The organism is Xenorhabdus sp. XBWT (assembly GCF_059072735.1).
On the sequence record NZ_CM180990.1, the window covers coordinates 1,441,789 to 1,499,459 of the forward strand.

A 57,671-nucleotide genomic window follows, 5' to 3' on the forward strand; every position below is an offset into this window, starting at 1 on the left:
AATTATCCGTGATCTGCGCTTGGGTGAGTTTGATGTCTTGGTTGGTATCAACTTGCTGCGGGAAGGGTTGGATATGCCGGAAGTTTCTCTTGTGGCGATTTTAGATGCAGACAAAGAGGGATTTCTCCGTTCCGAGCGCTCCCTGATCCAGACTATCGGTCGTGCTGCACGTAACCTGCATGGTAAGGCTATCTTGTACGGTGACAGAATTACCGACTCCATGGCAAAAGCTATTGACGAAACAGAACGTCGCCGCGCCAAACAGCAAGCGTTTAACGATGAACATGGTATTGTGCCGAAAGGGTTAAACAAAAAAATTGGCGACATACTGAAAATTGGTCAGCCGGTTAACGGCAAAGGGAAGACCAAAGGAAAAGGTAAAGTTGCTTTGGGTACGGATGATTACCAGAAGCTGTCTGCAAAAGAACTGGAGATTAAAATCCGTGAACTGGAAGACAAAATGTACCAGCATGCACGGGATCTTGAATTTGAACAGGCGGCTAACGTTCGTGATCAAGTACAGGCATTGCGGACGCAATTTATTTCCAATTCCTAAACAATATGAATGGCAGATATATACAATGAATTTCGGGATGCAGCCGATAAAACTGTAACTTGAAAGATGAAGGTATAGAGAGTGAATAATTTCGCTCTCTATCAATACCATGTGAGCTAACCCAATTTTTGCAGGGTATTTTCTATCGCTTGCCGTAATAACTCACGATCATGACGATAGGGAATATCCTGAGCTTCTAACACTTGTTGGCTGACAATTCGATCATGGAAAAGGCTGATATCGGTGCGAGGGCCGACAATAAGAGCATTAATCATTTTACGCCCAATTTTATTTTCCATTATTTCCAGCTTGTCTTTTAACGATAATTCGGCAGCAGAATGGCTGAGTTCTTTCCCCAGATTGCCAATATAAATCATATTTGCGTTGCTACGGCGCAGTGATTGAGTTAAATCCTCCAGCAATAACAATGGCATTAGGCTGGTAAAAAAACTACCGGGACCGATTAAAATCAAATCGGCTTGTTCAATGGCATCCAATGCTTCTTTAGTGGCATTAACATGGGGATAAAGAAATAACTCCTGTGGTACACAATTAAGCTGGTCAACATTTACTTCGCCATATACGGTATTGCCTAGATCATCCACGGCCATTAAATCAACTGCTTGTTCTGACATAGGGATCAGATGTGCATTTACTTTCAGCAGATTGCGGAGCAGGTTAATCGCCTCCAGAGGGCGGACACTTAAATGATCCAGCGCCTTCAACATTAAATTACCCAAATTATGACCAGCCAGTTCGCCATTGCCACCAAATCGATACTCAAACATGGCAGAGGCAATGGTAGGTTCTGTGATTAGCTGATTGAGACAATTACGCATATCTCCCCAAGCGATCCCACCTTCTGAACGTCGTATTCTTCCGGTCGAACCCCCATTGTCGGTTGTTGTGACAATGCCGGTCAGACGGGCACCAAGAGAAGAAAGAGAAGACATAACGCGTCCGAGTCCATGACCGCCACCAAGGGCGACTACACGATCCAAATCAGCTAATGTGCGATTACGCATAAGATTCCTGTTACTGGCTAAAGTTGGTGGGTCTAATAAATCTCGTGTAATTTATCATAAAAAATGATGCGTTCAGTAATTGCTGTGATTTCATGCGGTTTTTTGTCTGATATTTTTTAACGACAGCATAAAAATATTGTAGAAATCAAGTGTTATAGTTTTTGGTTAACTCGTTGTATATTAAGATATATACCGAATGTGGCATTAGCTTTTTATTATTTTAAGCGGTAAAATCTTGGATGAGTACATCGTCACTCACGTAATTATTCGCATAAAAGTTTAATTGATATTAACTCCTAGCCTCTGTGTCTAAGTCGTTGCTCTATCAAACGGATAACACATTGATATGATACTTTGGCCGTGGCTCCTGAGTCACCAAGGTGCAAGGTAGAAATGCCCGCATCTCCCGTACTTGGAAGGTGTTATTGTGGAACAACTCGTAGACGCATTTTTGCGTAAATTTTATTACCTGAGGTTATCAATTACTGATGTGTGTAACTTTCGTTGCACATATTGTTTGCCTGATGGATATCGGTCTCATGGTCATAAATCATTTCTTTCCCTGCCCGAAATTCGCCGCGTCAGTCGCGCTTTTGCCGAACTTGGTACAGAAAAAATCCGTTTGACAGGGGGAGAGCCAACCATGCGCCGGGATTTCTGCGATATTATTGCCACAGTTCACGAAAACCCACAGGTCAAAAAAATTGCAGTAACAACCAATGGTTACCGGATGGAACGGGATGTATCCAAATGGAAGGAGGCAGGTCTGACAGCCATTAACGTCAGTGTTGATAGTCTCGATCCTCGTCAGTTTCACGCCATCACGGGGCAGGATAAATTTTTTCAGGTTATGCGTGGTATTGATGCTGCGTTTGACGCAGGATTTAACACAGTAAAAGTTAACGCTGTGCTGATGAAAAATGTGAATGATATTAACTTGCCAGCTTTTCTTGACTGGGTTAAACCGCGTTCAATTCAGTTGCGCTTTATTGAATTGATGGAAACGGGTGAAGGTCACGCCATTTTTCATCGTCACCACCTTTCTGGTGAGGTTATCCGCAGCCGGTTGTTGCAACAAGGTTGGCAACAAAAACAGAGTACCCGCAGCGACGGGCCGGCTCAGGTCTTCCGCCATCCTGATTATCAGGGCGAGATAGGCCTTATCATGCCGTATGAAAAAAACTTTTGCCAAAGCTGCAACCGCTTGAGAGTCTCTGCGATTGGTAACCTTCATTTGTGTCTGTTTGGTGAACAAGGCATCCCATTGCGTGATTTATTATATGACGGTGCGTCACTTGAAGCACTAAAACTACGGATTCAAGGTGGGTTGCGCCATAAACGTGAGACTCACTTTTTACATCAGGGTGACAGTGGAATCACCCCCAATCTTTCTTTTATTGGTGGTTAATTTAACTTCAAGACCCATTTTTTAGGAGTAAAGAATGTCCCAACTGACCCATATCAATACTGCGGGTGAAGCTCATATGGTGGATATTTCTGCCAAATCAGAAACTGTGCGTGAGGCAAGGGCAGAAGCATTTGTTGAAATGCAGGCTGAAACATTGGCAATGATCATTGCCGGTGATCATCATAAAGGGGATGTCTTTGCGACTGCTCGTATTGCGGGCATTCAGGCGGCTAAAAGGACTTGGGAATTAATCCCGCTTTGCCATCCGCTGCTGCTCAGTAAAGTGGAAGTTCAACTGGAAGCACAAATAGAACATAACCGTGTCAGAATTGAATCTTGCTGTCGCTTAACTGGGAAAACAGGCGTGGAAATGGAAGCCTTGACCGCAGCATCGGTAGCCGCATTGACGATTTATGACATGTGTAAAGCGGTGCAAAAAGATATGGTTATTGGACCTGTTCGTTTGCTGGAAAAAAGCGGTGGAAAATCAGGAAATTTTAAGGTGAAAGCATGATCAAGGTACTGTTTTTTGCTCAAGTCCGTGAATTGGTAGGTACAGACTCACTGGAATTGCCGAATAATTACCCAACGGTAGCCGGTCTTCGTCATGCATTGATTGAAAAAGGCGAACGATGGGGGGTTGCCTTAGAGGAAGGTAAATTGCTGGTGGCTGTCAATCAATCCTTTGTCCATGCTGAACACCCGTTGAATGATGGTGATGAAGTGGCTTTCTTCCCACCTATCACGGGAGGTTGATGATGGAAAATACCCGAATTCGTGTTCAGCGGGAGGTATTCAGTGTGGGCGATGAATACCAATGGCTTTCACTATGTGATGAAGACGGTGCTGTTGTAACTTTTACGGGCAAGGTTCGTAACCATAATCTGGGTGATAACGTTAACGCTCTGATGCTTGAGCATTATCCTGGCATGACAGAAAAGATGTTGCAGGAAATTACTGATGAAGCGCGCCAACGTTGGTCTTTGCAACGTATCAGTATTATTCATCGAATTGGGGAATTGTATCCGGGAGATGAAATTGTATTTGTTGGCGTCACAAGTTCTCATCGCAGCATAGCTTTTACGGCAGCAGAATTTATCATGGACTATCTGAAAACCAAAGCACCATTCTGGAAAAAAGAGTCTTTTGCAGAAGGTGAACGCTGGGTTGAAACGAGACAAAGTGATCAGGAAGCGGCAAATCGCTGGTAGCAACTCACTGGTAACGAAAGAGCTGAAACGAAGACATTCAAATAAAGGATTAGTGGATCATTTTGCGAACTATCATGAAAACCGGGCAGATAAATAATATATCACTGAAATTGTCGTTAATTGGCGGATGGCTTTGTTAATGTTCTATGCTAATGTATAACTTTTAAATAGATTGTTTATTTTTAAACAGTCTCAATCCTTAAACATTGTCATGAAAAGGTAATCGTCATGGACCGATATCAACGTTCTAATGGTTCGATTGTCCAGAAAACCAGTTCTGGTATACAAACTTATATGACTCAAGTCTACGGTTGGATGACTTGTGGTTTGTTGTTAACCGCGTTTGTTGCATGGTATGTAGCAAATACTCCTGAAATTTTATACGCCATTTTTAGCAGTTCCATTGTTTTTTATGGTTTGATCATTGCACAACTTGCCTTGGTATTTGTGCTGTCTGGTCTGGTTCATAAAATGAGCGGGGCGTTAGCGACAGGGTTGTTCATGTTCTACTCTATGCTGACGGGTCTGACACTTTCTAGTATTTTTGTGATTTATACCAGTAGCTCGATTGCCAGTACACTCGTGGTTTCAGCGGGTATGTTTGGTGCATTGAGTGTTTATGGTTATACGACCAAACGTAGTCTGAGTGGTCTGGGTAGTTTCCTGTTTATGGCGCTTATCGGCATCATTCTGGCTTCTTTGATAAACATCTGGCTGAAAAGTCCGGCATTAATGTGGGCAATCACCTATATCGGTGTTGTGGTTTTTGCTGGTTTGACCGCATATGACACTCAGAAACTGAAAGAAATGGGTGAACAAATGGATGTTAATGATAAAGAGAACCTGCGCAGATATTCTATCACTGGCGCTCTGACTCTGTATCTGGACTTCATTAATCTGTTCTTGATGTTGCTGCGTATTTTGGGTGATCGTCGATAATCACTGACATATAGCGTTACTCTTCAATATAAAAACCCTGCTTTGGCAGGGTTTTTATATTGAAGAGTAATTACTATTAAAGAGTTGTATTTCAGGCTCAGTTGCCATTTGTAAATAGGTGCGACATTTGCCTGTGAATGCAACCCAGGTATCTGTTTCCCGCATTGAAATTTCCGTCATGCGGTCATCCTTTTCAGTATCAATCTGTTGCAGTACGGTGAGAAACAATCTTTTCTGATCTCCGAAATGATGATACACAATATCCTTCCGCGCCAAAAAATTTCTATTTTGGGTGTTCCATAAAATCTTTTCATGGAACAGTTTATTCGAAATAGTAGTATATTATTGCGATGAAAGAGGTGTGAAATCTACATGTTGATTAAAACTTGCTTTTAGAGAATTGATATGGTTATCAAAAAGTTGGACAATTTCTGACTCATTAGCGTGACAGATACGGGCAGGGGTGTTCAGTAATTTTCCGTTAGAATGCCATTTTAACATTTTATTTTTCCATTCTTGAGGGTAGTTATACGATAGACAAGCTATATTCGCCCAAGGATCACATATCCATATTTCTGAGTTATAATGTCGTTTGAATAATTCTGTTAATGGAAGTTCAAAATTAACCGATAATTTCACAAAATTGTGATCAAAAATACCTGAAGGGCATTCGATCTCTAATATTGTAATATCAAATGGTTTTTTATATATTTCCCAAATTAATTTTGATTCTTTAATTAAATATTCTAATGCTATATCAGAATATTCACCGCAATTACCCACTCTGTGATTAGGTGATATTCTATTTCGGATATTGTTTTTTTCATATATATTATTTACTCTTTCTGTATCATTTCGCTGGTTTTTTAATAAATCTACTCTGTAATTAATAGATTGTAATGAATAATATTCTTGTTTAGATGCTGATAATCGATAAAATGCTTCTTCCGTGTATAACTTATTAGTAGATTTCAACTTAAAAAAATTCCTTGTATGATGTAAAGCATCTAATATAATATTTTCTATAGCCATTTTATTTTCCTTCAATGAGTTGTATGCTGTGATTAATCAAATTGATTGATTTTTATTTTTTTCTTCTACACGGAATATTAAAAATTTCATAAAAGTATAAAGCATCATTTTAATTAATGAATTTTAATAATATTAAATAGAATTCAAAAATTGTAGATCATTTCTTTACTCCTCGCTGCGCGAGGAGTAAAGGAACCTTATAATTTTAGTGTATCATTATTATGAAAAGCGATTTAATCAATTTTGTTGGCTGCGCTCACTCACCCCGGTCACATAGTTATCTATGCTCCAGGGGACTCGTTCCTTGCCGTCGCGCTGCATCTTGAAATCCAATGGGTATAGTGTTTCTTATTATAGCAACGGGGAAATGAGTTATTATCATGTGAATATAAGTGTGGTTATCGAGTAATGCAACGCAATAATATTTAGTTACCAGCCTAAATCTATTTTTCATATTTCAGATAAAATTAAACCTAGAAAAGAGAGTATATTTTGTCAAATTCCACTCTCTTTCCTCTGTTTTAATTGTTATCAAGCAATTTTGCTTCGAAACAATCGATAGGCAACCCCGCCCGTTGTTGCTGTAATTGCCAGCAATGGCCATAAATTTGGCCAGATCACTGATAAATCAGCCCCTTTCAAATAAATTTGCTTGGTAATATCTGTAAAATGCCGGATTGGGTTAATCCATGTGATGTCTTGTAGCCAGACAGGCATATTCTCAACCGGAGAAATATATCCAGAAAGCAGGATGGCGGGCATCATAAACACAAACACGCCGATAAAAGCCTGTTGCTGGGTGGAACAGACCGCAGAAATCAGCAGACCGAAACCAACCAGAGATAACCCATAAATCAACATGCAGCCATAAAATAGCAGCAATGAACCCGCAAAGGGGATTTGGTAAAATAACGTCCCAATCAGTAAAACAATAGTTGCCTGCATAGTCGCCACGACCAACGCCGGAATCGCTTTGCCGAGGAAAATCTGCCATGTTGCCAGTGGAGAAACCAGTAATTGATCCAATGTTCCCTGTTCCCGCTCACGGGCAACAGACAACGCTGTCACAATCAGGACACCAATGGTGGTAATCATGGCTACCAATGAGGGTACGACAAACCATTTATAATCCAGATTGGCGTTATACCAGTTGCGGATGATTAATTCGCTGTTATTGGCTTTCGGTGCATTTACCAATAATTGTTTCTGGTAATCCATCACTATTTGCTGAATATAGTTGGCAGCTATCTGAGCACTGTTGGAGTTACGTCCATCCAGTAAGACCTGAATTGCAGTCGGATTCTGGCTGGCGATATTGGCGCTGAAATTTTGTGGGAAGCGTACCAGTAGCAACGCCTTGCGATCATCCAAGGTAGGCCGGATTTCTTGTGAACTTGTCAGTAAAATAACATCAGGAAATGCTTTCGATTTTGCCAGCCGTTGGGTTAATTCAATTGAGGCTTGTCCTTTGTCCTCATTATAAATCGCAATAGTGGCATTTTTGACTTCCAGCGTTGCGGCCCACGGAAACAGGATCATTTGCAAAATGACCGGCAAAATTAAAATATTTCGTGTTTGCGGCTCCCTTAGCAGAGACTGCAACTCTTTCATGATTAACGTATATAAACGATAAAACATGCTCTTTCCTTTTTAATCCAAATGCCGACGAGTTTTCCACGCAGTCAGGCCAATAAAGACGACGGAACTGGCAATCAGCAGGAGAAGATTGGTGATCAATACTGTACCGATATTTCCGGCCAGAAAGAGTGTCTGTAGGCTACTGACAAAATAACGTGCGGGCACGACATAAGTAGAAGCCTGAATAAGCGCAGGCATACTGTCTATCTCGAAAACAAAACCGGACAACATAATGGCTGGCAAAAAAGCCGCATTGAGAGAAATCATCGCTGCATTGAACTGATTTCGCGTCAGAGTAGAGATGAGCAGCCCCATGCCTAAAGCGGTAGCAAGATAAAGGCTGGAAACTAATGCCAGTATCCAGAGTGAGCCACGATAGGGAACACCCAGCACAAAAACCGTAAATACCATGCACAGTACCATTACAAAAGAACCGAGCACTTGATAGGGCAGTAACTTGGCAAGCAATAATTCGGTTCGGGTGACTTGGGTGGAGAGCAGTGCTTCCATCGTTCCGCGTTCCCATTCGCGGGCAACCACGAGTGAAGTGAGGATTGCACCGACGACGGTCATGATAATTGAGACTGCACCGGGGATAAGAAAATGTTGACTAATGGCGGCGGAGTTAAACCAATAACGGATCTGTGTATCAATCAATGGCGTAGTCGAAACACCTTGATTTTGCCCCCGGTGCTGGAGCCAGATTTGCCAGATGCCTTTAGCATAACCCTGAACAAAATTAGCAGTATTGGGTTCACTGCCATCAGTAATGACTTGAATAGGAGCATGGCTATCGACGCGGGCAAGCTGAGCATCAAAATTGACCGGAATTACGATGATGCCTCGAAGTTGGTTCTCCTGCATTTTATTGATTAAGAACTGGCGATTATCGCTGATAGTGGCATCAATATAAGGCGATCCTGTAAAGGCATGCACTAATTCGCGGGCATCTTCGCTTTGTTGCTCCATCAGAATACCGAGGCGAAGTTTACTTGAATCAAGGTTAATACCATAGCCAAAAATAAAGAGCAGCATCAAAGGAATAACCACCGCAATTAAAGCACTGCTGGGATCACGGATAATTTGCTTAGTCTCCTTAACGCAAAGTGCTTTCAATCGGCGCCATGAGAAACTGACTGCTTTCTGGGATGCTGTATGTTCAGAATGATTCATTGCGGCTCCTTATCGTAATTCACCACGAGATCGATAAACGCATCTTCCATAGAAGGGTTAGGGTGTTCATCCGTAGAGACCAATTGTTTCAGCTCGTCAGGTGTGCCCGCTGCGATCAATCGTCCTCGGAACACCAACCCGATACGGTCACAGTATTCGGCTTCATCCATAAAGTGAGTGGTTACCATTACCGTAACGCCTTTATCAACCATCCCGTTGATATGCAACCAAAATTCTCGCCGGGTCAGCGGATCGACACCGGAAGTGGGTTCATCCAAAAACAAAATGTCAGGCTCGTGCATCAATGCGCAGGAAAGGGCAAGACGTTGTTTAAAGCCGAGTGGGAGACTATCCGTCTTTTGATGTAAGATGGGTTCGAGATTGAAGGCGCTGATCATATCAGACATTTTTTCTCGCTGATGCCGGCCTTTCAGCCCGTAAACACCGGAAAAAAATTTAAGGTTTTGCTCAACCGTCAAATTGCTATACAGGGAGAATTTCTGGGCCATATAACCAAGGCGTTGACGTGCCTTGCCTGAACTGGTTTTTAAATCCATATCCAGAACCAGAGCCTTGCCGGATGTAGGGATCATCAGTCCACACATCATTTTGAACGTGGTGGATTTTCCGGCACCATTCGGCCCCAGTAGACCAAAAATTTCTCCACGCTTCACTTCGAAATCTACATTGTCAGTAGCGGCGAACTCCCCGAATTTTTTGGTCAGATTACAGGCTTCTATTACGGTTTCTGTCGGATTAGGCGGGATTTTAGGCATAATTTCAGCCAATTCTGAACGATGGGATGGGCCGCCGCCCAACAAATCGATAAAGGCATCTTCGAAACGTGGTTCAGCATCGAAAATATTATCTTCTGGTAACCCTATTTGCCGGAGTAATACATTTTTATCCGCTTTCTCTTTTAAGATCAGGCGAACATATCTTCCTTGAATAACACCGTCCGTGACTTGAGGCAGGGTAAGGGCATGTTGCAGCATTTTGCGGCGTGCTTCCTGTTTGACATCAAGCAAAAAAGAGCGGCCTGCAATATTTCGGGTTAAATTTTGGGGTTGACCACGATAGAGCAATTCACCGTGGTTCAGCAGCAAAACATCGCGGCACAATTCGGCTTCATCCAGATACGAAGTGCTCCACAGGATCAACATACCGTCGGAAGCGAGTTCATGCACCATTTGCCATAATTCACGGCGAGCGATAGGGTCAACGCCTACGCCCGGTTCGTCAAGCAGCAAAACTTTCGGGCTACCCAAGAGCGTACAAGCCAGACCCAATTTCTGCTTCATGCCGCCGGATAATTTCCCGGCCAACCGTTCGGTAAAGCGGGTTAAATCGGTGAAAGTCAGTAATTTTTGAAATGTTGCCTTGCGTTCTTCACCCATCACGCCGCGCAAATCGGCATATAAAGTCAGATTTTCCATTACGGTTAAATCTTCATACAGGCCGAATTTCTGTGGCATATAGCCGAGTTCAGAACGAACTTGAACACTATTCTTGATGGGATCAAGTCCCATGATTTCTATATTGCCGCTATCAGGCTTCAATAAACCGGCCAGCATGCGTATCAACGTGGTTTTTCCAGCACCATCCGGGCCGACAAGACCTGTAACTGAGCCACCCTGAATTTCTGCCTGTAGACGAGATACAGCAGGGGTGTCCAATCCTGGAAAGGTTTTTTCCACGCCGTTCAGTTTTATTCTATAAGCTGAACTGGTCATGTCATCACCTTACTTATCTTTTGCTTCAGTGAAATTCGAATCAGTAAAGCGCAAGGTGGCTGGCATTCCCTGTTTTATTCCCTCATCGGGGTCAAGGACAATGATCCGCAGGCGATAGACCAAATCCGTTCTTAAATCCGGTGTTTCAACATTTTTAGGTGTAAATTCGGCCGTTGGAGATACAAAGCCAATTTTGCCATGATAAGGTTGATTTTTGCGTCCATCGGTATAAATCAAAATTTCTCGTCCTGCGGTAGCCTGATTCAGATTAGGCTCATCAATATATGCTCTGATCCAGACAGGATTGGTCAGTGACAGGGTAAAAACCGTGTTTCCAGCCGCTAACATAGTGCCCGGTTCAATGGCTCTGGTCAGGATAACACCTGCTGATGGAGCAGTAAGTTGAGTATCTTTCAGATTGAGTTCCGCCTGTGCGACAGTTGCTTGCGCTTGAGCAAGTTGCGCCTTGGCAGCCGCAATTTCCTCTATTCGATAACCGGTTTCGAACTGGCGTAATTTATCTTTTGCGGCCTGATGGGCAGCGAATGCCTGATTGCGCCCGGTTTTGGCGTTTTCCAGCTCATTGGCTGAGATAGTTTTACTCCGCCACAATCCTTGCTGACGTTTCAAGAAACTATCGGCAAAGTGAAATGCTGATTCTTTTTGAGCAACTTCAGCGCGGACTTGAGCGATTTCTTCAGTGCGATAACCCGCTTCAGCTTTGGCAAGGTTAGCTTTGGCAACATCTTGGGCGGCTTTGGTTTGGTTCAGGGCATGAGTAAAAGGAGCATTATCAAGATGACCGAGAGTCTGACCTGCCGTAATGGCATCACCTTCATCGACTTGCAGGCTTGACAGTTTACCGGCAACCCGAAAACTAAGATTGACAGTTCTGACATCGACATTGCCATATAAGGTTAACTCTTTGCTATTTTGTTCCTGATAATAATAAATGCCAGCAATGGCTCCGATAACAACAATGAGCGCCAATAGGGCAAGAGCAAACTTTTTATTGTTCATACTATCCCTTATGTCTTGTTCAATTTAAACCTGAGATTTTGCAATTGGTTGAAAGATCTTAGGATATATACGGCTGTAGCGTTATCTATTCCGTAACCCATCAAGCAATAAATTGATGTGTTGAGATAAAACCTGATTGATTAATGCGTACTCTTTGGCACCAATATTGTCCCAACCTGTTTGGCGCAATAAGGCTTCCCGTGCCAGACGGAAAGAAAGAATTTCGCCCAATAGGGCGTGGGTATGGATTTGGGTTGAAATTTGGTCTTCATCAACACCGATATAATTAGCGATTAATTTATTCAAACGTGAATAAATCGGAGCCAGACCTTGCTCATGCATGACGTTGTAAGCCTCTGTTGGCGTTAATTGTTCATGTGACATGATGCGGCTGATATTAATACTGCTTTTCTCGAAAATCAGGCGGTTATAGCTAACCATTCCTTGATGAATGAATTCCAGTATTTGTTCTTGTGGATAAGGTTTCGGAGTTTCGGTAAAGAAATGGTCAATAGCCCCAACCAGTGGGGTAAATTCTGATTTTAGTCTATCAGCGATATGCTGCACGACAGCGAGATATAATCCCTCCTTGGAACCAAAATAGTAAGCAATGGCAGCGATATTTTGTTGTGCGTGCTGGGCGATATTGCGGGTAGTGGCGCCTTCCAGACCAGATCTGCCAAAAATTTCTATTGCCGCTTCAAGAAGTTGCTGTTTGGCTTGTTCGCCTCGTGAAGTTTGAGCCGTCTTCTCTGCCATGTTTAAAGAGTTCCTGTTACAAAAAATTTTCGGGAGTGTCGTAAATATATCAATCGTATGATTAACTTTAAAACTAAAGTAAGTCGATGTAAAGCTGACACAAATTGCCTTTTTAATAGACGCTTATAAAAAAGAATTTTCCTGTTTTTGAAAAATTATCGTAATCGTTTGTCTGCAATCCGTATCTTCGAGCTAATTAATTGGTTTATCTGGTCTGATTGGGAACATATATCTGTTATAATGCTGCACTTAGGTGCATGGCAGTTTGTGTTATTTCTTTGCGTTTTATCGCGTCTGTTTTCTTCCCATAAAACTGCCCCTGAATTGATGTCAGGAATGGTGAAGTCTGGAGTATTTCTTATTTATGAATTTTGAGTCACTCGGCTTGAAGGCTGATATTTTGCGTGCTGTTGAAGAACAAGGCTACGCGGAACCTACCCCTATTCAGCAACAGGCTATTCCTGTTGTACTTTCCGGTAAAGATCTTCTGGCTAGCGCCCAGACAGGAACGGGAAAAACAGCAGGGTTTACTTTACCTATTTTGCAGCGCTTAAGTGAATCTCCCATTCAGGGAAAAGGTCGCCGTCCGATCAGGGCATTGATTTTGACACCAACTCGGGAGCTGGCGGCTCAGGTGGGTGAAAATGTACGTAATTACAGCAAATATCTCAGTTTGCGTTCATTTGTCGTGTTTGGTGGCGTTAGCATCAATCCACAAATGATGAAATTGCGGGGTGGTGTCGATATTCTGGTGGCAACACCGGGGCGCTTGCTGGATTTAGAACACCAAAATGCGGTGGATCTCTCACGCGTTGAAATTCTGATTCTGGATGAAGCTGACCGTATGCTGGATATGGGCTTTATTCATGATATTCGTCGAGTATTGAGCAAACTACCTGCAAAACGCCAGAATCTACTGTTTTCTGCAACGTTTTCTGATGAGATTAAAAATCTGGCCAATAAATTGCTGCATAATCCGGTGAGTGTAGAAGTGGCACGCCGTAACTCAGCATCTGAGCAGATTGAACAATCAATCCACTTTGTGGACAAAAAACGCAAAAGTGAATTGCTTTCTTACATGATAGGCAACCAGAATTGGCAGCAGGTACTGGTATTCACCCGCACCAAACATGGGGCCAACCGACTGGCGGAACAACTGAATAAAGATGGTGTGACTGCGGCTGCGATCCACGGCAATAAAAGTCAGGGTGCAAGAACGCGTGCACTGGCTGATTTCAAAACCGGACAAATTCGTGTGTTGGTAGCAACGGATATCGCTGCCCGTGGGTTGGATATCGATCAATTGCCTCATGTGATCAACTATGAACTGCCAAACGTTGCAGAAGATTATGTTCACCGCATTGGGCGTACTGGCCGTGCGGATGCAACTGGTCAGGCAATATCGTTGGTGTGCGTGGATGAACACAAGCTCCTGAGAGATATTGAGCGGTTATTGAAGTGGGAAATTCCACGTATTGCCATTTCGGGGTATGAACCTGATCCTTCCATTAAGGCGGAGCCTATTCAGAACGGACGCAATGATCGTGGTAACAGCTCCCGCGTTAGCAATTCTCGTGGCAGTGACTCCCGTAACAGCAGTTCACGTGGCAGCCGTTCTCATGGAAACAGTCCCTGGGGCAGTGATTCTCGCGGTAACGATTCACGTAGTGAACAACCTCGAGGCCAACGTAGTAGTAGTAATAGTAAGCAAGGTTATTCCAAACAAGATAATGTGAATCAAAATGGTGAGCGTCCACGCAGCCAAGATAAATTTTCTCGTCAGCGTCGTCAGAGAACCACAACCAAAGCGCCACGTGTGATAGCTTCGGGAGAGTAGTCCATGCGCGTTTTGCTGGCTCCGATGGAAGGTGTTTTGGATTCATTGGTCAGGGAGTTGTTGAGTGAAATCAACGAGTACGATCTCTGTGTTACAGAATTCCTGCGCGTGGTTGATAGCTTACTGCCGGTAAAATCGTTTTATCGGTTGTGCCCTGAATTGCATAACCAGAGCCGGACTCCATCGGGAACAGCGGTCAGGATTCAACTTTTGGGGCAATATCCAGAATGGTTGGCAGAAAACGCGGTTAGAGCGGTTGAACTGGGATCTTGGGGTGTCGATTTAAATTGTGGCTGCCCCTCCAAAACTGTGAATGGCAGTGGTGGTGGGGCATTGTTACTGAAAGATCCCGAACTCATCTATCGTGGTGCCAAAGCCATGCGTGAAGCTGTGCCAGCCTGCTTACCAGTGACGGTAAAAGTCCGTTTGGGCTGGGATTCTGGCGAGTGTCAGTTTGAGATCGCGGATGCTGTCCAACAGGCTGGCGCAACAGAACTGGTTGTGCATGGTCGAACCAAAGAAGATGGTTATAAGGCAGAGCGCATCAATTGGGAGGCGATTGGCGAGATTCGCCGTCGCCTTTCTATTCCTGTAATTGCTAATGGTGAAATCTGGGATTGGCAGAGCGCTCAGGCATGTATCAACACTACAGGATGTGATGCTGTGATGATCGGCCGTGGCGCACTGCATGTGCCAAACTTGAGTCGTGTAATTAAATATAACGAACCGAGGATGCCGTGGAGCGGTGTGCTTAAGCTACTACAAAAATATACTTATCTGGAAAAGCAGGGTGATACGGGTTTGTATCACGTTGCCCGTATTAAACAATGGTTGGGGTACTTGCGTAAAGAATATGATGAAGCTGATATATTATTTATGCAAATCAGGGCATTAAAAACGTCTGCTGAAATTTACACCGTTATCTCTCTTGCAGCAGATGAATGTTTACTGCGATATTCAATAGATTTAGAACCTCAGGTTTGTTAGTTGTGTTTATTCCTCCTGCATCTCGAAATACATTGGTATATACCAATCTAACTTGAAGGTGCGGGTTTTAAAATCTGAAAATTATCAGTCAGTCGAGTCGTCAGTTCTTTCGTTTTTTCTGGCAACGTGACATGAAAAAAGTGATGAAGGGTTTCACGAAATGTCTTCGCATTCGGAAAATAGACATTGTTACGCACTTGCTCATTCATATACTTCCACAATCGCTCTATCGGATTGAGGTTTGGGCTGTAAGGCGGTAGGTAATGCAATTCAATATTCAGGACATACGCAATATCTTTCACCAACTCGGCTCGGTGGTAACCCGCCCCATCCAGAATAATGTGGATTTTTTGCGAAAGCGGGTAAGTTTCCCGGAGCGCCCCGAAAAAATACGCGATGCTTTCAGCATTGATACTCGGATATTCACGGATCACGGTGTCTTCAATTCGGTGTAAATTGAGGGCACCCAGAATATTAAGACGGGTACGACTGCCGGTGGTTTCGACCACTTTTACCTGATTTTTTCCTGCTTTCATCCAGCCATAGCTGAGCTTTGTGGACTGTGAAGGATGCACCGCATCAATAAATAGGATAGGTTCATTTTGACCCGCCCGGTCTTTAAGAGACTGGTAGTCATCAATAAATTGTTGCTGTTGATCCGCATCGAATTTATGAGGCACTCCCTTTGGCTTTTTGTAGCTGAAACCCTGGCGGTGAAGCCATTTCGTCATTCCGCCCACGCTGAAAGACACCTGCCAACGTGCTCGGACGTAAGCCACAATTTGGGCGGTGGTATGCATCAAATTTGTCGTCAAATAATCAATCAAGTCGGCGGTTTGTTCGGCAGAGAGATGGCTTTCAGAACCGCCATTTTCCGGGGTGAGCTTTTCCTGAGCGATAAAATCTTTTAGGTGACGGCTTACCGTACTTTCATGAATACGCAAGGCCTGTGCAATCATCTGAGCAGTCCAGCCCTCTGACGCCAAAAGCACCGCCTTGATGCGATCACAAACTCGACTGTCGCGCGTTGTATCATGCATCAATTCGAGGGCATGTTTTTGTTCTGGTGTCAGATGAATTTTCATGGTTGCAAGCATGATCGGGTTTGGATAAGAAATCAAGCATCTTCAAAGGAGATTGGTATAGATGAAAATTATACATATATTTTTATCTATTATGAGCAGCTAAAGCTAAATATGATTTTTATTATGACCAATTTTTATGCTTTATAAGCGAATGAAGTAATTATCTTTCATGTATACCCTTTGTCTTTCAAGTTGCAGCTTTGTTGGCTGCATTTACTCAACCCAGTCACTATTTTTATAAACAAACGGTTAGCTATATTCCTGAGGATTTGTTCCCTTGCCGTCGCGCTGCATCTTGAAATCCGCTGGGTATATAACATAAGTTTAATTAAAATATTAATAAGCAATATCTATTTTAAGTTTAAATAAACTATCTGTTTTATTTTTTGTCGGAATATGTAAATTAAAATAAATTTATAATGAATAGGTAAGTTATAGTTATAAAGAATATGATTGGATAATTATTTTTTGTTATAGCTGGCGTATCTAGAAAGTTTAACTATAATTTAATCATTCATTATTTAATCCATCAGGGTTTAATTAATATATTAATAACCCGTAGCTTGCTATGGGGATATTTATTATATTTTTATACCCCGTTATTTCATGAGGTTTTTATTTTAAACTCATTTTAATAAATTTAAAGGAAAATTTTATGAAAGATACTGAAAAATACGATCAATCTGAATCTCAACCTTGGTACAGTGCAAAATATCTGAAGATAAAATTGCCTCAACTCAGTAATCAAAGCTATATCTTTGCTAACAGAAGAAATAGAATAGTTGTAAATGTTTATTTTGATCCATATGATTATTATGGAAATAAAGTAGATGTCCCAATAAATACCCTTATAAAAAAAACTTTTCTGGTTGACTATAATACAGGAGAAAAACTACCCATTGAGGTAGAAGAAGGGACAAATTTTAAATGGGCATATTCACATAAACCTAACGAATTTACTGCTGTGCCCCACGTCTCATCTTCTATTGTAGAGAGTCAGGAGAAATACTCAAAAGCAAGGATAACTTTTTATGTATACTGTTCATCTTCAGAGGTATATCAAGTCAAACAAATAGCTGTACTTGTGGAAGCTCCAGATGGAGATCACTCTACAGTATTCGGGGAAGATGGTGATGACTTTGTCCAGCTAACTGGGATAAATGAAGTATTTTATAAATTGCCTAATATAAATAAAAAACAAGAATTGGCTGCCAGCCAGTATTCAATTCCAGGTCATCTTGATTCAAGCTGGGAACAGATTAATATCTATATATCGCTTGATATAAAGGACTCATCTGAAAGATTAATTATTACCAAACTAGAAATTGGGGGAGATGAAGGCGTTTCAACAGGCCAGGTTCATCAGCTTTATCATGAGGATAATGGATATAGATATTATTATGCTCACTTCCTTTGGCCCTTAGGTAAAGAAACGATGGAGTCTATCGGTAATAGGAAATGGTTTGATTTGCCTATTACGTTTCCTGTAGATATAAAAGTTAAACAACAATATGGTTTTCTTTGTTTTAGTATATTAGTAGTAGGTGACCCATCTTTTCCTCATATACAGGATGTTTGGTATAAACAGATTTATATTATTATTTACGACCAATATGGAAACAAAGGTAAATATTGGTTAATGCCAAATAATGATAGCAATGCAAGTAAATCAGATGTTTTTTTTATTGAGGATTAGTTTGATGTAATTAATAAGGATTTTTGTTATTTCTATTTGGCATATTTACAAATCTTTATTGTAACTTTATTTTTCTTATCTTCTTATTATTGAACCAGAAAAATAGGTTTTTCCTATAAAGAGGTAACAAAATGAATAATTCTTTTTTTTCGAACGCCCATAACTTTCAAAGTGCAGCGATGGGTAGTGTTGATCCTCGTACTGGTCTGTTTAATTATATGATATTGATAGCCCAACTGACCGGCAACAATCAGCTCGGGCCGACCCAAACGATAACGCTTTCTTATAACCCCCTGAATGAGAAAAATATGGGCTTTGGCATTGGTTTTTCCGTGGGGCTGACCCAGTATGACAGGAAAAATCAGCTATTAGCGCTTTCAACCGGAGAGCGTTATAAAGTGACTGAATTCAATAATGACGTTCATTTAAATCAATACAAGCAGGATGTCGTGCGGTTTGAAAAAGATGTCACCCAGAATGCTTATCGGGTGATTCACAAATCCGGCCTGATTGAAGTCCTGACAGGGCCTGACAATGTTGATGATCTTAAAGTGCCTGTCCAAATATTCACCCCTCTGGGGCATACGCTAACCCTGACATGGAATTTTACCCTGGCTCCGGTTCCCTATCTGGTATCGATTTCGGATGAAGAGAATGTATTGTTAACAGTTGACTATGAATTAGACTCTTATACTCGGATTACAATCTGGCCAGATACCACTGAATCTTATGAGATCCAACTCCTCTTTGATTATGGTTATGTCACTGGGATTAAAAAGCAGTCTGATAACCACACATTGAAATGGGAGATGAGATATGACAAGTATATATATACTAATAATAAGCTATTAAGCGAGGTTTTGTCCCCGACGGGATTGAAGGAGAGTGTGAATTATAATTTTAACGGCCATAAGTTTCCTGCTGGGGTCGATTTGCCCCCTTTGCCCTATGTCAGCAAGTATACGCAGTACCCCGGTCATGGGGCCAATATTGTGCGAACGTATGAATACACCAATTATAATTTTCTCGGTTACGGGGGGGAGGGGAGGTGGAATAAGAACAGTGATTATCTTTATGGAGTGTTGAGCGATTACCAGTATGGTTCGACTGAAACCTGGAACGATGGTACCAACCAACGTCATATTACCCGGCGTTATAACAACTACCATTTGCAGGTTTCCGAAGTCACGCAGCAAAACAAGTGCAAGCGGGAGCATAAGACGGAATATTATGCACAGGTTGGAGTCGATTTTGATAAACAAGCTCCCCAGTTTCAATTGCCAAAATCGGCCACAGTTCGTTTCAATGATTCCTCTGATGAGGAAGTGACACAGACCCAGTTTGATGAGGCGGGGAATCCGATGGTGCAGATAGCCCCGGATGGCACCCGTACCGAGTGGATTTATTATTCAGTGGATGGGGAAGGAGAAGATTGCCCAGCTGATCCTCATGGCTTCAAGCGCTATGTAAAATCCAAGACTGTCATACCGTGTCGGTCTTCCCCTGAAGACAAATATCGGGATGTGCCTATCCATCAGGAGGTGTATCGTTACGCCCAATTGCCTACATTATCTGGCGCGCCAGCTTCGTATGCTGTGGTGTGTAATTATCGGGGATTGTATTGTAATGACCAGTTACTGCATGACCGGCAGACACACTATGTTGATGCAGTAAATTTGCGGGATCACGGTCGGATCCAGTATATCGATGAAACGGTGCATTCCATGCCGAATACGGCAACTGCTCTGCTTACGCGAGAAAACTGGAAAAGTCGTCAGAAGTTCAGTTACACCCTCAAGGACGAGACGTTGGTGCAGAATATCGACTGGGTCGGACATGATCAATTGGGTTTAACCACTCAGAGTATCCAATCGCGGTTCAGTCGCAAATTATGGCATGAAGTGGATGCACAGGGATGTACCGCTCAATATCACTATGATGATTTGGGGCGTCTCAAGAAGCATATCAGTAATATGAATACCAAATATACTCAGGAAATACACTATGCTTATGCCATTGAAAACAAAGGATCGCTTACGACCACACAAACTGATGTGTGGGGTAATCAGGTACGTACCCGTTTTGACGGATTAGGTCGCGCTTATCAGCAGGAGGTACTTGAAAAGGGACAGGAATCTCAGGGTTGGCGGATAGTGTCTGAAACGGAATATGACAGTTGGGGAAGAGTGGTGAACCAGACCCGTAATGACTGGCTGCCGATGGAGCAAAATGCGGGAGAAGTGCGTCAGGTCTCTTCCCACGAGTGTTTTGAATACGACGACTGGGGGCTGTTACACCGCGTGACTCAGGATACGGGCGTGAGTGTCTTGCAGGAATATGATCCGATCACACGTACCGCAGAGATCACCCTACAGGCAGAAGGTGTAAAATTCAGTAAGCGTACTGTGGTGTACAATAAGCGGAACCAGCCTCTCCTCCATACTTTATACGATAGCCAGGGCAAGCAATATAGTCAGCAGGCCAATCATTATGACGGTCTGGGACGCTTGTGGACAATGGTTGACACGTTAGGGCAAGAAACTGAATACACTTACGATTTATTTGGGCGTGTATCGACCATCAGGCACAGCGACGGTACTGTTATTCAAAAATCCTATTCTCCGTTCAGCAAGAGCAATCTGGTGACACAGATTCAGGTTGGAGATCATGTGCTGGGTACCCGTAGTGTTGACAGCCTGCATCGTTTAACCTCAACCACGAGCGGGGGACGTACCTATCATATGGCCTATCCGGGGGATAGCCTTTTTCCCAGCCAGATCACCGATCCTTTGGGCACAGTTATCACATATCAATATGAGTCATTTTTAGGCAATGTCCCGACACAAGTTGATACGGATGGTATACAACAGCGCTTTACCTACGATCCCAAAACCGGGGCAATGGTTCAGGCCAGTGCGGTGCAGCAGGCGACCCACAACATGATCTATACGGCTTCGGGGCGTTTGCAACAGGAAACTTTCCACTTTGATGATACAGGAGTGGGAGCGGCACGGACGGCCGACTATACCTATTCGCCCATGGGGCAGCTGACAGGGTACCAGGACATTGCAGGAAATACCCAGCAACTGTACTTTGATAAGTTCGGCCGTCCGGTTGCTATCCTTGATCCCGATGTTGATACAGGGTTGACCTATGATGCTGCCAGCAGGGTCAAGAGCTGGAGTGTATACAATAAACAGCATGACAAACGGTTAACCACTACGCTGGATTTTGATGATTTTGGTCGTGAAGTCAAACGCCAAATCCGGACAGAAACAGATATACTGATCCTTGAACAGAACTATACAGTCAAGGAACAATTGGCATCACGTACCACCCGTTCACAGCAATTTGGTGTGTTGCGTCAGGAAACCTACACCTATGATCCGACTCGTCACTGGTTGACGGAATACGATTGTTCAGGCACGGAGTGCCCCCGGGATGCTTATGGTTTTGGCATCACCCAGCAGAAATTTACCTACGATCGGTTGGGCAACATGCTGACCTGCATCACTACCCTGAATGACGGGAGCAGTGATACGGCCACGTTTACCTACAGTCTGTCAGATCCCTGTCAGTTGCATACTGTCACCCATACTCACCCGGGATATCCGGCAACCCTCTCTCTGAAGTATGACGGCGCCGGACGCCTGATTCAGGATGAGGCCAGTCGCCAGCTCACTTACGATGCATTGGGGCGCTTAATTGCAGTTGATCTTCATAACATCACCAGTACCTATTCCTATGACGCATCGGATCGTCTGGTGCTGCAACGGATAGGGGAAGATAAAACCCATGAGCTGTATTATCAGGGAGAAACACGCGTGGCTGAAATCCTGCGGGAAAGTGGCGTGGTGACCCGATCGTTACATGCATACGGGACACCGGTTGCCACTGTAACGGGTAACGAAAAGCACTTGCTGGGTACTGATGGTCATGGCAGCGTGCTGTTCAGTAGCCACAGTGATGGCAACCTAACCCGCTATCGTTATTCACCTTATGGCCAGCAAGCTGCGGAAGAACACCAACTGGATATCCCGGCCTATAATGGCGAGTGGCTTGATCCCATGGGGGGAAGCTACCATCTGGGAAATGGATATAGAGCTTATAACCCTGTCCTGATGCGTTTTAATGCGCCCGATAGTTGGAGTCCATTCGGTGCAGGAGGACTTAATGCTTATGCCTATTGTTTGGGTGATCCCATCAATCGTATTGACCCTACAGGGCATATGAGTCTGGGCAGTATTTTTGGGGTTATTCTGGGTAGCATCGGATTGGTTGCGGGGATTATCATGGCTATCCCCACCGGTGGGGCATCCCTGAGTGTGGGCGGGGCGATTATCGCTGGATTGGGATTGCTTGCAGATGCCACGGGTATCGCCAGTGCAGCGACAGAAGACAGTAATCCCCGCGTTTCTTCGATCCTCGGATGGGTTTCTTTGGGGTTTGGGGTTGTAGTTGGCATGGGAGCAGGTATTAGCAGTGTTGCCAGATATATCCAGAAGATGAGAGGATTAACACGCTCTTTTAGCGAGGTGTTTACAACTGAAACGATTAAAAATGAAGTTATGCCAAGAAGGATGAATATGATGGATCCTCCAGGAGCCAGCAATCCCAGAATATATACAGAAGTTAATAGCTTAGATGTACATGGGATTAATGCTAACGATTATGTTATTGCATTTAGGAATGCGATACGTGATGAAAGAGTTGTATCAATTGAGAATCCTGCGGGTAGTGGTTTTCATACAATAGGGATAAATACAACAGGACTCTACCCTGCTGGTGAGAATCAAGATATAGATTTTTTGAGGAGAGCATTATTCAGGCCAATTGGAGATGATTCGCCGATAGAGATTATTCAAAATGTCTTTGTAGCACAAAATGAAGCCCGAGCTGAACAAATTGTGGATATTACAGCGGAGGATTTTGAATCTTTATACCTGAGCTTTATACGTACTAGTATATTAAACTCTCATGATATGACTGATTCTGTTATTACTACGGTAGGTAGACTTCGTTTTTGTAGAGGAGTTTTCAAGAGATTACATATGAATATTAATTCCAATCAAATGATTATGAATAGATTTAGAGGTTTCTGGAGTAGTTCCGCCGATTTATTTCCGGATAGAATGATGGATTGGCTACGTTTGGTCAGGTAATAGAGGAAAGGTTTATGAACGCTGATAACCATTGATAAAATAAGGAGAATATAATGTTAAAAAGAACTTATTCTTATAATGGAAATACATTAGAAACATCATCCAGTCAGTTAAGACGAACTCAATCAAACGGGAACATTTCCTCAGATGAACAATTGTGCACAGAGTTTTTTTACAATAATCCAGCTTTATTTAATCGTTATATGCCCATAATCAAAGAAGTTAACAAACAAGAAATGGAGAGTGCAAGTAATCAAATATTATCTTCTCTGAACAATGACGGATGGTTTTTTGATGTTCCAGAAAAAAGAATTGCTGAAACAGAACAAGAGAAAAAAGAGAGGGAACATATTGGAGCATGGCATGAAAGATGCTCGTCAACAAAAGAAAACTTAGATAATATGGAAAGGCATTTAGAATGGATGTTTGATACAAAAAGTTATTTCCATTTCGTATGTTATATGAATGGTCATCCTATTGGGGTTATTATGCTTAGGCATGTCAGTGATAAAATATACCATGAGCCAGAAGTATTGTACCTCATTACTCATTTAGGCATTCAAAACTGTGCATATTTGTTAGTGGAAAAAGCAGTGAATAAATCTTATCAACTTGGCTCATTAGGAAACTTAAAAGTTAGAGTTGCTAATGATTATTTGCAAAAAAGAGTATATAGCAGATTCGGATTTATTAATATAGATCAGGAGAATATGCAATTACGCCCATTTGAGCGACAACAATGGATATTTTATCCCCATAAAAGAGAATTCCGATTTTCTAATAATTGCTAACACAGTTTCTTTAAATATTTTCATTAGTCGGCTTTGAATTGTACATATATACCTATTGAATTTCAATACGCAGCACGACGGAAAGGGAATGTCGAATTCGTCGGGAACGATTTACCCAGCCAAAGGCTGGCCTCTGGTGAGAGGCAGGAGCCTTTCATTAATCCCCTGGAGCATAGATAACGATGTGACTGGTGTGAGTAAAAGTTGCAACTTGAAATACGACAGGTATATATAGAATACTTTATCAATCAGTAAGAATGATTAATTTTTGATATTAATACTATTCTTTAATTTATGAGTTTTTTTCTTAAATTTAACTATTGATATAAATATATCTAATTACTCGTGAGGGTATTTCCTTTTGCGATTTGCAATTCTTTATGCCAAAGTCTTAAATTAAGGCGTAGAAACTTAATTAAATTCGTAATCAAATAATCTAATTAATTCTGGAGGTTGTATATGGGTATCTTATCATGGATTATCTTTGGCTTGATTGCCGGGATCCTTGCTAAGTGGATTATGCCGGGAAATAATAGCAGCGGTATCATTATGACAGTGATTTTAGGTATTGTCGGTGCTGTTGTTGGCGGGTATATCAGCACATTCTTTGGAATAGGAAAAGTTGATGGTTTTAATTTCGGAAGTTTTATCATTGCTGTTGTGGGAGCGATAATTATCTTATTTGTATACCATAAAATTTCCAATCAGTAATTTTTAAAATTTTCTTACAAAACGGTTTTGTAAAGTGGTTTATGAGTTTCATCATGCATATGATTAATAACAAAAAAGGGCATGTTATTTAAATGCCCTTTGCTATTATTTATTTTCCTGATATTTATTTTTCTAACGGAAATGAGTCATCCGCTCCCCATTCAGCCCAAGAGCCATCATATAATTTCACTTCTTTGTGACCAATCATATCAAGACCCAATACTAAAACGGCGGCTGTCATGCCTGAGCCACAACTGGTAATAATCGGCTGGTCTAAATTAACGCCTTGTTTTCGGAATATCGCCGTAATTTCTTCTACTGACTTATAAAGTCCATTATCCATCAAGGCTGTCCACGGAACATTTTTAGCGCCGGGGAGATGCCCCATTCTCAAGCCTGGACGGGGTTCAGGTGCTTTTGCTTGAAAGCGTTCTTCTGCTCTGGCATCAATAAACTGTACTGGCACATTGTTATGGAGTGCAGCAAGGATCTGCGTCTGAGAACAGACTTTTTCAGGAGTAAACTGTACATTGAAAACTTCGGGTGAACGGGCAACTTTTCCCGATTCGGTTGGATAACCAGACTGCTGCCAGCCTTGTAATCCCCCCTCAAGAATACGGATATGATGGGCACCAAAGACTTTGAATGTCCACCATGCTCGTGGGGCGGAGAACATATTTCCTTGATCGTAAATCACCACCAGATGATTTTCACTGATACCCATTTTGTTGACCGTTTGACGGAAAATTTCTGGTTCCGGCAGCATGTGTGGCAGGTTGGTTTGTAGATTGGCAACTTTATCAAGGTCAAAAAACTGAGCACCCGGAATGTGTTCCTCCAACCAGAGCTGATGATAATCAATGGATTGGGTGGGCATTGGGGCACTAGCATCAATGATAACGACATTCTCATCATGGAGATGCTCGTTTAACCATTGTGGACTGACAAAATATTCGTTTTTCATGAGATTACTCACCTGATGTCATAATACCGGATGGTGCAAGGCGATACGTTGTTAACAATAGATGTGTTGTAATATCTAGTGTTGTGCTAAAACCAGATGTATTTATTGTTGCCCTGTCGGGATATTTTCCTGCTGGCTCTGTTGCGGCTCTTCTGTTGGGGTGGTTGAGCGTGTGTACATATTCAATCCTGCCAGAAAGACACCGCCAATAGAGCCGATAGAAAATAATATGATGATAATGAGCAGGATTTTTTTCATCTTTGTATCCAGTAAGGTTTTAATAAAGATTTTTGATAAAAAGTGTTATCAGCCATAAAAAGCCAAAAGATAGAAAGTCAAAAGTATATCGGCTTATACAATCCAGACAAGCAATAACCGATTTTCCTGTATTGATAATAAAGAAGCTGGAAACTGTTTCTCAGTAATGAGCATATAAAGCTGATTTGATATCAACTCTATGGGAGAATAGCCCTCCAATTTTTAAGCAGCAAAACTCATGGCACTTTCCAGTTCAATAAAAAATCAGATTAGCCAATGGTATAAGGCATTATCCACCCATATTGATGGTTTCATTCCGCGTGCTCCGCAACGTCAGATGATTGCAGAGGTTGCAAAAACGCTGGCGGATGAAGAAGGACGGCATTTAGTAATAGAAGCACCTACAGGAGTAGGAAAAACTTTGTCCTATTTGATCCCGGGCATTGCTGTCAGTAGAGCAGAGCAGAAACCGTTGGTAGTCAGTACGGCGAATGTTGCGTTGCAAGATCAAATCTATAGCAAAGACCTGCCCTTATTGCACAAGATCATCCCTGACCTGAAATTCACTGGTGCTTTTGGTCGCTCACGTTATGTCTGTCCACGTAATCTGGAGGCAATTTGTACCGCAGAAGGCGAACAAATTGATCTAATGTTTCTGGTGGAAGACCGGATTGATATCGCTAACAGTGAAGAACGGGAATTGTGTCGTCGGTTGCGCAGTGAATACACGACATTTGCATGGGACGGTTTGCGTGATCACCATCAACTGGCATTGTCGGATTCACTGTGGGCAAAAATCAGTACAGATAAGATGAACTGTCTGGCCCGGAATTGCCAGTTTTATCATCGCTGCCCATTTTTTCTCGCTCGTCGGGAAATTGAAGATGCGGATGTCGTTGTTGCCAACCACTCTTTGGTGATGGCTGCACTGGAAAGTGAATCTGTTTTACCGGAGGCAAAAAATCTGCTGCTGGTATTAGATGAAGGACACCATATACCGGATGTAGCCAGAGATTCGCTGGAAGTTGAAGGAGAAATTACGTTATTCCAGCTAAATGGGCAGTTAGATACGTTTGTCCGTCATGTGGAACAATATCTGGTTCAATTTCGTCCGGTAAAACCACCTGCATTGGCAAATATTCCTCGGTTGAAAACTCATTGTGAAAGAATTAGCGAATGCTTTAAAGAATTGGCAGCCATTACACAAGCTTTATTGCCTGAGCGGGGCGAAGCAGAAGAATACTTATTCGAACTGGGAAAATTACCGGATAGTTTACTGCTATGTTGCCAGCAATTATTTAAGCTCACTGATGGATTACGTAGCTTAGCAGAAGCAATTTTAAATGATTTAACGGATCAGACGGCGAAGCAGGATCTTGTCCGATTGCATCGCACGATTTTACAAACCAGCCGAACATTGGGCTATTTTGAGAATATGGCAAAGTTGTGGCGTTTGGCTTCGCAGGAAGAATCTTCCCATGCGCCGATATCCAAATGGTTGACGCGTCGCTATGAAAAAAATCAGTCGCACCTTTATTTTCACTGTGCCGGAATTCGGGTCAGTGAACAATTAATCCATCTATTATGGCGTAATATTCCTCATGTTGTGGTGACATCCGCGACATTGCGTTCATTAAATAGCTTCTCTCGTATTCAGGAACTGACTGGTTTAAGTGAAAACCATGATGATCGTTTTGTAGCTTTGTCATCGCCTTTCGAACATGTACGGCAGGGACGTTTGCTAATCCCGCAAATGACGCAGGAACCGACAATCCAGAATGAAATGCTACACCTTGAGGAAATGGCGCGTTTTTTCCGTTCTCAGGTGATAGAAGGGAAACATCGGGGAATGTTGATACTATTTAGTAGCCAGCGTGCAATGGAAGGATTTCTGACTTTCGTGCCCGACTTGCGTTTGATGTTATTGGTACAGGGCGATCAACCTCGTTATCGATTGGTAGAAACTCATTGCAGACGTATTGATGAAGGACAAGCCAGCGTTTTGATTGGATTGCAGTCATTCGCCGAAGGGTTGGATTTAAAAGGTGATTATCTTTCACAAGTACATATCCATAAAATTGCATTTCCGCCTGTGACCAACCCTGTCATTATCACCGAAAGCGAATGGCTGAAATCTTTGAAACGCTATCCGTTCGAAGTACAAAGTTTGCCAAGTGCTTCTTTTAGCCTGATTCAACAGGTAGGAAGATTGATCCGCAGTCATGAATGCTATGGTGATGTGGTGATTTATGACAATCGATTATTGACCAAACGGTATGGGCCACGTTTATTGGGTTCTTTACCTGTGTTTCCAATTGAACGACCTGAGATACCATCGTTAAAGGAATTGGAAGTAATGAAAAAGGATAAGAAAAAGGATAAATAGTATAAAAGTTAATATTATTTATCCTTTAATCAAAAACGGATGTGTAACTGTTATTTATCCTACTTTTTTCAGGAAACAGGTTTTCAGTACTAAGCCTTTGATTTTATCTGCATTACACTCAATTTCATCTTCGCGATTAGTCAGTCGGATGTTTTTGATCAGTGTGCCACGTTTCAATGTCTTAGAAGTCCCTTTGACTTTCAGGTCTTTGATTACCTGAACTGAATCACCGTCATTCAACAGAGCGCCGTTAGAATCTTTGACTTCGATATCCATCGTATAGAATCCTTATGTTTATTTTTAAATCAAACAGGGATTATAGAGAGAAAAATGATTTTTTTAAAGGTTAGTCTTGTTTGTTAGATCATAACTTCCATTTTTTAATTTTTTTCTGTATTTGATGATATGCCGCAATGCAAAAAAGGTCACAAATGTGACCTTAATATTTTGAAAAATAATGTTTTTATTTTATTGCTCAATATTTGCTTCGATAAACCATAAAAATTTATCGAGATCACGGGATGCAGCAGTAAACATATCCGCAGTATCTTCATCTTCAGCATCAATAATTGCCTGACGGATATCATTGGCAACGATGGCGTAGCTATCTGCCAGTGCTTTCAGGTGATCCTGCACATCATGGATATCTGTTGGGTAGCTTTTCAGCGTTGAGTGTTTACTTACTTCCTGAACGGTTCCCAAAGCTGTACCACCGAGTTGAGCTGCACGTTCGGCGAATGTATCAAGGTGCTCCACGAGAGCGCTGCGAAAAGTATCCAGCATTTCGTGAATAGAAATGAAATTTCGGCCTCGTATGTTCCAGTGGGCTTGTTTAGTCAGCATTGACAGATCGATAAATTGGGCCAACATATGATTCAGGGCAGTAATTGATCTCTTTTTAATTCCGTTGTCAATATTATTGCGTGTATAAATCAGAGTAGAAGGCTGGGTTCTGATTAATTTTGCAGTACTCATAATAATGTCCTCTTAATTCCAAGTAATGAGTTATCTCATTAGATGGAATAAATTTAGTAGACAATTTATCAAAAGTCACATCGCTTGTTGCTATTGCATTGATAGCCAATAAAAACAAAAAACCGGAGAATGTTTAACTTCTCCGGATTAGGTAATATTAATCAATGTATTGTGGAAAATTAACTATTCAATTTCAATTTTTTCGATTTTAGTTTTTCGCTTAACGCTAAAGGTTGAACCTATAGAAGCACATATAATGCAGAAAAGCGCAATCCACTGGGTCATGGTTAAATTCTCATTAAGGAAGATAATGCCCGATAATGCACCCAATGCAGGTTCAAGGCTCATTAATGTCCCAAACGTTTTGGCAGGTAAACGGGTAAGGGCAATCATTTCCAATGTGTAAGGAAAGGCTGTTGATAAAATCGCTATCCCAAATGCGATAGGTAGTAGTGAAACATCAAACAGTATTTCGGGGCCAGTCTGTATTAATCCGACTGGGAAGAAAATTAAGGCAGCGATTAGCGAGCCAATGGAAGCTGTTGCCGCGCCATAGCCTGCTCCAGCACGTTGCCCGAAGATAATATAAAGTGCCCAGAAAACACCAGCCCCGAGTGCATATAAAATACCAATGGGATCAAGTGCGCTGGCACTATCTCCGATAGGCAATAAAAATCCTAGCCCAGCGATGACCAAAGCTATCCAGAGAAAATCCAATGGGCGTCTGGAGGAGAACATTGCCACAGCCAAAGGCCCTGTAAATTCAAGTGCGACAGCAATACCAAGGGGAATACGGGAAAGTGCCATATAAAACAGGTAATTCATCGCCCCGAGTGAGATGCCATAGGCAAAAAGGGGGATCAGCGAATTTCGCTGAAATTTCAGACGCCACGGTTTGAAAATCAGAAATAGAATAATCGTTCCTAATGCAAGTCTCAGCGCTGTTACTCCAGGAGCACCAATGACATGAAATACTGTTTTAGCCAGTGAAGCCCCAGCCTGAATAGATGTCATTGACAGTAACAATAAAATCACAGGAAGCAGTGGAAAAGATGCTGCCCGATGTTCGGAAAGAGACATTTACAGAAAACCTCAGTTACAACGTATTATTTAAGAAGAATCATCTTCGCAGTGAAAGAGAGATAACTCAACTCTATTATCAATTGAATAAGCATTAAGTTATCGTATGATCAGAAATTAAAAAAACAATAATGGAATTTATCCATAGGAGCGATTACGGTGAAAAATCCTTCTGAAAGAAATAAACTTGTAAAGAGTATTGCGGTTTATTGCGGTTCAAACCTTGGTATATCAGAAATTTATAGGGAAATTGCGGTATCTTTTTCGAAAGAGCTGGTTAAACGTGGAATTACTTTAGTTTATGGCGGTGCTAGTGTGGGGATCATGGGTACGGTCGCAGATACTGTTTTGAAGGAAGGTGGCAAAGTTATTGGCGTGATACCGACTTTGCTGGAAGAACGGGAAATTTCCCATAAAAATCTTTCTGAACTCCATATTGTGGAAACGATGCATCAGCGTAAAAGTAAAATGATTGAGCTGGCAGAAGGTTTTGTGGCTTTACCCGGCGGTTTTGGCACTTTGGAAGAGTTTAGTGAAGTTTTTACTTGGAGTATGATTGGACTGAATAATAAGCCTTGCGGTATCCTCAATATTAATCATTTTTATGACCCTTTAATTTCAATGATTGATAAAATGGCTGATGAGCAATTCTTACAGGAAAAATATCGTCATATGGCTATTATTGAACAAGATCCCGTTTTATTGCTTGATCGTTTTAATGATTACCAGGTTCCTTCGGTAAAAACGTACAGTAAGTAAATTTTAAATTCAGGAGGGTGACATGATAATAAGAAATGGGTCTATGCAAGATGTTGAGGCTATTTTATCGCTTTATAGTATGTTATTCAAAGAAATGGCTGTATTGCAGCCAGATAGGATGAAATCGTCTGAACAAGATAGAGATTTTATTATTTCCTGTGTGAGTGATGATAAGTTTCATTTACTCGTTGCAGAAAATGAAAATACAGAAATTAAAGGATTCTCCATTGCACAAGAGAAAAAAACGCTTCCCTTTAACTGCCTTATCCCCAGAACCTACGGTTATGTTATTGATTTGATCGTCAGCCCGGATGTCAGAAGTTTAGGTATTGGCCAGAAATTATTGGCTGAAATGAAAAGGTGGGCGCAAGAAAATTATTATTCGCATCTGGAGCTGAGCGTATTATCTCAAAATGTTGACGCAATCCGCTTTTATGAAAGGGAAGGATATCAAGAAATCAGTAAAATGATGGCGATTGCTTTGTAAATGATAAATCGGTTATTAAAACCATCAGAATGATATATTTTGATGGTTAATATTTTTTCTTATTGTGGGTATTATGGATATATTGATTTAAAGACTTGTTTAGTTACCTGTATGCCAACAATAAAGTAGATAAAATTATCTCACCAGATGCCAGCCTTTGGCTGGGCAAATTCGTTCCCGACGAATTTGTCGCTCTCTTGCCGTCGCGATGCATATTGAAATCCATTGGGTATATAATAATACTGTATCTTTTTCTGTTTTATAACTCAGGATTTTTATTCTTAAAATGTATTTACTATTCAAATAATTAACTGATATCTCATTTTTATCTTGAAGAGGGATGAACGCATTCTGGCGATACTTTTTTCTTGTTATGGCATAATATGCGGCTATCGTTTTTTAACTCCCTTTTATTTTAAGAGCAAAAGTTGTGTTAAGTACAAACAACATCACCATGCAGTTTGGCAGTAAGCCACTGTTTGAAAATATTTCTGTCAAATTCGGCAACGGCAATCGTTATGGTTTAATCGGTGCGAATGGGGCAGGTAAATCGACTTTCATGAAAATTCTGGGCGGCGATTTAACACCGAGTTCCGGTAATGTCAGCCTTGATCCTAATGAGCGCTTGGGTAAGTTGCGTCAAGATCAGTTTGCTTTCGAAGAGTATACCGTTCTGGATACGGTCATTATGGGGCACACGGAACTGTGGAAAGTCAAGCAGGAACGTGACCGCATTTATGCTATGGCAGAAATGAGCGAAGAAGATGGCTATCGTGTTGCCGATCTGGAAGTCGCTTATGGTGAAATGGATGGTTACAGCGCCGAAGCTCGTGCCGGTGAATTGCTGCTGGGTGTGGGTATTCCTGTAGAACAACACTATGGTTTGATGAGCGCTGTGGCTCCGGGTTGGAAATTGCGTGTATTGTTGGCACAGGCGCTGTTTTCTAACCCTGACGTTCTGCTGCTCGATGAGCCAACCAACAACCTGGATATTGATACTATCCGTTGGTTGGAACAAGTGCTCAATGACCGTAATAGCACCATGATCATTATTTCCCATGACCGCCATTTCCTGAATACCGTATGTACTCATATGGCGGATTTGGATTATGGCGCACTGCGCCTGTTCCCGGGTAATTATGATGAGTACATGACAGCCGCCACACAGGCTCGTGAGCGCCTGATGGCAGACAATGCGAAGAAAAAAGCGCAGATTGCTGAATTGCAGTCATTCGTCAGCCGTTTCAGTGCCAATGCTTCTAAATCCAAACAGGCTACTTCCCGTGCCCGTCAGATTGACAAAATCCAACTGGAAGAAGTGAAAGCTTCCAGCCGTCAAAACCCGTATATTCGTTTTGATCAGGATAAGAAATTGTTCCGCAATGCGCTGGAATTGGAAGGTGTAACCAAAGGGTATGATAACGGGCCACTGTTCAAGAACCTGAATCTGCTGATGGAAGTCGGCGAAAAGATGGCAGTCATTGGTGAAAACGGTATCGGTAAAACGACATTCCTGAAAACACTGATTGGCGACGAACAACCGAATAGCGGTACGATTAAATGGTCTGAAAACAGCACGATTGGCTATTACGCACAGGATCATGCCAGTGATTTTGATTGCAACATGACGGTTTTCGAATGGATGAGCCAATGGAAGCGTGAAGGTGATGATGAACAGGCCGTGCGCGGTATTCTGGGGCGCTTGCTGTTTGGTCAGGATGATATCAAGAAGAAAGTTGGCGTACTTTCAGGTGGTGAACAAGGCCGGATGTTGTTTGGTAAGCTGATGATGCACAGGCCTAACATTCTGGTGATGGATGAACCCACTAACCACTTGGATATGGAATCCATCGAATCGTTGAACCTTGCGCTGGAACTTTACGAAGGAACCCTGATTTTCGTTTCCCATGACCGTGCATTCGTCGGTTCATTGGCCAGCCGTATCCTGGAAATTAAATCTGATAAGGTTGTTGATTTTAAAGGTACTTATGATGAATATCTGAGCAGTCAGGGTATTGCTCAGTAACTTTGCCTGATGGTAATAGCCCCGTAAGATTAACGGGGCTATCTATAGTTTCTGACAAACTTCACACTGAGGATCTTTAGGCAATGTTATTTCACGAAACTGCGTTGTCATAGCATCGAATAGTAATACTTTGCCACAACTTACTTTCCCGTATTGAGTCAATAATTTAATGGCTTCCATTGCCTGCAAACAACCAATGGTTCCGACTAATGGCGCCATTACGCCTGCTTCAACGCATGTCAGGTTATTTTCACCGAATAACCGACTCAGGCAACGATAGCAAGGTTCTTCGGCTTGGTATGTAAAAATAGAAAGTTGGCCTTCCATTCGAATCGCTGCGCCCGAAACCAACGATATTTTGCGCCCGTGACACAGGCGATTGAGTTGCTCACGAATAGCAATGTTATCGGTGCAATCAAGTACAATTTCGTGTTGACTGATTAACCCATCTAACGCCGGATCATCCAATAATCCTTCAATGGGATTGATGGTGATATGTGGATTGATCTCCCGCAGGGTCAATGCCGCGGAATGCACTTTGGGCATACCAATACGTTCATCGCGATGGAGAATTTGCCTTTGCAGATTGGACAGGGAAACCGTATCAAAATCCAACAGAGTGACTGTTCCTACACCAGCCGCAGTAAGATATTGGGAAGCCGCGCAACCGAGGCCTCCCGCACCAACTATCAGCACCTTGGCAGATTTCAATCTCTCCTGCCCGTCGAAATCGAAACCACGTAAGACAATTTGTCGGTTATAACGTAAGGTTTCTTCATCGGTCAGTTCAATAGTCATTTTTTATCTTATTGATTTTTTAGCAGATGGTTGAAAAATTCAATGTGTACTGTTTCGCCGGCAGCAACGTGCCCACGTTCCCGTTCCAAGACGATAAAACAGTTGCCAAGGCTATATGAACTAAAGATATGGGAACCTTGATGTCCTGTAGTTTGTACTTCTAATTCGCCATTTTCATTAATGGCAGCAATACCGCGTTGGAAATCCAATCTCCCGGGGGATTTTTTCAGTGACATTATTGTTTTGGCTGTGAGGCGCATCGGTGATTGCCATGTGGTAAAGCCGGATAAACGGGCAATCAGCGGTTGTACCAGCTGGTAAAACGTTAGTACAGCAGAGACAGGGTTGCCCGGCAAACCACAGAACCACGTATTTTTCAGCTTGCCAAATGCGAAAGGCTTACCGGGTTTTATGGCAAGTTTCCAGAAGCTGACTTTTCCGACTTCATCTAAAATTTGTTTGGTGTAATCCGCTTCACCCACGGAAACTCCGCCGCTGCTGATCACTAGATCTGCTTGTTTAGCCGCTTCGATAAAGGCTTGGCGCAATGTATCAGGATTATCGCGGATCACACCTAGATCAATAACTTCACAGTCTAGTTTTTCCAACATCAGGCGAATGGCAAATCGGTTGGTATCGTAAATCTGGCCTGTCTGCAATGGTTCTCCGATGGTTTGTAATTCATCACCGGTAGAGAAAATGGCAACTTTCAGCTTACGGATCACTTCCACTTTTGCGATACCCAGTGAAGCAATCAGCGGTAATTGCGCAGTGGAGAGTCTGATGCCTTTGGAAAATACGACTGCATTTTGAGTGATATCTTCCCCAATGGTACGAATATTTTGCCCCTGTTTTACCGGATGAGTGAACCGAATACCCGTTTCAGTGACCTCAGCCTGTTCCTGCATCACTACGGCATCAGCGCCAGAGGGCATAGGGGCACCAGTCATAATGCGAATGCAGCTACCAGTCGGCCATTCTCCCTGAAACGGTACACCAGCCAGCGCTTTACCTGCCACTGGCAAAGTTTGGTTTTCATTAAAATCCGCAAGACGAATGGCGTAACCATCCATTGCTGAGTTATCAAATGGGGGAACGTTGATGGGGGAAATGATATCGGTGGCGATAATGCGGCCAGTAGATTCGGTCAGATTAATGGTTTCTGTGGAAGTCAGGGGGACGGTTTGTGCCAGTAATTTTTCGAGTGCCTGTTCAAGTGAAATTAAGCCTGAGGTATGACAGTGATCCATGAGGAACTCCCTATATGCCGCAATTGTGAATATCACCGATGGCGGACAAGCGTTTATTCTTGTATTGCCAGCATTATGGCAAAGATTACCTTGATGGGGAATGACGGGAAATGTCTGTTAATAAAAGATGTATATTATATTCATGATTTGCTATAACTGCATCATTTCCAATAAAAGCAACTGATTTTATTGCTATTTAATTACTATGAGAAATCAAATCATCACACCTCATGAACGTCATTATCAATCTTTTCAGATTGCATTAAGCGGTTTTCTCGCTCTGGTTGTTGCAATGGGAATAGGCCGTTTCACTTTTACTCCACAAGTTCCGCTGATGATTGCCGAATCCCAACTTACATTAACGGGAGCAGGAATTGTTGCGGCATTCAATTACCTTGGTTATTTGGCTGGCTCCTATGATGCGATGCGGGCGCAGCGTTTTGTGGAATACCGTTTATGGAGTGGGTTATGGGGAGCAGTGATTATCACACTGCTTTCCGCATTATTGGATGGACCCGTATTGCACAGTATTGCCCGTTTTTTTATTGGTTGGGCAAGTGGCTGGACGTTGGTACTGGTAGCAGCGTGGGCGAATGAGGCGTTGGGGAAGCTGAATCGTCCCGGATTAAGTGCTGCCGTTTTCTCGGGGCCGGGGATAGGGATCTTTATCAGTGGTGTTCTGGCGATGGGAATTCAATCTTGCCAAATGAGCGCGGCTACTGCATGGATGTTATACGGTATTTTTGCTCTGTTGCTCAGTATTTATGTTAGCCGTCACTTGCCTCGCCGTGGAGAGTTGCATCGACCGCAGACCGCCATCCAAAAACTCACGCTGACACCTGAAATCAAGCGATTAGTATGGAGTTACAGTTTGGCTGGATTTGGTTATATCCTGCCTGCAACATTCCTTTCCCAAATAGCAGCAGAACGTTTCCCTGATAGTTTGTTTGCCCAATTTGTCTGGCCAATATTTGGTGGCGCTTCTGTCATTGGCATTATTCTGGGTATTTTGATGCGCAATGTATCAACTGCCCAAGTTCGCTTGGCGGCTGTATTATGGCTTCAGGCATTAGGTATTTTGACGACGGAAATATTACCGGGCATCGCTGGGCTGATGATGGGTTCATTGTTGGTAGGTGGCGGATTTATGTGTGTTGTGCAACTGGCTTTGCAGTATGGGCGTGAATTGGCTCCAGATCATGCACGTTACATGGCGGGGTTGCTGACCACAGGCTATGCGTTGGGGCAATTGGTTGGGCCGATGTTGTCAGCCATTTCCACCTGGCTGATTGGTAAACTGGAACCTGCTCTTTACATCGCATTTATTGGTTTGGTCGTTGCCGGGTTACTGGTATTTTATCGCAGCAATATTCGTCGTGACCTATCCTGAGTTGGCGCATTGGTTACGTACAGGTATAGTTATACGCAGATACGATGTGAGCGAATACCGAGTAGTGTTACATCTCACTGATATCTGATTAAAATAAGCGTTTCGATTACCCGTCAAGTGACGGAAGGTATTACTCTTGGAGAAACTGATGTCATCCCTAAGTACAGAAGCCGCGCTGGTGCATTCGGCACTGGTCGCCCGTGGTCTTGAAACTCCTCTGCGTGAACAAACTCTGGAGCCGGAGGTGCGTAAGGTACGCATTGAGGAACATATGGCAGAAATTATGAAACTGTTAAATCTCGATTTGAGTGATGACAGTTTGGCGGATACACCGGGCCGTATCGCAAAAATGTATGTGGATGAGATATTTTCAGGACTCGACTATCATAACTTCCCGAAAATTACGTTGATAGAAAACAAAATGAAAGTGGATGAGATGGTAACAGTCCGTGATATTACATTGACCAGCACTTGTGAACACCATTTTGTGACCATTGATGGCAAAGCAACAGTTGCGTATATCCCTAAGGATAAAGTGATTGGATTGTCGAAAATTAACCGCATTGTTCAGTTTTTTGCTCAACGCCCGCAAGTGCAGGAACGTTTGACACAGCAAATCCTGATTGCGTTGCAAACGTTGCTTGGTACCTGCAATGTTGCCATTTCTATAGATGCTGTCCATTACTGTGTGAAAGCACGTGGTATCCGTGATGCGACCAGTACCACGACAACGACGTCTCTGGGGGGGTTATTTAAGTCAAGCCAGAATACTCGGCAGGAATTCCTGCGCGCAGTACGTCATCTGCATTTGTCATGATGAATTTTTATTATCATGGAGCATAGTTGCAAGGGAGTCATAAATCAGAGAATTGAGGTCATTGATAGTATGCGTGGTTTTGCCATTTTGGGGATATTGTTGTTGAATATTACCAGCTTTGCTTTGCCATATGCCGCTTATATGAATCTGTTTTATAAAGATTCTGTCTCATTCTCTGATGTGGTTACATGGTCTACTTTGAGTATTTTTACTCAGGGAAAGTTTCTGTTCATCTTGACGTTATTATTTGGAGCCTCACTTGAACTGCTTCGGCAACGGGAACGTAACTGGAATATTTCCAGATTACTAATTTTAGCGGCGATTGGCTTACTGCACGGCATTTTGCTATGGGATGGCGATATCTTGTTGTCATATGGCATTGTTGGCTTGCTGACATGGCACTTTATCAATACTCGTCAAAAGTTATTCAGTACCGGAGCGACTTTTTACTTGTTCGGCGTAATGATGTTTTATCTTCTGGGGCTGTTTCCTGTGGGAGAGAATAATTCATTCTGGATGCCAACACTGGAAGATATTTTTCATGAAACTTTCTGGAAAACTCATGGCGGACTCTTGGCCATGGAGTACCGGATCCGCCAAATAAGTGGCGCAATGATAGTGGTCATTGTGCAATATGGCTGGCAAATAATCGGGGTCATGCTTTGGGGTGCAATGTTATTGCGTAATGGCTGGTTGAAAGGTGAGTTTAGCCACAAACATTATCGTCATCTGGCATTATGTCTAATCCCTGTTGGGATGACTATTCAATGTGCGGCTTTATCAATCCAGTATTTATATCCTTATAGTTATTTTGCGTCGTGGACTATCCGCTACACCATCACTGAATTGGCAACACCGTTGTTAGCTTTTGCTTATATCGCGTTGATTTATGGATTTTGGCCTGCCATTTCACGTTGGAGAGTCACTTTTTGGTTACGGCAAGTGGGAAAAATGGCATTAAGTAGCTACTTGCTGCAAACTCTGGTCTGTACCACGCTTTTTTATCGCTTTGAATTATTTGGTCAGTTTACTCGTTTGGAACTAATGGCGTTTGTGCCATTTATCTGGGCATTGAACATCTGGTTTGCTTGCTGGTGGTTAAAACGTTACTCACAAGGGCCGTTGGAGCAGCTTTGGCGTTGTCTGACGGCGAAACTAGCGTAAATTTCAAGTAAACATTGTGTGATGAAGTTTAAATGTAGAGCCTATTTAACTGGCTCTACATTTATTATTCCTCGCGAGATTTTTTTTCTAGTTTTTGTAATTCATCTGGTGATACGGCAGGATAACCTTGAATTCCTGCTGGTACGGCATGTGGTGCCGGAATTGGCATTAACGGGCCTAAAAAACGCGGTTCACGTTTTAAAATATACAGGTCTGTCAAGGCACCGAGGCGTGCTAATACTTCTCTGAGACGAATAGTCATCATATTTTTAGGGGACGGTACAGCATAACACTGTGCCTCTATACCAAAATGCATGGCGATAAACAGAGCCCGTTCACAATGGAATCGCTGGGTGATAATCGTAAAATCATCGGTATCAAATACCTTGCGAGTTCTGACAATTGAATCCAGAGTTCTGAAACCAGCAAAATCCATCACAATGTTACTGGCTGGGATTCCTGCTTTGAGCAAATCTTTCCGCATCGTAATCGGTTCATTATAATTATGCTGTGCATTATCCCCGCTTAATAGCAGATATTTAATTTTTCCACTATTGTAAGCGTTAACCGCGCCTTGAATACGGTAGAAATAGTATTGGTTATATGTACCTCTTTTATAATATTTGGATGTGCCGAGCACCATACCGACATCCCGCTCAGGAAGTTGCCTGAGATCATCAAAAATGTAAGGAGCAGTTTTCCAGCTAATCCAACGATCAAGCATAATTGCTGTCAGCATGAGGACAGCAATGATAAAAATCAGACTAGTAATCAAGCGCTTCCACATGATTTTCGTTTGCCTTATATGTACTTATGGGTCAATAGATTAAAGGCTACTTTACTTGAAATACCGAAGCAAGTTTTCGGTGAGATAGGTTTTTGGGTGGAATAAGCGTAATTTCATTTGAATAGCAGAAAAAATCATGAATTGTCTGTCTGGAAGCATTTACGATGAGTTTATGGTAATAATTATGGATAGTTTTGTAAAAAAGCCTGTCAGAATGGCGGCAGGCTTTTTAAGGGTATTATCAGAATGAAGTGCGTTTATAAATGCGATATTCTGGTTTCCAGAAATTGCGTTCAATCGCTTCATCCAAGGCATTTTCTGATGTAACAATCGCCACACCTTGAATTTGGGCTTTTTTCGCTACTTCTTTGGCTATTTTGCGGGAAACTTCTTGAATATCATCAATCGGTGGCAGCAATGGACCTGAACCTGTTTGTGCCAGCGGTGAACAATCCGCCAATGCGCGGCTGGATGCCATCAGCATATCATCCGTAACACGTTTGGCTCCTGAAGCAATAACACCCAAGCCGATTCCCGGGAAAATATAGGAGTTGTTACATTGCACGATTGGGTATTCCTGACCGTGATATTGTACGGGGGCAAATGGGCTGCCAGTCGCGACCAGTGCCTTGCCGTCAGTCCAGTTAATAATGTCTTCAGGACGGGCTTCCACACGCGATGTCGGGTTAGACAGCGGCATCACGATTGGACGTTCGCAATGTTTATGCATCTCACGGATGATATCTTCGGTGAATAAACCGGATTGACCGGAAACACCAATCAAGACTGTAGGTTTCGCGTTGCGAACCACATCCATCAATGAGAGGGAATCATTGCTGACATCCCATGATTGCAAGGCTGAATTTTTCTGTACCAATACACTCTGGAAATCCAGCAGGTTTGGCTGTTTATCAGTCAGCAGACCAAAACGATCAACCATGAATACACGGGCTCGGGCCTGTTCATCACTCAATCCTTCGGATTTCATCTGAGCAACTATTTGTTCTGCAATACCACAGCCAGCGGAACCTGCACCGAGGAATGTCACAGTTTGATCTTTCAACTGACGGCCGGCAGCACGACTGGCGGCAATCAAGCTACCAAGGGCAACGGCTGCGGTGCCTTGGATATCATCGTTGAAGCAACAAAGCTCATCACGATAACGGGTCAGCAGCGGCATGGCATTGTTCTGGGCAAAATCTTCAAATTGCAGCAGCACATTAGGCCAGCGGCGTTTCACAGCCTGAATGAACTCATCTACGAATTCATCATATTCTTTGCCGGTAATGCGCGGATGGCGCCAGCCCATGTACAGCGGGTCATTCAGGCGTTGCGGGTTATTAGTACCTACATCCAGCACAACTGGCAGGGTGTACGCTGGGCTGATCCCACCACAGGAGGTATACAACGACAGCTTACCGATAGGAATACCCATGCCCCCGATACCCTGATCACCCAAACCAAGAATACGCTCTCCATCGGTGACAACGATAACTTTAACATTTTGCTTGGTGGCATTTTGCAGCATATCATCAATGTAGGCTCTGTTTGGATAGGAAATAAACAGACCACGTGCGCGACGATATATATCAGAAAAGTGTTCACACGCTGCACCCACGGTTGGTGTGTAGATAATAGGCATCATTTCGCTGAGATGGGCGTCAAGGAGCCGATAGAACAGCGTTTCGTTGGTGTCCTGAATATTCCTTAAATAAATGTGTTTATCGGAGTCATTCTTGAAATCGCGATATTGACGGTAGGCGCGTTCGGCCTGCTCTTCTATTGTTTCAACGGTTTGTGGCAATAAGCCATGCAAGTTGAAATTGCTGCGTTCTTCTTCCGTGAAAGCACTGCCTTTGTTCAGTAGAGGGAATTCCAATAAAATCGGGCCAGCGTAGGGAATATAAAGAGGACGTTTACTTTCGTGTTCCAGTTCCATGATGCTTACTCTTTGGACTAATCAATCAATAACAAAATCAGCTATAGATCCTAAGAAGATAAAAAAAATAAGTACAGCAAATGTTACTTAAATATGATTATCATGAGCAAAAATGAGAGATAACATACAGAATTGGCTAATTAAATGTTATTTAATTCTTTCAATTTGCCCCTCTTGGAAGTAATGGAGGGGATAAATCGCCATTTTGTTAACTTACTCTTATTTCATTTCAAAAGGTATGCCGTTCCACTTTAGTACAACCCAAAGCAGTTAATGTGGACTTTGTGGCGTTCCATTGTGATAACTGACTGTTTTCACCTTCAACCAGCATAGCCCGTTCGATGGACTGACAATCACCACCCGACATATTCATAAATATCAAAGCAGCCTGTAATGGTGGCAAACTCGGATTGAATGCAGCATTTTCCGCATAACGGCCAGTATAAATTTTCCCTTGGTTATCTTGTAATGCTATACCTGCATGGGATTGGCTGTAAGGCGCGTGGCTGCGGTTCGCAGCATCTAATGCGGCTTGCACTAAATTGTCATGGGTAGCCAACTGATGGTCATGGTTAACTGTATCCAACAGCAGTGGGGTATCAGCTAAATCACGCGGACCAAAGGCTTCAGGCAGGTAATCGGCCAAAGTTAATGGTGGGCGATCAGGTAAGTGAATTTCTAATTGTGTTCCACTGTTCAATTCATTCATAAATTGTCGGCAGTGACCACAAGGTGAATAGTTGATAGTGATGGAAGCCAGTTTTTTTTCGCCATGAAGCCAAGCGTGGGTTATTGCTGATTGCTCTGCATGAACGGTTTGCTGCAATGGCACTCCCGGAAATTCCATATTGGCGCCAAAATAGAGATTACCACTTTCTCCCCGTGCAACTGCACCGACATAAAAATGAGAAATAGGAGCAATAGAGCAGGCAGCAGCTAATGGCAATAAGGCAAATGCCAAAGCGTGATCATCAAAGCCACTGTTCCGCTTGATGGACTCAACCTGCTCCGTTGTCAGCATGGCTGGAAAATCGTCACTTCCGATATAAGGCAACAAAGCTTGTTGCAGTTTAGGGGTAATTTCTGACCAAATAGCGTTAAAACGAGCTTGCATAGAATGATCTCCAAATTAATTGAAGGCCATTCTAGGATGTCTGTTTAGGTTTGTAATGTGATAACAGCCATAAAATCAATGAAATTTGTGTAATAAAGCTATTATTTTAGCAATACAAATCAAATTATTATGATTTTTATTAATTCTTTCACTTTTTTATTACGGTTTGGTAACTATTTAGATGAAAATCATTTGTAGAATAATCAACTAAACAAGTGAAGCAGTATCGGGAATAAAAAAGGTGCAATCAGTGAAGTAATAATGCCGCAGGTCATCAGGGCCAGTGAACTGTATGCACCTTCAGTATGATCTACCTCAGCACAGCGGGCGGTTCCTACTGCATGAGCTGCTGTACCCATAGCCAATCCTCGGGAAACCTTCGTTTTTATTTTAAGAAGATTAAATAGGTTATGACCGAAGATAGAACCTAAAATACCCACCATGATCACACAAGCAGCGCTGATGGCAGGAATCCCACCGATGGAATTGGCTACCGCCATAGCAATAGGGGTTGTCACAGATTTAGGCAGAATTGAGGCTGCGATTTCAGGTGTTGCACCTGCCCATAATGCTATAGCTGTACCGGTTACCATTGCGACAATACAGCCGATAAAACAAATGGTAATGATTGATTTCCACTGAGTACGGATTTGGTGCAGCTGTTCATAAAGAGGAAAAGCAAGAGCGACTACGGCTGGTTGCAGCAAATCGTTTAATATCCGGCTGCCTGCAAAATAGTGCTCATATGATGTATGTGTCATCAGGAGCAAAGGAATGATAATGGTTATTGATATCAATAAGGGATTAAATACAGGAAGTTTTAATCGTATAGACAGTCTTTTGGCTAGATAAAATACAAGTAGTGTTAATGGCAGTGACCACCAGATATAGCTCAACATTTTTCTTTCTCTTCAAGTTGTTGTGATGTAGTAGTTGCTTCTTGTTTGGAACCAATAATGATGCGTTCGCGATGGATATAGTGGGAACTGTAAGCAACGGCAATCATGACAATCACTGTACTGACGACACATGAAAGAACGATTGGGAGCATTTGTTGGCTGAGTTGTGGGTAATAATTCATGATCCCCACCCCAATAGGCAAAAAGAGTAATGTCATGTTCTTCATCAACAGACTACAACTTGGCTTCACCCAATGTGGGGGAATAATTTGGAATGCCAGTAAACCGAAAAGGATAAGTAAACCAATAATACTACCGGGAAGAGAGAAAGGAAGGAATGCTGAAATGATATTCCCCGCAATCAAGCACAAATAGAGCAGTGCGAATGCGCGCAGATATTGCCAGCCCATCATCAGCATGTTTTGGAAAGACATAATCGATAATTCCTCAATATAGGGAGAGTTCATCATACGATTAACTTTCTAAATGTGCCATACATCACATAAAAAAGCGGGCTTTTTTTAGCCCGCTTTACTATCTTTACAACAATAATGTTGTCTGGTAATAATTAATATTCTGTCAGAATATATCGATTATTTAACCTGCATGCCTGGTTGTGCGCCGCTGTCCGGGCTTAACAGGAAAATTTCTTTTCCGCCGGAGCCTGCTGCCATTACCATGCCTTCTGAAATGCCAAAGCGCATTTTGCGTGGTGCGAGGTTGGCAACCATCACGGTCAGACGGTTTTCTAACGTTTTCGGATCAGGATAAGCAGAACGAATCCCAGAAAAAACCTGACGAGTTTCGCCACCGATATCAAGGGATAATTTCAGCAATTTGTCTGAACCTTCGACAAAATCTGCCTGTTTGATCAATGCGATCCGCAGGTCAATCTTGGCAAAATCATCAAATGTGATGGTGTCCTGAATCGGATCATCTGCCAGCGGGCCTGTTACCGTTTTTTTAGGCTCGATGTTCTCTTTTGAATCAGCAACCATCGCTTCAATTTTAGCCATCTCAATGCGGTTAAAAAGAGCTTTGAATGGGGAAACGTCATGGTTCAGCAGAGGTTGACGGATACCATCCCAAGTCAGTTCTGTATTCAAGAATGCTTCTGTACGTGCGGACAAGCCCGGAAGGACGGGTTTCAGGTAAGTCATCAGCACACGGAACAAGTTAATTCCCATTGAACAGATAGCCTGAAGATCGGCGTCACGGCCTTCTTGTTTCGCTACAACCCACGGTGCTTGTTCATCAACATAGCGGTTAGCGAGGTCAGCCAGTGCCATGATTTCACGGATTGCCTTACCAAATTCGCGATTAGTGAAATCTTCTGCGATAACCTGTGCGGCATCAACAAACTTCTGGTACAACTCAGGATCAGCGAGTTGATCAGCCAGCTTGCCACCAAAGCGTTTATTAATGAAACCCGCATTGCGTGAGGCAAGATTCACTACTTTGTTAACGACATCACTGTTTACACGTTGAACAAAATCTTCCAGATTCAGGTCTATATCATCAATGCGGGAAGAAAGCTTAGCAGCGTAATAGTAACGTAGGCAGTCTGCATCAAGGTGTTTTAAATAGGTTTCGGCCTTGATAAAAGTCCCACGGGATTTAGACATCTTGGTGCCGTTAACGGTGATATAACCGTGAACAAACAGATTGGTTGGTTTACGGTAGTTGCTGCCTTCCAGCATTGCAGGCCAGAACAGACTGTGGAAATAAACAATGTCTTTGCCGATGAAATGATAGAGATCAGTCTTGGAATCTTTCTCCCAGAATTCATCGAAATTCAGGTCACTCCGCTTGTCACACAGGTTCTTGAATGAACCCATATAACCAATTGGAGCGTCCAGCCAGACATAGAAATATTTGCCTGGTTGATCAGGGATCTCAAAACCGAAATACGGCGCATCACGGGTGATATCCCATTGTTGCAGACCTGAATCGAACCATTCCTGCATTTTGTTCGCTACTTGTTCCTGCAACGTGCCGGAACGAGTCCATTTTTGCAGCATGTCGCTGAATGCAGGCAGATCGAAGAAGAAATGCTCTGTCTTACGCATTTCTGGTGTTGCCCCAGAAACAACAGAACGCGGGTTGATCAATTCGGTTGGGGAATAAGTGGTTCCACAGACTTCACAATTATCGCCATATTGGTCTTCTGCCTTACATTTTGGACAGGAACCTTTGACGAAACGGTCTGGCAGGAACATTCCTTTTTCTGGATCGTACAGTTGAGAAATCGTCCGGTTCTTGATGTAACCGTTCTTTTTCAGTTCCAGATAGATTTGTGATGCAAACGCTTTGTTCTCTTCGCTGTGTGTAGAGTGATAATTATCATAACTGATAGCAAAGCCGGCAAAATCCTGCTGATGCTCTAGATTCACCTTGGCAATCATCTCTTCTGGTGAAACACCAGTTTGCTGGGCTTTCAGCATGATTGGCGTACCGTGGGCATCATCGGCACAGACAAAGTGAACCTCTTTGCCGCGCATTCGATGATAACGAACCCAAATATCAGCCTGAATATGTTCCAGAATATGACCGAGATGGATGGGACCGTTAGCATAAGGCAACGCACAGGTCACCAATAATTTGTTCGCGACTTGAGACATAGTTAGGATCTGACTTCCGTAAAAATGAAAAGGGTTTTTGATGTTACCTGATAAGGAGCGTTGTCGCTAGGGTAACGCAAGAACTTCGTTACTTTTACTTGTTGCCTTATCCGAAGTCGTTAGCTTCTGTTATGATGACCAAACAGTTTTATACCCGCCGTCTTTCAGGCTGCATTTTGAAATCCATTGGGTATAGATTGAAAAAAGATAAATCAAAAGGAGCCGGGATGAACTCACAATCCCCCGAGCAGACCAATCCTGACCTGCTGAAAGAACATGTTGCGAAAATACTGGCAACATTCAAACATCCAACATTAGAGCGGGATTTGATTGCTCTGAAAGCATTGCATCACTGCACTATATTGGATGGAACACTGCATATTGAATTAATGATGCCGTTTGTCTGGAAAAGGGCCTTTGAAGTTTTAAAGAAAGAAACGACGTTATCTCTACAAGCTGCGACGGGAGCAAAATCCGTTGACTGGCGACTGACCCACGATATCAATACATTGCGCCGTGCCAATAATTTGCCGGGCGTTAATGGTGTGCGCAATATTGTGGCGGTGAGTTCAGGAAAAGGGGGGGTGGGGAAATCCAGTACGGCGGTGAATTTGGCACTGGCGCTGGCACAGGAAGGTGCGAAAGTCGGTATTCTGGATGCGGATATCTATGGGCCATCCATCCCCAATATGCTCGGTACAGCCAAAGAACGGCCGACCTCTCCTGATGGTCAGCATATGGCACCGATTATGGTGCACGGCATGGCAACCAACTCCATCGGTTATCTCGTTACTGATGATAATGCAATGGTCTGGCGTGGCCCGATGGCGAGCAAGGCTTTGATGCAAATGTTGCAGGATACATTGTGGCCTGATCTGGATTATCTGGTGATTGATATGCCGCCTGGAACTGGGGATATTCAGTTAACGCTGTCCCAGAATATTCCGGTAACAGGGGCATTGGTTGTCACAACACCACAGGATATTGCCCTGATTGATGCGATGAAAGGCATCGTTATGTTCCAGAAAGTCAATGTACAGGTATTGGGTATTATTGAGAATATGAGCAGTCATATTTGCAGCAATTGTGGTCATCATGAGCCGATTTTCGGTACAGGAGGAGCAGAAAAATTGGCAGAAAAATATGATTGCCAATTATTGGGGCAGATCCCGCTGCATATCTCACTGCGTGAAGATCTTGATCGTGGTGAACCGACAGTAAGCAGCCAGCCTGATAGTGAATTTGCGGATATCTACCGTGAAATTGCAGCCAATATTTCTGCTCAGATGTATTGGACTGGTGAAAAAATTCCGACGGAAATTTCCTTCCGTGCAGTTTGATTTAAGTAATTGCATGAATAAACGCCGTTTTGTTAATGTTTCTTATTTATACAGAACGGCGTTTTATTAATAGTCCTTAAATTATTAGCATATTTCATTTAGCATTCCTGAATATTTATGGGGAGCAAAGGTGATCTGCCGCTGGAATTGCATCTTTTCTATACCTTTCGTCTTTCAAGTTTGGGATCAATTTTAGAAATAGCTTTCGTGGCCGTATTTGAAAACTCTTCTTAGAATTTTCTCTATTTAGAGCATGAAATTGCGGGATTTTTATGCGAAGTGTATTGAAAAAAACGAGACTTATCTTGTTTACTCTGGAATAGAAGTCATTAACTCCCTATAATCCGCCAAACATGGTGTATCGAATCCCATGTACCCACTTTATTTTTTCTTTTTTAACCAGGTTATTTCTATCATGGCTGATGAAGCACATAAGTGTACAATTGTAGGTATTTCAGGTGCCTCTGCCTCAGGCAAAAGCCTTATTGCCAACACGCTTTATAGAGAATTACGTGCACAGGTAGGTGATCACAATATCGGCGTTATTCCAGAAGATTGTTATTACAAAGATCAAAGCAATACTCCAATGGAAGAGCGTTATAAAGTCAATTACGATCATCCAAGTTCAATGGATCACAGTTTATTGTTCGAGCATCTTCAGGCACTGAAAGCCGGAAAATCCATTGAATTGCCGCAATATGACTATGCCGAACACACCCGCAAACCCGAATCCATCCATTTTGAACCGAAAAGAGTCATTATCCTTGAAGGTATTCTACTATTAACGGATAAGCGCTTGCGCCAGGAGCTGGATTTTTCCATTTTTGTCGATACACCACTGGATATCTGCCTGATGCGCCGTATCAAACGTGATGTAAATGAACGCGGACGTTCGCTGGATTCCGTCATAGAGCAATACAATAAAACTGTGCGCCCAATGTTCCTGCAATTCATCGAGCCATCAAAACAATATGCAGATATTATTGTTCCTCGCGGAGGGAAGAACCGCGTAGCCATTGATATCTTAAAAGCCAAGATTGGCCAATTTTACGAATAATATGCTGTTTGGTATTCATAAGTATTATCTTATTTGAGAGGACATAATGCGACTCTGTGACCGTGACATTATTAAATGGCTAGATGAAGGTAAACTGGTAATTACCCCACGCCCTCCTGTCGAACGCATTAATGGGGCAACTGCTGATGTCTGCCTTGGGAATCAGTTTCGTGTTTTTCGTGGTCATACTGCTGCCTATATCGACCTGAGTGGTCCTAAGGCTGAAGTCAATGCAGCGCTTGACCGTGTCATGAGCGATGAAATCACTTTGCCGGCTGGGGAAGCGTTTTTCCTTCATCCGGGTGAATTGGCTCTGGCGGTGACACTGGAATCTGTCACATTGCCTGATAACTTAGTTGGCTGGCTGGATGGACGTTCGTCTCTGGCGCGTCTTGGCCTGATGGTTCATGTGACGGCACACCGCATTGATCCGGGCTGGCAGGGGCAAATAGTCCTGGAATTCTATAATTCAGGCAAACTGCCTTTAGCTTTGCGTCCCGGCATGGTCATAGGTGCATTAAGTTTTGAACCGCTGTCAGGTTCTGCTGAGAGGCCTTATAACCGACGTCAGGATGCTAAATATAAAAATCAGCAAGGAGCTGTAGGCAGCCGAATCAGCGAGGATTAATCTTTTCTGGTAAAGCTTTCCGGTGACACTTTTTGGTGAAAAATAGTCATCTTGTGGACATGAGACTGGGGAAGTCATGAAAAGATTATTGACGACACTCGTTATTTTTTTTGTTGTTATTGTTGCTGGTTTAACTACGCTGGTCATGCTGGTTAATCCGAATGATTTTCGTGACTATATAGTTAAGCAGGTACAAAAAAAGAGTGGTTACCATCTCGTGCTGCAAGATGATCTGCGCTGGCATGTTTGGCCAAAATTGAGCATTCTGACCGGACAGATATCACTGACTGCTCAGAATGCTAAACAACCTGCGATTATTGCAGAAAACATGCGATTGGATGTGGAATTATTACCTCTGTTATCTCACCAACTTTCTGTTAACGAAGTGATGCTGAAAGGAGCTGTCTTGCGAATTACTCCGGATAGCCAACCTCAGAAGCGGACAGAAGCCCCCATTGCACCCGAAAGTGGTATTCATTATCCCATGGTTGCAAGTGATCAGCCTTGGAAACTGGATATTGCCAAAATCAAAGTAGTTGATAGTTTACTGATTTGGCAAACCAAAGATCATTCTCAATTTAATGTCCGTGATATCAATTTACTGCTGGCACGCAATGATAAAGATCACGTTAGTCTTGTAGTTAGCAGTAGAATCAACAAGAACCAGCAAGAATTGGCATTTGCACTTAATGCATCAGTGAATACTTCAGATTATCCGCAGCAGATATCGGCTGATATAAATTCCCTCGAATACCAGTTGCAGGGTGTCGGGCTGCCATCTGAAGGGATTAAAGGGGCAGGCAGTGCTGTAGCCAAATATCAGGCGCGATCCGAATCACTTGCATTGCAAAAAATAGCGTTAACCGTGAATGGAGAGAGTGACCTGAAAGGGAATATTACTGCTGCCTTGAAAGATAAGCCGCAATATGTCATTCATCTGGCCTCTTCGAAGTTGAATCTGGATAATCTAATGGGCTGGGATACCTTGCCTAAAAACAGCCCACAGGCAAAACATGATTACCGAATCGAAAATAACTCATTAAAACCGGTAATTGCGACATCAGTATCGCCCTTAACCAATTATGATCTTACGTTTTTGCAAGGATTTAATGCGAATATCTCGTTTACAGTAGGTAAATTCATTTATCAGGGTATGGATATTGATAATTTTGACCTGAAAGCTGTAAATAATGATGGTGTGACGGAAATTGAAAAATTAAACGGAGATGTGTTTAGTGGGCATTTTACATTTCCGGGCACAATTGATGCCACGATAATACCTGCAAAATTACACATAAAACCACGCTTGCAGAAAATTGAATTGCAACCTTTGTTAACCACATTGGCCCTGCCGACGGTATTCAGTGGTCAGCTTAATGTAGCTGGTGATTTGGTTGGTGAAGGTTATGATGAATACGCCATTTCCCATTACTGGCAAGGTGATTTGAATCTAGGGCTGAAAAATGTGCGTCTGGAAGGATTGAATATTCCTCAGCTTATTCAGCAATCTTTTTCACGAGTGACAGATCGAGTTGACCAACCGACAAATACAGATAGTTTTACTGAAGCGAGAAATATGTCGGTGACAGCGAAATTGGATCGCGGTGAAGTTAAAATTGATGAGCTTGCCGCAACTTCAGGTATGTTAAATATTCGTGGGCAGGGTAAAACGAATTTACTGAAGCAGAATGCCGATATGGCATTGTTGGTGCAATTAACAAACGGGTGGGGCAAGCAGAACGAATTTGTACGCCAGTTGGCGCAATTAAAAATTCCTTTGAGAGTTTATGGCAGCTGGGATAATTTGCAGTATACGCTGAATGTAGAATCTTTAATGCGCGATGAATTACAGCAAAAGGCCAAAAAATCAATCAAAGATTGGCTCGAAAGGCATAGTAGTAGTGAGGATCATAAAACGCTAAAGGATTTGCTGAATAAAAAATAGCTCTTATCATAGTATTTAAGGTTAACTTTTCTATTCCTTTATATACACAATGGATTTCAAGATGCAGCGCGACGGCAAGGGAATGACAAATTCGTCGGGAACGAATTTGCCCAGCCAAAGGCTGACCTCCGGTGAAAGGCAGGAGCCTTTCATTAATCCCCAAGAGCATAGCTAGCTATGTGACTGATCTTATAAAATTTATGGGAATAAAAAAACCGACGTTATGCCGGTTTTTCATTAGATAATTAATTTTATAACTACGGATTATATTTCTGCTTCAACTTTCAGTGAGATGATCTTCACTTTATTGATGCGATGGCTGGTGATTTCCAGTGGTTCAAACAGGTAATCACCAATCTGTAGCTGCTCACCTTGTTGCGGAATATGTTGCAGATGTTCCATCAACAGGCCTGCAAGTGTCTGGTATTCGCGTTTTCCGTCCAATAGTAATGGTACGTAAAGAACTAAATCTTCCAGTGGCATAAACCCGTTGGCAACCCAATATCCCTCTTCCATAACTTGAATATCATGGCGGGCATCCAGCTCTCCGCTACCTACCGGCAAATTACCAGTAATTGTTTCCATCACGTCGGTTACCGTAACTACACCTTCAACAGAACCAAACTCATCAACGACAAAAGCAAAGTGTGTTTGGGCTTGACGGAACTGCTCCAGTGCTTGCAGCAAGGAGAGAGATTCCGGGAAAATCAGCGGTTGTTGCACTAATTGCCGTAAATCGAACATATTATGGGTCAGTTGCTGATTAAGGATATCGATCACATGCACAACGCCGAGAGGTTCATCGCTGGTTTGCTCATCAGTGACGACAATTCGTGTATGGGGTTTTTGTTCCAGCAGCGTGGTCAGTTTTTCGGCCGGAGCATGGACATCGAGATAAATAACATCATGGCGTGAAGTCATGATGCTACTGACGGTACGTTGTGCCATGCTGAGAACGCGGGCGATCATCTGACGCTCTTGAGGTTCAAAGACTTCTTTGTTATCCGAATCATCAGCAATCAGATCGGAAGTATGATTATCCAGTGCCGTGTTTTCACGTTTGCCATTTAAAATGTGCAGAACGGCCTCTGCGGTTCTTTCTCGCAGGGAGCGGGAAGCGCTCAAGAACTTGCGGCGATTGAACTGGGCGAATTGGTTCAGTGCTTCAATCATGATGGAGAAGCCGATGGCAGCATAAAGATAGCCTTTCGGAATATAATAACCAAAGCCTTCTGCAACCAAGCTGAAACCTATCATCAGTAAGAAGCTGAGACATAGGATAACGATCGTGGGGTGCGCATTGACGAATCTCGTCAGAGGCTTACTGGCCCATATCATCAGGATCATGGCAATGATAACAGCGGCAATCATGATACCAATATGATCGACCATACCCACGGCAGTAATGACGGAATCCAGAGAGAATACAGCATCCAAGACTATAATCTGCACAACAACAGGCCAGAAGCTAGCTCCTTTGCGTTGTTGATTGGTATGCAGGTTTTTCCCTTCCAACCGTTCATTTAACTCCATTGTGGCCTTGAACAGCAAGAAAATACCCCCTATCAGCATAATTAAATCACGGGCGCTGAAAGAGTGCTCCCACAGGGTAGCCAATGGATTAGTCAGGGAAATGAGCCAGGACAGGCTGAATAACAGCAATATCCTCATGATAAGAGCGCAGGAAAGCCCTGTCAGGCGAGCTTTATCTCTCTGTTTTTCAGGAAGTTTGTCTGCCAGAATGGCAATAAATATTAAGTTGTCAATTCCGAGAACAATTTCTAAAACGATAAGTGTGGCCAAACCAGCCCATATCGTAGGATCAGCGATCCATTCCATACAATTTATTTTACCTTTTAATATGACGGCTTTTGCCGACTATTGAATAATGCGTATTGAAGTTCAAAATATCAATAGATGATTTATCTCAGTTGGAAATTTTTTCAGCGAAAGAACGTTACGACGGTATCGATTGCATCAATAACTACCTTCTATAGCCATTCCTGAGTTAACATGTGACCTCATTAACAAATTGTCCACTCTGTTTTGTTGTATACGGAATGTGTTACATATGGCACAAAGTTACATATGAAATATAGCGTGACGTACTGCATCTTGGGTGGACAGCAGTCATTATTAGACGGGAGTTATTCATGTCCAAACAACAGATCGGTGTTGTCGGTATGGCGGTAATGGGGCGTAACCTGGCGTTGAATATTGAAAGCCGTGGTTATTCTGTATCTATTTTCAACCGCTCCAGCGATAAAACTGATGAAGTTATTGCTGAAAATCCAGGGAAAAAATTAGTTCCACGTTATTCCATTGAAGAGTTTGTCGATTCGCTGGAAAAGCCACGTCGTATTCTGTTGATGGTTAAGGCAGGTGAAGCTACGGATAAAACCATCGCATCACTGACGCCACATTTGGATAAGGGTGACATTCTGATTGATGGTGGCAACACCTATTTTCAAGACACTATCCGTCGTAATCGTGAATTGTCTGCTCAGGGCTTTAATTTTATCGGTACGGGTGTTTCCGGTGGTGAAGAAGGTGCGTTGAAAGGCCCTTCAATCATGCCTGGCGGCCAGAAAGAAGCTTATGAACTGGTAGCGCCAATTCTGAAAGAGATCGCTGCTCAGGTTGATGGTGAGCCTTGTGTTACTTATATCGGGGCTGATGGTGCAGGGCATTATGTGAAAATGGTTCACAATGGTATTGAGTATGGTGATATGCAACTGATTGCGGAAGCCTATTCCCTGCTGAAAAATTCATTGAACTTGAGTAATCAGGAACTGGCTGAAGTATTCAGCGACTGGAATCAGGGTGAACTGAGTAGCTATCTGATTGAAATTACTTCTGATATCTTCCGTAAGCAAGATGAAGAAGGTAAATATCTGGTTGACGTGATTCTGGATGAAGCTGCCAATAAAGGTACGGGTAAATGGACTAGTCAAAGCTCTTTGGATCTGGGCGTTCCTGTGACATTGATCACCGAATCCGTATTTGCACGTTATATTTCTTCGCTGAAAGATCAGCGCGTGGCTGCATCTAAAATTCTGTCAGGCCCGGAAGCCCAGCCATTTAATGGTGATAAAGCAGAATTTATCGAGAAAGTTCGTCGTGCCCTGTACCTGGGTAAGATTGTTTCTTACGCACAAGGTTTCCAGCAGTTAAAAGCAGCATCGGATGAATATAACTGGGATCTGAACTACGGTGAAATTGCTAAGATCTTCCGCGCGGGTTGTATCATTCGTGCGCAATTCTTGCAAAAAATCACAGATGCATATAATGAAACCCCAGCTATCGCTAACTTGCTGTTAGCCCCTTACTTTAAACAAATTGCAGATGAATATCAGCAAGCTTTGCGTGATGTTGTTTCTTATGGCGTGCAGAATGGGATTCCAACTCCAACATTCTCTGCTGCTATTTCTTATTATGACAGTTATCGTTCAGCCGTATTGCCTGCCAATTTGATTCAGGCACAGCGCGATTACTTTGGTGCGCATACTTACAAACGTACTGATAAAGAAGGCGTCTTCCACACTGAATGGTTGGATTAATCATTAGGTGTTTTAATTTAACATTGAATGATTAAAAATAAGGTGCTGATTTTTCAGCACCTTATTGTTAGATAAAAGTGCTAATTTGAAGGTGTCCACTTGATTAATTTCTGTGCACACATTTCTAGCCAGTGCTCTAGGTCTGCATCATAACTGTAAAGAAGAACAGCGATACTGAGAGTAGCAAGACCGAATATTACCAGAACAAAAATATTATTCATATAATAATTCGCCTATTTTCATCTGGTTAAATTATAGCAAAATGTAAACTTTATTTAAGTTAACCTTAATTAATTACGTATTTTCTTTGTGTTAGCTTCAATCGGCTCTTTTCCGAAAAGCAACTAATTCAGGCATAGCGATACGGCGATAGTCTTCTGTATTCAAAATGATAGAGCGTTCCAGACTGCCAGCATTAAATGCCAGTTCATCATAACGTTCAAATAAGTATGGTTCGGCAATCAGCTGCAAATCTGGATGGAAACTGAACGGAGGAATAGCTCCGAAAACACAGTATGTCAGTTCAGAAACTTCTTTCGGGCTTGCCAGCGATGCCCGGTTTCCTCCGACTTGCTTGGCAAGCATTGCAAGATCGGCTTGCTGGTCAGCAGGCAAGACAGCGAGAACATACTGTCGGTAGCCATGTCCTTTGACATGGCAGACTAAACCTTTCGCTCCTTGCCCTATGTGAGTCCCCCGTATTTTTGCTACCTCTTCTGAACGGCCACCAGTAGAGTGCTCTATAACGCGATAGCGGGCATTATGTGTATCTAGCAGGGCAGTAAGACGCTCGAATATGTTATTTTTTAGCAAAATTTTCTCCAACATAAACCAAAAGTAAAAGTAAATGCCATTTTTTGCTCTTACATAGGCAATTATTGATTCTGGTCAAAATGACTGAAATAAATAAGTGTCACATTGTAATTCAATTCTCTTACATCTAGATTTGAAATACTTCAGTAAAATCTAAGGAGTTCCAAATGGCAGCATCCACTTTCTTTATCCCGCCAGTGAATAAAATTGGTACGGGGTGTATGACTGAAGCCGTCGAGTTAATAAAAAATTATGGCTACAGACAGGCTTTAATTATCACTGACCGCGTGCTGAACGAGATTGGTGTTGTTGAAAAGGTTCAGACTTTACTGGCGGATGCAGGGATAAAAAGTGCGATTTATGATGGAACGAATCCAAATCCAACCACCATTAATGTTGAGGAAGGATTGAAAATCCTACGTCAGAGTAACACTGATTGTGTAATCTCTTTAGGGGGTGGTTCATCGCATGATTGTGCAAAGGGTATCGCATTGGTAGCTACCAACGGTGGGGATATTCGTGACTATGAAGGGGTTGATCGTTCAGCAAAACCACAGTTGCCTCTGATTGCTATTAATACTACCGCAGGTACAGCGTCTGAGATGACACGTTTTTGTATCATTACAGATATTGAACGTCATATCAAAATGGCGATAGTGGATAAAAATGTTACACCTATTTTGTCAGTCAATGATTCTGCTTTAATGGCGGGAATGCCAAAAGGGTTGACAGCAGCAACGGGAATGGATGCACTGACTCATGCTATTGAAGCTTATGTTTCTACGGCGGCAAATCCTATCACTGATGCCTGTGCGTTGAAAGCGGTGACAATGATTAGTCACTATTTGCGCCGTGCCGTTGAAGATGGCAATGATATGGAAGCACGGGAAAATATGGCTTATGCCCAGTTCTTAGCTGGAATGGCGTTCAATAATGCATCCTTGGGATACGTTCATGCGATGGCACATCAGTTAGGCGGATTTTACGATTTACCACATGGCGTCTGTAATGCGGTTTTACTGCCACATGTACAAAGATTTAATGCCAAAGTGTCTACGGCTCGCCTGAAAGAGATTGCGGTAGCGATGGGGGCTGAAGTCGCAGGTCTGAATGATGGGCAAAGTGCTGAAGTTTGTATCCAGACCATCAGTAAATTGGCCGCAGACGTTAATATTCCAGCAGGTTTGTCTGAATTGAATGTAAAAGAAGAAGACTTGCCAACATTGGCGACTAATGCTTTGAAAGATGCCTGTGGTTTCACTAATCCGGTTCAGGCTTCACATGAAGAAATTGTAGCTATCTTTAAGGCTGCAATGTAACTTACTGAGCAATGGTTTTAATCACTGAGTATTCAAATAACACTGGTTACAATGGTTTTTTCTGGTAGTACGTATTTCCAAAAGTGTACAGATGCACTACACATATATGTTCTTCTTGTCAGAGCTACTATGGATTTACTCTGTACACTTGATGGAAATATTATCTTCCGCTATCACGCACTATATTTCACGTAATTTACATGATTCCGCAGTGAGGCGTTCAACTGAAATCCCTACACAACATTCTTCTTGCAAAAAGCTGATCAGGTTTTCCAAATGCTGATATTCAGGTATGCATACAATAGTACGACTGTGCTTCTCTTGACGGATCAGTCCGACCTTCACCAGACGAGCGAGATGATGTGACAGAGTTGAAGCTGGAATCTCTAAGGCTTTCTGGATCTTCCCGACAGAGACTCCTTGATGGCCGGCTTTAACTAAATATCGAAATATGGCTAATCGGTGCGTGTTCCCTAGTTCAGCCAGGCTTTGTGCGACTTCTTCGTGTTTCATTCGGGTCTCTAAACAAAAA

50 protein-coding genes and 1 riboswitch (1 of these 51 running past the window's edge) are annotated in these 57,671 nt (G+C 42.6%); of the genes, 25 read left to right on the top strand and 25 right to left on the bottom strand.

Features of this window, described 5'->3' with window-relative positions:
- Positions 1-556, top strand: partial view of an excinuclease ABC subunit UvrB gene (gene uvrB / locus AC5JQI_RS06490; protein WP_493914106.1) — the 3' portion only. It extends 1,472 nt beyond the left edge of the window; 556 of the gene's 2,028 nt are visible here — the last part of the coding sequence; its start codon lies off the left edge, out of view; its stop codon occupies positions 554-556.
- 116 nt (positions 557-672) lie between these two features.
- Here uvrB and yvcK read toward each other — a convergent pair whose 3' ends face one another.
- The gene (gene yvcK, locus AC5JQI_RS06495) at positions 673-1,581 is read right to left on the bottom strand and encodes a uridine diphosphate-N-acetylglucosamine-binding protein YvcK (RefSeq protein WP_092550891.1); all 909 of its coding nucleotides are present in this window, start codon (positions 1,579-1,581) and stop codon (positions 673-675) included.
- Between the two features lie 281 nt (positions 1,582-1,862).
- A riboswitch (molybdenum cofactor riboswitch) is annotated at positions 1,863-2,019 on the top strand.
- Here yvcK and moaA point away from each other — a divergent pair.
- From moaA to AC5JQI_RS06520, 5 genes are all read left to right on the top strand, one after another.
- Positions 2,009-2,989, top strand: coding sequence for a GTP 3',8-cyclase MoaA (moaA, locus tag AC5JQI_RS06500; RefSeq protein ID WP_493914107.1), 981 nt, complete (start codon positions 2,009-2,011; stop codon positions 2,987-2,989). It overlaps the preceding riboswitch by 11 nt.
- Positions 2,990-3,023: 34 nt before the next feature.
- On the top strand, positions 3,024-3,503 hold the full coding sequence (gene moaC / locus AC5JQI_RS06505; RefSeq protein ID WP_323855598.1) for a cyclic pyranopterin monophosphate synthase MoaC: 480 nt from the start codon (positions 3,024-3,026) through the stop codon (positions 3,501-3,503).
- Positions 3,500-3,745, top strand: a complete 246-nt coding sequence (moaD, locus tag AC5JQI_RS06510; protein WP_493914108.1) for a molybdopterin synthase sulfur carrier subunit — start codon at positions 3,500-3,502, stop codon at positions 3,743-3,745. The genes moaC and moaD overlap by 4 nt, the downstream gene beginning before the upstream one ends.
- Positions 3,745-4,200 (top strand): molybdopterin synthase catalytic subunit MoaE, encoded by a 456-nt coding sequence (gene moaE / locus AC5JQI_RS06515; RefSeq protein ID WP_493914109.1) that lies wholly within the window; start codon positions 3,745-3,747, stop codon positions 4,198-4,200. Before moaD ends, moaE begins: the two co-directional genes overlap by 1 nt.
- A 228-nt stretch (positions 4,201-4,428) precedes the next feature.
- Entirely contained in the window at positions 4,429-5,139 is a 711-nt protein-coding gene (locus AC5JQI_RS06520) for a Bax inhibitor-1/YccA family protein (protein ID WP_237387962.1), read from the top strand.
- A gap of 54 nt (positions 5,140-5,193) precedes the next feature.
- Here the strand turns inward: AC5JQI_RS06520 and AC5JQI_RS06525 are convergent, their stop codons facing one another.
- From AC5JQI_RS06525 to AC5JQI_RS06555, 7 genes are all read right to left on the bottom strand, one after another.
- The gene (locus AC5JQI_RS06525) at positions 5,194-5,397 is read right to left on the bottom strand and encodes a hypothetical protein (RefSeq protein WP_493914110.1); all 204 of its coding nucleotides are present in this window, start codon (positions 5,395-5,397) and stop codon (positions 5,194-5,196) included.
- Between the two features lie 84 nt (positions 5,398-5,481).
- Positions 5,482-6,171, bottom strand: coding sequence for a hypothetical protein (locus AC5JQI_RS06530; RefSeq protein WP_493914111.1), 690 nt, complete (start codon positions 6,169-6,171; stop codon positions 5,482-5,484).
- A 531-nt stretch (positions 6,172-6,702) separates the two neighbouring features.
- On the bottom strand, positions 6,703-7,809 hold the full coding sequence (locus AC5JQI_RS06535; RefSeq protein WP_237387963.1) for an ABC transporter permease: 1,107 nt from the start codon (positions 7,807-7,809) through the stop codon (positions 6,703-6,705).
- 12 nt (positions 7,810-7,821) lie between these two features.
- Positions 7,822-8,982, bottom strand: a complete 1,161-nt coding sequence (locus tag AC5JQI_RS06540) for an ABC transporter permease (protein ID WP_493914112.1) — start codon at positions 8,980-8,982, stop codon at positions 7,822-7,824.
- Positions 8,979-10,715 (bottom strand): ATP-binding cassette domain-containing protein, encoded by a 1,737-nt coding sequence (locus AC5JQI_RS06545; RefSeq protein ID WP_493914113.1) that lies wholly within the window; start codon positions 10,713-10,715, stop codon positions 8,979-8,981. Before AC5JQI_RS06545 ends, AC5JQI_RS06540 begins: the two co-directional genes overlap by 4 nt.
- A gap of 9 nt (positions 10,716-10,724) precedes the next feature.
- A complete protein-coding gene (gene hlyD, locus AC5JQI_RS06550) occupies positions 10,725-11,735 on the bottom strand; it encodes a secretion protein HlyD (protein ID WP_493914114.1) in 1,011 nt (336 codons plus the stop codon).
- An 81-nt stretch (positions 11,736-11,816) separates the two neighbouring features.
- Positions 11,817-12,494, bottom strand: coding sequence for a transcriptional regulator (locus AC5JQI_RS06555; RefSeq protein WP_493914115.1), 678 nt, complete (start codon positions 12,492-12,494; stop codon positions 11,817-11,819).
- A gap of 364 nt (positions 12,495-12,858) precedes the next feature.
- Here AC5JQI_RS06555 and rhlE point away from each other — a divergent pair, with 364 nt between their 5' ends.
- Together rhlE and dusC are read left to right on the top strand one after the other, a co-directional pair.
- The gene (gene rhlE / locus AC5JQI_RS06560) at positions 12,859-14,331 is read left to right on the top strand and encodes an ATP-dependent RNA helicase RhlE (protein WP_493914116.1); all 1,473 of its coding nucleotides are present in this window, start codon (positions 12,859-12,861) and stop codon (positions 14,329-14,331) included.
- 3 nt (positions 14,332-14,334) lie between these two features.
- Complete coding sequence (gene dusC, locus AC5JQI_RS06565; RefSeq protein ID WP_493914117.1) at positions 14,335-15,318, top strand: tRNA dihydrouridine(16) synthase DusC; 984 nt, start codon at positions 14,335-14,337, stop codon at positions 15,316-15,318.
- A 47-nt stretch (positions 15,319-15,365) separates the two neighbouring features.
- On the opposite strand, the gene AC5JQI_RS06570 is transcribed toward dusC, so the two are convergent.
- Positions 15,366-16,403 carry an IS630 family transposase gene (locus tag AC5JQI_RS06570; RefSeq protein ID WP_493914118.1) on the bottom strand — a complete coding sequence of 346 codons (1,038 nt, stop codon included), beginning with the start codon at positions 16,401-16,403 and terminating at the stop codon, positions 15,366-15,368.
- Positions 16,404-17,058: 655 nt separating this feature from the next.
- On the opposite strand from AC5JQI_RS06570, the gene AC5JQI_RS06575 reads away from it, so the two are divergent.
- The 4 genes from AC5JQI_RS06575 (at position 17,059) to AC5JQI_RS06590 (ending at position 24,763) form a co-directional block, all read left to right on the top strand.
- Positions 17,059-18,099, top strand: a complete 1,041-nt coding sequence (locus AC5JQI_RS06575; RefSeq protein WP_493914119.1) for a hypothetical protein — start codon at positions 17,059-17,061, stop codon at positions 18,097-18,099.
- A 131-nt stretch (positions 18,100-18,230) separates the two neighbouring features.
- A complete protein-coding gene (locus AC5JQI_RS06580) occupies positions 18,231-23,261 on the top strand; it encodes an RHS repeat domain-containing protein (protein WP_493914120.1) in 5,031 nt (1,676 codons plus the stop codon).
- Between the two features lie 53 nt (positions 23,262-23,314).
- Positions 23,315-24,052 (top strand): hypothetical protein, encoded by a 738-nt coding sequence (locus tag AC5JQI_RS06585; RefSeq protein ID WP_493914121.1) that lies wholly within the window; start codon positions 23,315-23,317, stop codon positions 24,050-24,052.
- A gap of 459 nt (positions 24,053-24,511) precedes the next feature.
- Entirely contained in the window at positions 24,512-24,763 is a 252-nt protein-coding gene (locus tag AC5JQI_RS06590) for a GlsB/YeaQ/YmgE family stress response membrane protein (RefSeq protein WP_493914122.1), read from the top strand.
- Positions 24,764-24,887: 124 nt separating this feature from the next.
- On the opposite strand, the gene sseA is transcribed toward AC5JQI_RS06590, so the two are convergent.
- Both sseA and AC5JQI_RS06600 read right to left on the bottom strand, forming a co-directional pair.
- Positions 24,888-25,727 carry a 3-mercaptopyruvate sulfurtransferase gene (gene sseA / locus AC5JQI_RS06595; RefSeq protein ID WP_493914123.1) on the bottom strand — a complete coding sequence of 280 codons (840 nt, stop codon included), beginning with the start codon at positions 25,725-25,727 and terminating at the stop codon, positions 24,888-24,890.
- Positions 25,728-25,829: 102 nt separating this feature from the next.
- A complete protein-coding gene (locus tag AC5JQI_RS06600) occupies positions 25,830-25,985 on the bottom strand; it encodes a hypothetical protein (protein ID WP_177216207.1) in 156 nt (51 codons plus the stop codon).
- Positions 25,986-26,223: 238 nt separating this feature from the next.
- Between AC5JQI_RS06600 and dinG the strand changes: the two genes are divergently transcribed.
- Positions 26,224-28,371: an ATP-dependent DNA helicase DinG gene (dinG, locus tag AC5JQI_RS06605; protein ID WP_493914124.1), complete on the top strand. Its 2,148-nt coding sequence runs from the start codon at positions 26,224-26,226 to the stop codon at positions 28,369-28,371.
- A 54-nt stretch (positions 28,372-28,425) separates the two neighbouring features.
- On the opposite strand, the gene AC5JQI_RS06610 is transcribed toward dinG, so the two are convergent.
- From AC5JQI_RS06610 to rhtA, 3 genes are all read right to left on the bottom strand, one after another.
- Positions 28,426-28,647 carry an alkylphosphonate utilization protein gene (locus AC5JQI_RS06610; protein WP_237385330.1) on the bottom strand — a complete coding sequence of 74 codons (222 nt, stop codon included), beginning with the start codon at positions 28,645-28,647 and terminating at the stop codon, positions 28,426-28,428.
- Positions 28,648-28,839: 192 nt separating this feature from the next.
- Positions 28,840-29,346, bottom strand: a complete 507-nt coding sequence (gene dps, locus AC5JQI_RS06615; RefSeq protein ID WP_493914125.1) for a DNA starvation/stationary phase protection protein Dps — start codon at positions 29,344-29,346, stop codon at positions 28,840-28,842.
- A 183-nt stretch (positions 29,347-29,529) separates the two neighbouring features.
- The gene (rhtA, locus tag AC5JQI_RS06620) at positions 29,530-30,426 is read right to left on the bottom strand and encodes a threonine/homoserine exporter RhtA (RefSeq protein WP_493914126.1); all 897 of its coding nucleotides are present in this window, start codon (positions 30,424-30,426) and stop codon (positions 29,530-29,532) included.
- A gap of 159 nt (positions 30,427-30,585) precedes the next feature.
- On the opposite strand from rhtA, the gene AC5JQI_RS06625 reads away from it, so the two are divergent.
- From AC5JQI_RS06625 to AC5JQI_RS06635, 3 genes are all read left to right on the top strand, one after another.
- The gene (locus tag AC5JQI_RS06625) at positions 30,586-31,185 is read left to right on the top strand and encodes an LOG family protein (RefSeq protein WP_493914127.1); all 600 of its coding nucleotides are present in this window, start codon (positions 30,586-30,588) and stop codon (positions 31,183-31,185) included.
- A 22-nt stretch (positions 31,186-31,207) separates the two neighbouring features.
- The gene (locus tag AC5JQI_RS06630) at positions 31,208-31,672 is read left to right on the top strand and encodes a GNAT family N-acetyltransferase (RefSeq protein WP_493914128.1); all 465 of its coding nucleotides are present in this window, start codon (positions 31,208-31,210) and stop codon (positions 31,670-31,672) included.
- A gap of 430 nt (positions 31,673-32,102) precedes the next feature.
- Entirely contained in the window at positions 32,103-33,698 is a 1,596-nt protein-coding gene (locus tag AC5JQI_RS06635; RefSeq protein ID WP_493914129.1) for an ABC-F family ATPase, read from the top strand.
- Between the two features lie 42 nt (positions 33,699-33,740).
- On the opposite strand, the gene moeB is transcribed toward AC5JQI_RS06635, so the two are convergent.
- Positions 33,741-34,496 carry a molybdopterin-synthase adenylyltransferase MoeB gene (gene moeB, locus AC5JQI_RS06640; protein ID WP_493914130.1) on the bottom strand — a complete coding sequence of 252 codons (756 nt, stop codon included), beginning with the start codon at positions 34,494-34,496 and terminating at the stop codon, positions 33,741-33,743.
- 8 nt (positions 34,497-34,504) lie between these two features.
- The gene (gene moeA, locus AC5JQI_RS06645) at positions 34,505-35,746 is read right to left on the bottom strand and encodes a molybdopterin molybdotransferase MoeA (protein WP_493914131.1); all 1,242 of its coding nucleotides are present in this window, start codon (positions 35,744-35,746) and stop codon (positions 34,505-34,507) included.
- A gap of 205 nt (positions 35,747-35,951) precedes the next feature.
- Here moeA and AC5JQI_RS06650 point away from each other — a divergent pair, with 205 nt between their 5' ends.
- The 3 genes from AC5JQI_RS06650 to yeiB all read left to right on the top strand — a co-directional run bounded on the left by AC5JQI_RS06650 (position 35,952) and on the right by yeiB (position 39,117).
- Positions 35,952-37,136, top strand: a complete 1,185-nt coding sequence (locus tag AC5JQI_RS06650; protein WP_493914132.1) for a YbfB/YjiJ family MFS transporter — start codon at positions 35,952-35,954, stop codon at positions 37,134-37,136.
- Positions 37,137-37,284: 148 nt separating this feature from the next.
- Entirely contained in the window at positions 37,285-37,953 is a 669-nt protein-coding gene (gene folE, locus AC5JQI_RS06655; RefSeq protein ID WP_237385322.1) for a GTP cyclohydrolase I FolE, read from the top strand.
- 15 nt (positions 37,954-37,968) lie between these two features.
- A complete protein-coding gene (yeiB, locus tag AC5JQI_RS06660) occupies positions 37,969-39,117 on the top strand; it encodes a DUF418 domain-containing protein YeiB (protein WP_493914133.1) in 1,149 nt (382 codons plus the stop codon).
- 64 nt (positions 39,118-39,181) lie between these two features.
- On the opposite strand, the gene sanA is transcribed toward yeiB, so the two are convergent.
- From sanA to metG, 6 genes are all read right to left on the bottom strand, one after another.
- Positions 39,182-39,904 carry an outer membrane permeability protein SanA gene (sanA, locus tag AC5JQI_RS06665; RefSeq protein ID WP_493914134.1) on the bottom strand — a complete coding sequence of 241 codons (723 nt, stop codon included), beginning with the start codon at positions 39,902-39,904 and terminating at the stop codon, positions 39,182-39,184.
- Positions 39,905-40,145: 241 nt separating this feature from the next.
- Positions 40,146-41,843: an NAD-dependent malic enzyme gene (locus tag AC5JQI_RS06670; RefSeq protein ID WP_493914135.1), complete on the bottom strand. Its 1,698-nt coding sequence runs from the start codon at positions 41,841-41,843 to the stop codon at positions 40,146-40,148.
- Positions 41,844-42,072: 229 nt separating this feature from the next.
- Positions 42,073-42,957 (bottom strand): cytidine deaminase, encoded by an 885-nt coding sequence (gene cdd, locus AC5JQI_RS06675; protein WP_237385318.1) that lies wholly within the window; start codon positions 42,955-42,957, stop codon positions 42,073-42,075.
- A 203-nt stretch (positions 42,958-43,160) separates the two neighbouring features.
- The gene (locus AC5JQI_RS06680; RefSeq protein ID WP_493914136.1) at positions 43,161-43,856 is read right to left on the bottom strand and encodes a CidB/LrgB family autolysis modulator; all 696 of its coding nucleotides are present in this window, start codon (positions 43,854-43,856) and stop codon (positions 43,161-43,163) included.
- Positions 43,850-44,290, bottom strand: a complete 441-nt coding sequence (locus AC5JQI_RS06685; protein WP_493914137.1) for a CidA/LrgA family protein — start codon at positions 44,288-44,290, stop codon at positions 43,850-43,852. The genes AC5JQI_RS06680 and AC5JQI_RS06685 overlap by 7 nt, the downstream gene beginning before the upstream one ends.
- 159 nt (positions 44,291-44,449) lie before the next feature.
- Positions 44,450-46,477 (bottom strand): methionine--tRNA ligase, encoded by a 2,028-nt coding sequence (metG, locus tag AC5JQI_RS06690; RefSeq protein ID WP_493914138.1) that lies wholly within the window; start codon positions 46,475-46,477, stop codon positions 44,450-44,452.
- A 227-nt stretch (positions 46,478-46,704) separates the two neighbouring features.
- Between metG and apbC the strand changes: the two genes are divergently transcribed.
- The 4 genes from apbC (at position 46,705) to asmA (ending at position 51,447) form a co-directional block, all read left to right on the top strand.
- Positions 46,705-47,817, top strand: coding sequence for an iron-sulfur cluster carrier protein ApbC (apbC, locus tag AC5JQI_RS06695; RefSeq protein WP_493914139.1), 1,113 nt, complete (start codon positions 46,705-46,707; stop codon positions 47,815-47,817).
- A gap of 415 nt (positions 47,818-48,232) precedes the next feature.
- Entirely contained in the window at positions 48,233-48,874 is a 642-nt protein-coding gene (udk, locus tag AC5JQI_RS06700; protein ID WP_237385313.1) for a uridine kinase, read from the top strand.
- Between the two features lie 46 nt (positions 48,875-48,920).
- Complete coding sequence (gene dcd, locus AC5JQI_RS06705; protein ID WP_273575044.1) at positions 48,921-49,502, top strand: dCTP deaminase; 582 nt, start codon at positions 48,921-48,923, stop codon at positions 49,500-49,502.
- Between the two features lie 76 nt (positions 49,503-49,578).
- Entirely contained in the window at positions 49,579-51,447 is a 1,869-nt protein-coding gene (asmA, locus tag AC5JQI_RS06710; protein WP_493914140.1) for an outer membrane assembly protein AsmA, read from the top strand.
- A gap of 264 nt (positions 51,448-51,711) precedes the next feature.
- Here the strand turns inward: asmA and AC5JQI_RS06715 are convergent, their stop codons facing one another.
- The gene (locus AC5JQI_RS06715) at positions 51,712-53,286 is read right to left on the bottom strand and encodes a TerC family protein (RefSeq protein ID WP_237385310.1); all 1,575 of its coding nucleotides are present in this window, start codon (positions 53,284-53,286) and stop codon (positions 51,712-51,714) included.
- Between the two features lie 314 nt (positions 53,287-53,600).
- On the opposite strand from AC5JQI_RS06715, the gene gnd reads away from it, so the two are divergent.
- Positions 53,601-55,007, top strand: a complete 1,407-nt coding sequence (gnd, locus tag AC5JQI_RS06720) for an NADP-dependent phosphogluconate dehydrogenase (protein WP_493914141.1) — start codon at positions 53,601-53,603, stop codon at positions 55,005-55,007.
- A gap of 318 nt (positions 55,008-55,325) precedes the next feature.
- Here gnd and AC5JQI_RS06725 read toward each other — a convergent pair whose 3' ends face one another.
- On the bottom strand, positions 55,326-55,820 hold the full coding sequence (locus AC5JQI_RS06725; protein WP_272902956.1) for a YbaK/prolyl-tRNA synthetase associated domain-containing protein: 495 nt from the start codon (positions 55,818-55,820) through the stop codon (positions 55,326-55,328).
- Positions 55,821-55,987: 167 nt separating this feature from the next.
- Here AC5JQI_RS06725 and yiaY point away from each other — a divergent pair, with 167 nt between their 5' ends.
- Positions 55,988-57,139, top strand: coding sequence for an L-threonine dehydrogenase (gene yiaY / locus AC5JQI_RS06730; RefSeq protein ID WP_493914142.1), 1,152 nt, complete (start codon positions 55,988-55,990; stop codon positions 57,137-57,139).
- A 180-nt stretch (positions 57,140-57,319) separates the two neighbouring features.
- Here yiaY and AC5JQI_RS06735 read toward each other — a convergent pair whose 3' ends face one another.
- Positions 57,320-57,652 carry an ArsR/SmtB family transcription factor gene (locus AC5JQI_RS06735; RefSeq protein WP_493914143.1) on the bottom strand — a complete coding sequence of 111 codons (333 nt, stop codon included), beginning with the start codon at positions 57,650-57,652 and terminating at the stop codon, positions 57,320-57,322.
- Positions 57,653-57,671 lie beyond the last annotated feature (19 nt).

Coding starts and splice junctions, on each gene's coding strand:
- yvcK (WP_092550891.1), bottom strand. CDS start 1,581: ATGCGTAATCGCACATTAGCTGATTTGGATCGTGTAGTCGCCCTTGGT.
- moaC (WP_323855598.1), top strand. CDS start 3,024: ATGTCCCAACTGACCCATATCAATACTGCGGGTGAAGCTCATATGGTG.
- moaD (WP_493914108.1), top strand. CDS start 3,500: ATGATCAAGGTACTGTTTTTTGCTCAAGTCCGTGAATTGGTAGGTACA.
- moaE (WP_493914109.1), top strand. CDS start 3,745: ATGATGGAAAATACCCGAATTCGTGTTCAGCGGGAGGTATTCAGTGTG.
- AC5JQI_RS06520 (WP_237387962.1), top strand. CDS start 4,429: ATGGACCGATATCAACGTTCTAATGGTTCGATTGTCCAGAAAACCAGT.
- AC5JQI_RS06530 (WP_493914111.1), bottom strand. CDS start 6,171: ATGGCTATAGAAAATATTATATTAGATGCTTTACATCATACAAGGAAT.
- AC5JQI_RS06535 (WP_237387963.1), bottom strand. CDS start 7,809: ATGTTTTATCGTTTATATACGTTAATCATGAAAGAGTTGCAGTCTCTG.
- AC5JQI_RS06540 (WP_493914112.1), bottom strand. CDS start 8,982: ATGAATCATTCTGAACATACAGCATCCCAGAAAGCAGTCAGTTTCTCA.
- AC5JQI_RS06545 (WP_493914113.1), bottom strand. CDS start 10,715: ATGACCAGTTCAGCTTATAGAATAAAACTGAACGGCGTGGAAAAAACC.
- hlyD (WP_493914114.1), bottom strand. CDS start 11,735: ATGAACAATAAAAAGTTTGCTCTTGCCCTATTGGCGCTCATTGTTGTT.
- AC5JQI_RS06555 (WP_493914115.1), bottom strand. CDS start 12,494: ATGGCAGAGAAGACGGCTCAAACTTCACGAGGCGAACAAGCCAAACAG.
- rhlE (WP_493914116.1), top strand. CDS start 12,859: ATGAATTTTGAGTCACTCGGCTTGAAGGCTGATATTTTGCGTGCTGTT.
- dusC (WP_493914117.1), top strand. CDS start 14,335: ATGCGCGTTTTGCTGGCTCCGATGGAAGGTGTTTTGGATTCATTGGTC.
- AC5JQI_RS06570 (WP_493914118.1), bottom strand. CDS start 16,403: ATGAAAATTCATCTGACACCAGAACAAAAACATGCCCTCGAATTGATG.
- AC5JQI_RS06575 (WP_493914119.1), top strand. CDS start 17,059: ATGAAAGATACTGAAAAATACGATCAATCTGAATCTCAACCTTGGTAC.
- AC5JQI_RS06580 (WP_493914120.1), top strand. CDS start 18,231: ATGAATAATTCTTTTTTTTCGAACGCCCATAACTTTCAAAGTGCAGCG.
- AC5JQI_RS06585 (WP_493914121.1), top strand. CDS start 23,315: ATGTTAAAAAGAACTTATTCTTATAATGGAAATACATTAGAAACATCA.
- AC5JQI_RS06590 (WP_493914122.1), top strand. CDS start 24,512: ATGGGTATCTTATCATGGATTATCTTTGGCTTGATTGCCGGGATCCTT.
- sseA (WP_493914123.1), bottom strand. CDS start 25,727: ATGAAAAACGAATATTTTGTCAGTCCACAATGGTTAAACGAGCATCTC.
- AC5JQI_RS06600 (WP_177216207.1), bottom strand. CDS start 25,985: ATGAAAAAAATCCTGCTCATTATCATCATATTATTTTCTATCGGCTCT.
- dinG (WP_493914124.1), top strand. CDS start 26,224: ATGGCACTTTCCAGTTCAATAAAAAATCAGATTAGCCAATGGTATAAG.
- AC5JQI_RS06610 (WP_237385330.1), bottom strand. CDS start 28,647: ATGGATATCGAAGTCAAAGATTCTAACGGCGCTCTGTTGAATGACGGT.
- dps (WP_493914125.1), bottom strand. CDS start 29,346: ATGAGTACTGCAAAATTAATCAGAACCCAGCCTTCTACTCTGATTTAT.
- rhtA (WP_493914126.1), bottom strand. CDS start 30,426: ATGTCTCTTTCCGAACATCGGGCAGCATCTTTTCCACTGCTTCCTGTG.
- AC5JQI_RS06630 (WP_493914128.1), top strand. CDS start 31,208: ATGATAATAAGAAATGGGTCTATGCAAGATGTTGAGGCTATTTTATCG.
- moeB (WP_493914130.1), bottom strand. CDS start 34,496: ATGACTATTGAACTGACCGATGAAGAAACCTTACGTTATAACCGACAA.
- moeA (WP_493914131.1), bottom strand. CDS start 35,746: ATGGATCACTGTCATACCTCAGGCTTAATTTCACTTGAACAGGCACTC.
- AC5JQI_RS06650 (WP_493914132.1), top strand. CDS start 35,952: ATGAGAAATCAAATCATCACACCTCATGAACGTCATTATCAATCTTTT.
- folE (WP_237385322.1), top strand. CDS start 37,285: ATGTCATCCCTAAGTACAGAAGCCGCGCTGGTGCATTCGGCACTGGTC.
- yeiB (WP_493914133.1), top strand. CDS start 37,969: ATGGAGCATAGTTGCAAGGGAGTCATAAATCAGAGAATTGAGGTCATT.
- sanA (WP_493914134.1), bottom strand. CDS start 39,904: ATGTGGAAGCGCTTGATTACTAGTCTGATTTTTATCATTGCTGTCCTC.
- AC5JQI_RS06670 (WP_493914135.1), bottom strand. CDS start 41,843: ATGGAACTGGAACACGAAAGTAAACGTCCTCTTTATATTCCCTACGCT.
- cdd (WP_237385318.1), bottom strand. CDS start 42,957: ATGCAAGCTCGTTTTAACGCTATTTGGTCAGAAATTACCCCTAAACTG.
- AC5JQI_RS06680 (WP_493914136.1), bottom strand. CDS start 43,856: ATGTTGAGCTATATCTGGTGGTCACTGCCATTAACACTACTTGTATTT.
- AC5JQI_RS06685 (WP_493914137.1), bottom strand. CDS start 44,290: ATGTCTTTCCAAAACATGCTGATGATGGGCTGGCAATATCTGCGCGCA.
- metG (WP_493914138.1), bottom strand. CDS start 46,477: ATGTCTCAAGTCGCGAACAAATTATTGGTGACCTGTGCGTTGCCTTAT.
- apbC (WP_493914139.1), top strand. CDS start 46,705: ATGAACTCACAATCCCCCGAGCAGACCAATCCTGACCTGCTGAAAGAA.
- udk (WP_237385313.1), top strand. CDS start 48,233: ATGGCTGATGAAGCACATAAGTGTACAATTGTAGGTATTTCAGGTGCC.
- dcd (WP_273575044.1), top strand. CDS start 48,921: ATGCGACTCTGTGACCGTGACATTATTAAATGGCTAGATGAAGGTAAA.
- asmA (WP_493914140.1), top strand. CDS start 49,579: ATGAAAAGATTATTGACGACACTCGTTATTTTTTTTGTTGTTATTGTT.
- AC5JQI_RS06715 (WP_237385310.1), bottom strand. CDS start 53,286: ATGGAATGGATCGCTGATCCTACGATATGGGCTGGTTTGGCCACACTT.
- gnd (WP_493914141.1), top strand. CDS start 53,601: ATGTCCAAACAACAGATCGGTGTTGTCGGTATGGCGGTAATGGGGCGT.
- yiaY (WP_493914142.1), top strand. CDS start 55,988: ATGGCAGCATCCACTTTCTTTATCCCGCCAGTGAATAAAATTGGTACG.
- AC5JQI_RS06735 (WP_493914143.1), bottom strand. CDS start 57,652: ATGAAACACGAAGAAGTCGCACAAAGCCTGGCTGAACTAGGGAACACG.